The sequence below is a fragment of the Pantoea sp. MBLJ3 genome (assembly GCF_000816655.1).
GTDB lineage: Bacteria > Pseudomonadota > Gammaproteobacteria > Enterobacterales > Enterobacteriaceae > Pantoea > Pantoea eucalypti.
On sequence record NZ_JSUT01000012.1, the window covers coordinates 288358 to 344594 of the forward strand.

Consider the following 56237-nt stretch of genomic DNA (forward strand, 5'->3'; position numbering starts at 1 on the left):
TTGGCCGATTTTTTTACTTAAATAAAAATGCAATTTAATTATTTGTGATCAAATTGAAATTTTCTGGGAAGTTTTATTAATGAATTAGGCAGGTTTTAATTTCAGACAGGACTACTAGCAGATTAATTATTAGCGAAGATATTTTATGTGACTGAGGAATAATACAACGCCATGAATGAACCCCGGCATAGGTGCCGGGGCTGGGAATTATGACTGAGGCTGCCCCACGGGTCCGGCGCCCAGCGTACCGCCCGGTGAAGACTGACCGCTTGGCGCATGAGGACGGCCATCCGCTTTAATCGCGTCGCTCCTCTGTGAGCAGCCTGCCAGAGAGGTAAACGTCGCTGCAACCAGCAGCAGAGCAGAAAGTGTTTTCATAAGGTCACCTTGATGTTGTCAGAAAGAGAACATAACTCAACGCTGAGTCTCCCGGCACGCTGACCTGAAAAGGCTTATCTTTCAGATATATCTCAGCTGGCGAGACGCGTCGGAGCAAAAAAAACGGAAGCGCGCGGCTTCCGTTCTGTTGGCGTTCAGCGGGTTTACTTGCGGCCCAGCAGGAAGCCGATAAATACGCCAACGCCTGCAGCAACGGCCAGACCGGCGACAGGATTAGACTGAACCTGATCGCGGATAGTTTCAGCAGCGTCGCGGGCAGCATAGGTTGCCTGGTTGGTGTAACGGCGTGCTGCGCCTTTAGCCTGATGCTCAGATGAACCGGTTGCTGCACCCCATTGTTCCTGAACTGCGCCAGCGGCTTCTTTTACTTTATCTTCGATTTTTCCTGACATTTATTGCTCCTTGGTTATGAGTGAGACCCTCAAAGCGTAGCAAAGATAGTGAATTCTGCTCTTCCGGCGGGAGATTTAGGGCTAAGAAATCATTTCTGGCTGTTAATGGCGTGGTGTTTGCGGGCCAGCCATTTCCGTCTGGCCTTTGAAAAGGCGGCACAGGAAGCCACAGTCGGAGGAGAAGCGATGAAACGTGATACACTGAATGATGATGACTATGAAGAAGTCTGCCGGGTGATTGGTGATGCGGTGATTGTGCTGATGGAGCGCGGTCATGACACCCGCCGTGGCGAAATCTATGACCTGCTAAAACGTACGCGCCAGCAGCGCGCCCATAGTGAACGGGATGAACAGCGGAGGCTGGATCATGCCATCCGGCTGGTCAAACCCGACGTATAGCGGGGGAGCGCCGCGCTACTGCAGCAGCACGCCCTGAATCAGGCTGGCCTCAACAAGGGTGACCTGATCTATTTTCAGCGCCTGCATAAACCCTTCCACCAGTAACAGATTGCTGACGTCGGTGGCGCGGTAGTCACCCGACAGTTCACTGTCGCCTTTCCAGACCTGTTGCTGCGAAAGCTGCTGTAATTCCGTCAGCGTATAGCGATGGGGTTTTCCCGGTAACTGATTGCGGATCGAAAAACCGTGTACGCCTCCAATGCCAATGACCCGACGACCCGTCACATCCTGTTTAATCTGCGGGCTGACCTCATTCGTCGCGTAAAACTGCACAAAGCGCAGCACCGACGGCCGCCAGGAGCCAATCGGGTTAGGGGAGCTGACCTGCGGGCTATTCTTCAGCACCGTCAGAATAAAGTTCTTTAACGTTACCGAGGCCAGCTTACCCTGATAGATATCGGCTACCAGCTTGCCGGACTGCTGTCGCCAGGCGGTCATCTGCATCGACCCGCCGCCAATATCCCAGACCAGTAACTGCTCATCACGGATTGCCGGATCGTTAAGCGCGGCTTTAGCGGAAAGGAAACCGAGTTTCGCTTCCTGCTCTTGCGAGATGATGTTGATTTCCGCACCGGTCTGACGCTGCAACTGTTCAATGACTGCCTGACCGTTACTGGCGTTGCGGAACACCGCCGTGGCGACGCCGCTGATTCGCTGTGGATGAAAGCGCTTTGCGTGCGCAACAAGCTGCTGCAGTGCGGCTACGCCTTCCTGTGTTATCGCCGGATTGAGCTGGTTATCTGCTGAATGCGCTAATGCATCGTTCCAGGCCACGGCGCGCTGATCCTGATACAGCACTTTTTCAATGCGTAGCTGGCAGACGTTGACGCGTGCAACCGCAACTTTCGTGGTGCCAGAACCGATATCCAGGCCGGCGCGAATTTGCTGGCAACGATCGGCCTGGGCAGCGGCGGCAAAAAACAGCGAGCAGACGAGTGTAAAAGCAGACAGCGCAGCAGAACGCATAGCGACTCCGGAAGCAAAGGGGATCAGCGTGAACGAGCGGCAACGCAGGCCGGATAGACGCTCACCAGAAAATGACGAAGATGATCAAAACACCATTCGGCGTCATCCGCCTGAGGACAATAGAACTGAATAGTGATTTTTTCGTAATCGCGCTGACGCTGGCGCAGCGGTGACCAGCTCCAGTCGAGTACAGAACGGGCATAATTGACCAGGCTCTCTGCGGGCATCTGATGCTGCTTCTCCTGCCCGGCCAGATAACGGTAGAAGCTCGCCTCCAGCTGCAATGCCTCCTCGTGCCCGTGTTGCGGAAGATCGGGTCGAAAGGCCACATCGATAAAACCGCAGATAGCATCAGCCTGCTGCTGCCAGTCACAAGCCAGCGTCATAAACAGCCCTTCCTGCAGATTGATCTCTTCGACCAGCCGCCGAAGATTTACTGAGCGGTTCAGCACCGCGATCTCCTCAAGCCGACCGGTTTCCAGCGTCAGATCAAAACCACACGGATTCACTGAGCCATCTGCATTGCGGGTGGCGGGGAAGGGGAAGTCAATATAACCGTTGTTATCCAGACGCTTTTCCATCAGAGGGACCTGCTGCTTGACGTTTCCTGACAATAAACGATCTGGCAGCAGGATTCATCCCCTATGGACAGGTCCAGGTGATTTGGGTGTCCTGATAAGGATTAATCAGGCGGAACTGCTTATCTGACAAGCGTTGCGCATAGTAGCCTTCAGGCGTAATGGCGGAGGGAACATATTTAAATCGATCCAGCGACTGCAGCGGACCACTCTTCACGCTGACATTCTCACGGGTCACCGTGAAGCTGTTAACCAGGTCAAAAATCACGCCCTGAGTTTCCCCCATCGACTGACCATAAATTGTCGAGACCTCACCTGGGCACTCCACCCCTTTCGGGCCAGATGAACATCCAGTCATCATCGTGATGAGGATAAACATGCTTAGTCGCATCATGATTTTCTACCTGCTTCAATCCCTGGGCGTTTTATGACACCGCGTCTTTCCTGCGGCGCCACTAATGACTTAATCATAGCAGTTTCCACTACGCTTTCTGTTTGAGATTTGTTTAATCGTTAAGCAACAGGAATGTAAAGGGGTGACTTTGCTTATCAATAAACGTTATTCTTGGCTCCTTTGCGCACCACTTAGGCAAATCCAGGGATAAATGATGAAAGAAGAAGAAGCAAGTCTAATGATTATTCGCCATGCAGTTGACCAGCTTGAAGCCGATAAGAAGCAACAAGTGATCGCCTGCTCAGCGGATATTCGTGCAGCAATGCAGGCTTACGATAGCGAGAATGCGGGGCTGGCGCTGATGTTAGTGGCGGCCGAGGTGGCAGCTGAATAATCCTTATCCGGCCAGTATGGCTGCCTGTCTGACTGGCCGGATTACTTTATCTTTTCTCAACTTTCAGCTTTTTTCGCACACCGATTCCATTTTTTAATGGTCTTAGTGTCAATGCCTCACTACCCACCTGCGATCGTTAATATGTTAAGCTAAAAATTCTTAGTAAAATCAGCGGAGACACAGCATGAAGGCAGCGTTAATTGCCCTGGGCCTGCTGGCCTGTCACATTGCACCCGCCTGGAGCGAAACCGAATTTCAGCTTAACTGCCCTGGCAGGGCGACCATGACCGTTTCACGTGCTGAATATGGTTTAACCACCCTGATGTGGCCAGAAAATCATTTCCAGATTGCGGCCGGTCAGCAGCGTACCCGTCTGGAAGCGGGCGATAAGGTGGCGATTACCCGATTTCGCAACGGCGATCAGCTGATTGTAAACCAGCGCACTCAAGCCAGTTTCTTTGTCTATCACGACAGCGATAAACTGCTGCCCTGCAGCCGCACCGAAAAACGCGATGTGGATGCGCTGAGCCTGGAGCGCTATGACGATCGTCAGCGTTCCGACAGTTAACCGCCCTGGAGCCACTATGCAACCTGAGATTACCGATAACGTCACCGCGCAGGACCTGGATGAAGTCAGACTGGGTCTGACTGCGTTCAACAGCAAATATATTAATACTGATGAGATCAGGTCGATCGGCGTGTTTATTCGTGATGACCAGGGCAGAAAGCTGGCCGGGCTGACCGGATCAACCGCCGGAAACTGGCTGCGGATTGATATGCTGTGGGTGAGTGAGGCGCTACGCGGGCAGGGGGCGGGCAGCAAGCTGATGCAGGCGGCAGAGCAGGAGGCGCGGGATCGCGGCTGTCGTTTTGCGCAGGTGGATACCGCCAGTTTTCAGGCGCGACCGTTTTATGAAAAGCTCGGCTATACGCTGCGCTTCAGTCTGGATAACTATCCACGGCATCACCAGCGCCACTATCTGACGAAAGCCCTGTAATCAAAACAAGGGTTGCTGACGCAAATCCAGCGGATTCTGTTCAGCCTCATCAATCGCCGCCAGCCAGCTCTGCAGCGTGACCTTTTTCCAGGAGAGATGTCCACGCGTAGTGCTCATCAGCACCACGTCAGGACGCAGCGATCGATAAAACTCCAGCGTTTGACTCAGCTCAGCCAGATTACTGTCCGGCACCAGCACCGTGACCCACTGATCATGAGAACGTGTCACGGTGTCGCCGACAAACAGATAGGTCAGCCCCAGCGGCGAGGTATAGAGATAACTGCAACTGCCTGGTGTGTGTCCTGGCGTTGACAGTAATTGAACATCCCCGAAGTGCGTCTCGTGCTGTGAAAAGGTGTCGTCAGGTTCAGCAAAACGGCTTATCGCTCCCAGCGAACGGCTATGGCAGTAAAGCGCGCTACTAAAGCGTTGCTGAATCACCGCCGCGCCGGGCGCAGATTCGTGCCAGTGGGTCAGATAGTGGCGGATGACGCCGCCGCTATCGGCGATGACTTCATGATCTAGCGGGTTTTCTACACGGCCAATCAGCAGATTGCCGCGCGGGTGACGCAGCATAAAGCCATGCATCATCAGGTCGTTAACGGCATCTTCCACCGGAAATTCCGGGGTCGAGATCCACAAATCGTCATACAACGGCTTCAATGTCGATCTCCTGAAACGTACTTTATTCCCGCAGGACGGGGTGGCCGGTTGCCTGTAAATGGGCGTGGCCCTGACTGACCGCTAATCGTGCGCGGGTACCCAGCGGCAGTGTGACGGTGTCAGCAGCATGACCAAAATCTAATCCACTGATCACTGGCAAACCACTGATGTCACGCACGTGTTGCCAGACGGTCTCGAAATTAAACCCATTGTCATACTCTGACAGAGCCGTGCTGGTGAAGCTGCCTGTGACGATCGCCCGCTGGCGCGCCAGAATGCCGCTTTGCTGCAACTGAATGAGCATGCGCTCAATGCGGAACGGATGTTCATTCACATCTTCGATCACCAGAATGCCGTTCTCAATCTGTGGCATCCACGGCGTGCCAATCAGTGAGCAGATCATCGCCAGATTTCCGCCCCACAGCGTACCCTGCCATTCGCCCTGATCTGGCGTTTCACTCTGCCATTTCACCTCTACTGTAGGCGATGTTAGTGCCTGCCAGAAGTGGTGGAGGGTAAATTCAGATAAGGTCGCGGCGCCGAAATTACCCGCCAGCATGGGGGCGCTGAAGGTAATCAGGCCGACCTGCGCCAGTAACGCCAGCTGAATCACGGTGAAGTCGCTGTGGCCACACAGCGCTACTGGCTGATTCATCAGACGGCGCTGCAGGCCGATGTAGTCGATGGATTCCAGTAACCGGCTGGCCCCATAACCGCCTCGCACTGCCAGCACGATATCGGGCAGGGTGCTCAGGCTGGCAAGCTGATTGATATCCGCCAGGCGTTCTGCATCTGTTCCCGCAAAGCGCTGAAAACGGCGGGTGATCACCTGTTCGTTCTCTATCTGATGGCCCGCCGCACGCAGGCGCGCAATAGCCTGCTGCGCCGCAGGTTGGTTGTGACAGTAACCGGAGGGGGAGATAAGACGAACTGAACGTGAAATCATCATACTTTCCTGCTGTTGGCGGCTGACTAACGGCGATGATGGCGAAAAGCCTCGCTGAAGTCACGGTACGCGCCGCATTTTAGTGCATTTAGGATAAACGGTAATTTTGCTCTCAGGCTGCCTGGGTATGATAGCATTCGCTATAACAGCTAAGAGACGAAAAATTGCTGAAAATCCGACACCTTATACTCCCGGCGTTACTCCTGACCGGCTGTGCCAGCGAGCCACCGCATCAGGTCGTTAAGCAACGCAACACGCCATTAACTCAGGCACCCCCGTCCAGCGTCAATGGGACCTGGGCAATGTTTACCGAAGATGCCGCCAGTCATTATGGCGTTGATGAGAAGTTGATCAGCGCCATTATCAGTGTCGAGTCGGGAGGAAATCCGGGCGTGGTGAGCCGTTCTAATGCGGTGGGTCTCATGCAGATTAAAGCGTCAACTGCCGGGCGCGAGGTCTATCGCACACTGGGCCGTCGTGGTCAGCCATCGAATGCTGAGTTGCGCGATCCGGCCAAAAATATTGATATCGGCACCGCCTACATCCGTATTCTGCAGAATTCAGCACTGTCGGGCATTCGTGATCCGCTGACACTGCGTTATGCCACCATCGTCTCTTATGCCAACGGTGCAGGGGCGTTGCTGAGGACGTTTTCCAGCGATCGCGATCGGGCCATTGCGATGATTAATTCCATGTCCCCGGATGAGTTTTATCAGCACGTACAGAAAAAGCATCCGGCGGCGCAGGCACCGCGCTATCTCTGGAAAGTGACCACAGCCTACCGCACAATCTGATGGCGTGTGATTACTCCTGCGGCGTGAGCAGTAGTCGCGCCGTGGGATAATCGATAATCAGCACCTTAATGTAACCTCCCAGCAACGCTCCCCGAATCGCCTGCGCTTTTTCCCGTCCGCCTGCCAGCCCCACGACCTGCGGGCACTGTTTAACCTGCGCCAGTTCCATCCCAATCACCGGATCTTCCTCGGCTTTCAGCACCGGCTGACCACAGGCATCAAAGTAGTGCAGGCAGATATCGCCTACTGCGCCGCGCGCTGCCAGCGTCTGCAGCATGTTGCCATCGTAGTAGTTGCCGGAGTTGCGCAGCAGTGCTGACGGCTCCAGGTCGCCAATACCGACAATCGCCAGGTCTACCTGATCAAATTTACTCAGGACTTCGGCGACCTCTGCGTTGGCTGATAGTCGCTGACGATCGGTGACCGAATGCTCAATTGACTGCGACGGCAACAGCCAGGCGGGACAGTTCAGCAGCGCCGCCAGATTCTGCGTCAAAATAGTGGCCTGCACGTTGCCGTTAGCCCCAACGCCGCCCAGCAGCTGAATCACCCCTTTACAGGCGCTGTTAAGCGGATGCAGCGCATCTACCATCGCCCGGATAGTGCCGCTCCATGACGAAATGCCAATCAGTTCATCATTACGCAGCCGGGTCTCCAGATAGTGAGCAGCCGCCGATCCAATCGCCTGTTTAATCTGTAGCGACGACGCCTGCTCGGGCACATCCACCACAATCGCCTGCGGCAGGTTATAGGTCTGTTCAATGGCCTTTTCCAGCTCCGGATAGACGTTGGCCGGTGGCACCACACTGATCTTGACCACACCTTCTTTCACGCTGCGATTAAGTATGCGTGAGACAAACGACTGCGATAAGGTCAGTGACTGCGCAATGTCGGACTGCTTCATCCCTTCGACATAGTAAAGCGTGGCAATCTTCACCATCAGTCGTTGTTCATCCTGTTTTGCCATCGGTTTTCCCTCTCTGAATCTGCCCGGTATTGTTAACCAGGATGATCAAAATCACAACGCAGGCTAATTTGTGATCGTTTTCGCTTTTTAAAGATCGCGCATTGGACGGCGTGTCCGCGCAGGCGCATAGTCATTATGCATATAAAATCGCATGTGAATATATATTCAAGCGGAGAATAATAATGACTCGTCCTCTGATTAAACTGACCCTGCTGGCTTCAATGATCGCTTTTTCTGCAACGGCGCTGGCGGCGGAGCAAGGCCTGCTGGCGATTATCACCCCATCCCATGACAACCCTTTCTTTAAAGCCGAGGCGGAAGGCGCTCTGGCCAAAGCTAAAGAGCTGGGTTACGCCACGCTGGTGGCGTCCCATGACGATGATGTTAATAAGCAAAACCAGCTGATTGAGACCGCAATTGCACGAAAAGCCAAAGCGATCATTCTGGACAACGCCGGTGCGGACGCCACCGTCGGGCCGGTGCAGAAAGCCAAAGATGCCGGCATCCCGGTTTTCCTGATTGACCGTGAAATTAATAAAACCGGCATCGCCGTGGCGCAGATCGTCTCCAATAACTATCAGGGCGCGCAGCTGGGTGCAGAGAAATTTGCCAAATTGCTGGGCGGCAAAGGGGACTACATTGAACTGCTCGGCAAGGAGTCGGATACCAATGCGGGCGTGCGGTCGCAGGGTTATCACGATGTACTGGATGATTATACCGACATGAAAATGGTGGCGCAGCAGAGCGCCAACTGGAGTCAGACCGAAGCCTTCAGCCGCATGGAAACCCTGCTGCAAAAACACCCCAACATCGTGGGTGTGATCTCTGGCAACGACACCATGGCACTGGGCGCAGAAGCGGCGCTGAAAGCCGCGGGAAAAACATCGGTGATCGTGGTGGGCTTCGACGGCAGTGACTACACCCGCGATTCCATCCTCAACAAAGGCAATATCAAAGCGACGGTGCTGCAGCCGGGCTGGGATCAGGCGCAGATGGCGGTCTCGCAGGCGGATTACTACCTGAAGAACGGCAAAGCACAGAAGCAGGAGAAGCAGCTGATGGACTGCGTGCTGATTGACGAAAGCAACGCCGCGAAGCTGAAAAACTTCAACCTGGCGAAATAATCATGAAACGGATACTGGCGGTATTGATCGGGATGGCGCTGCTCAGCGCCTGTACCGTGGTGGATCTGGATGCGGACGGTAACCCGATCATGCCGAAAGATCCGCACGCGAAGCCCAGCTATACCACCCAGACGCCGCAGCAGATTGCGGAGGAAACCTGGCAGCCGCGTGTTATGGCCACTGCGAACAGCCACGCGCTGAGCTGGGCCGACATGGAAGCGAAAAGTCAGACGGTGAAATCTGGCGGCCGCGAAAGTGTCTTTGTGCGGGCCAGCGGGACGGCCAGCGCTTTTGATGAGAGTAACCCGCGTGAACGCACGCTGACGCTGATGATTAATGGTAAGCCGGTGGCGATCAGCGTTGGCCCGGTATTGCGCAGCAACGCTATCCGGGATGCCGCCGGTTTCCGTTTCGAAGAATTTACTAATCAGGTGCAGTACGCCCAGCTCACCCGGGCACTCAATCGTCATGCAGTGAAGCAGTTGCCGCCACTGGATGCCAGTTGGGTCAACCAGCCAGTGCAGGCGCTGCTGGCTGTAAGCATCGGGCAGAACAGCGTTGAAGAGGTGGTGGCGATTGAGCTGAAGCGGGGGACGCCCTGATGGAAGATGAAATTATTCTGCGGGCCGAACAGATCTCTATGCTGTTTCCCGGCACGCTGGCGCTGGATCGCGTCGATTACCGGGTCTGGCGCGGCAAAGTGAATGTGATTATCGGTGAAAACGGCGCGGGCAAATCGACGCTGATGAAGATTCTGGCGGGCGTGCAGCAGCCTACCGCCGGGTCGCTGTTTCTGAATGGTGAGCCGCTGACGCTGAGCAGCACCCGCGATGCCGCCCGGCACGGCATCGGCATGGTGCATCAGGAGCTGAATCTGTTTGAAAACCTTACCGTGGCGGAGAACCTGTTTCTGGGCCGGGAGATCCAGCGTGGCCTGGCGCCGATCAATGAGGCGGAGCAGGCACGACGCACCGCCGCACTGATGGCGCGTCTTGACCAGCCTATCCCGCCCGGTGAGCGGGTCGGCAATCTCAAAGTGGGTCAGCAGCAACTGGTGGAGATCGCTAAAGCGCTGGCGGAAGACGCGGACATTCTGATTCTTGACGAGCCCACCTCGGCACTGAGTAAAACCGAAGTTGAGATCCTCTTCCGGGTCATCCGCGACCTGACGCAGCAGGGCGTTACCCTCATTTATATTTCTCATCGGCTGGAAGAGCTGATGGCAATTGGCGACGTGATTACGATTCTGCGCGACGGACGCTTTCAGGCAGAAGCGCCGGTCAGCACCATCGATGTGCCGTGGATCGTTCGCGAGATGCTCGGCAGTGAGCCGGTGACCACCTTCCTGCCGGACGAGCGTGAGTTTGGCGCGCCGGTTCTTGAGGCGCAGCACATCACCTGCGTCAGCCCCAACGGCAATACCCTGGTTGATGACGTCAGTTTTCAGGTGCGGGCCGGGGAGATTGTCGGGATCTACGGCCTGATGGGGGCGGGTCGCACGGAGCTGTTTGAGTGTCTGCTCGGCAGCCAGCGTCACTATCTGGGCAAGCTGTGGCTCGACAGTAAACCGCTGCCTACGCGCCTGCCCACTGCCGATCGCATCCGCATGGGGATGAGTCTGGTGCCGGAGGATCGCAAACGCGCCGGGATTTTCCCGGTCTCGTCAGTTGCCAGTAATCTCACCATCGCCAGCCTGTGGCGGCGATTGTCGCACCGCTTTGCCATTGCGCACCGGGCGGAGCAGCAGGCAGTGACTCAGACGGTCGGTAATCTGGCGATCAAAATCTCCTCGCCGGACGTCGCTATCAGCGCACTGAGTGGTGGCAACCAGCAGAAAGTGGTGATTGGCCGCGCGCTGCTGACGAATCCGCGTCTGCTGCTGCTGGATGAGCCGAGTCGCGGCATTGACGTCGGGGCTAAAGCGGAGGTGTTTCGCATGATGGTGGCGCTGTCGCAGCAGGGTATTGCGGTGTTGTTCTCCACCTCAGACCTGAAAGAGATTATGGCGGTAGCCGATCGCATCCTGGTGATGTCGGGCGGCAAACTTACGGCTGACCTTCCGCGAGACCAGGCGGAAGAGGCAGCGCTGGTGAAAGCAAGTGCGCAGGGGTTCTGAGCATGAAAAGCAATAACAGCGTCGCGCTGAACACACTTCCGGCGAAAGCGTTTAGTTCACGCGAAAGCATTCTGCTGCTGCTTCTGAAGCTGCGTACTTTTATTGCGCTGATTCTGATTGTCGGCTTCTTCGCCATCACCGTGCCGGACTTTCTCGCCACCGGCAGTCTGGTGATCATGGTGAAACACATCGCCATCAACGCCTTTCTGGCGCTGGGTATCACCTTTGTCATTATCACCGCCGGCATTGACCTGTCGATTGGGGCGACGCTGGGGCTGTGCGGCATGATCGCGGGCTGGCTGATCACCAAAGGGATTGTGCTGCCGATGTTTGGCATCGCCATCTTCCCCAGCGTCTGGGTAATCGTGCCGGTCGTGCTGTTGATCGGTGCGCTTATTGGCGCCGGCAACGGCTGGATCATTACCCGCTACAATGTCGCACCTTTTATCTGCACCCTTGGCACCATGTACATCCTGCGCGGTGCGGCGATGCTGACCTCCGGTGGCGAAACCTTTCCCGGTTTGCAGGGTAATCCGCTATTGGGTAATACCGGCTTCGATCGAATCGGGGCCGGCACCTTTCTCGGACTGCCTTATGCCATCTGGATGATGGTGGTGCTGGCGCTGGTGATCGCCTATATCGCTCGTCGCCTGCCGTTTGGCCGTCAGGTTTATGCCATCGGCGACAACGAGCGCGCCGCTGAACTCTCAGGCGTGAAAACCCGTCAGGTGAAGATTCTGGTTTATACCCTGTCGGGATTCTGCGCAGCGATTGCCGGCATTTTGGTCTCATCACAACTGGTCGCCAGCCATCCGGCAAACGGCACAGCGTTTGAGATGAACGCCATTGCGGCTGTGGTACTGGGCGGCACCTCACTGGCGGGCGGACGTGGCACGATTGTCGGGACGCTGATCGGTGCGTTCGTCATCGGCTTTCTGGCGGATGGTCTGATCATGATGGGCGTCAGCGAATTCTGGCAGATGGTGATCAAAGGCATCGTCATCATCATCGCGGTCATCATCGACCAGACTCAGAGCCGGATGCAGCAGAAGGCGGCGGTCGTGGCGCAGAAAGCATTAATTGAGGAGGGGGCACCGGCTAAATCCTGACTGGTTTATCGCCGTCCGGGCAGGGTGCACCGCTAAGCGATTCTGCATAAGCGGCAGCAGTCAGCCCGGAGTGACGGGCAGTGTGGTGAACAGAGGACAAGACCTTTATCAGCCACACACTTTTTTAGGCACAAAATTTTTTAACTGGCGTGAATATATATTCATAACCGATTTAAAATTCAGAGGTAGTGTATGAATCCTTTCAATCTTCCGGTCGAAGACCTTGAGCGCCGGGCGCGGGCTATCCGTCGGCGCATCATCCAGCTTAACGCAGGCAGCCCGGCAGGCGGTCATACCGGCGCTGACCTGTCGCAGGTGGAGATCCTCACTGCGCTCTACTTTCGCATTCTGAACTGCGCACCGGATCGCACGGATGATAATCAGCGTGACATCTACATCCAGTCGAAAGGGCACGCGGTAGGCGGCTACTACTGCGTGCTGGCGGAAGCGGGCTACTTCCCGACCGACTGGCTGGCGACCTATCAGCACGCGGACTCGCATCTGCCCGGCCATCCGGTCCGGCAGAAAACGCCGGGCGTCGAGCTCAATACTGGCGCGCTGGGCCATGGCCTGCCTGTGGCGGTCGGCATCGCTATCGCAGCGAAAAAAGATAACAGTTCGCGCCGCATCTTTGTGGTCACCGGCGATGGTGAGCTGGCGGAAGGCAGTAACTGGGAAGCGGCACTGGTCGCGGCGCATTACGGCCTCGATAATCTGATCATCATCAATGACAAGAACAAGCTGCAACTGGCGGGTGCGACCCGCGACATCATGAACACCGATCCGCTGCCGGAAAAATGGCGCGCCTTTGGGCTGGAGGTCACCGAATGCAACGGCAATGCGATGGCATCCGTGGTCGACACCATTGAAAACCTGCCGAAGAACGGCAAACCGCAGGTGATTGTGGCGCATACCGAAAAAGGCTTTGGCGTCTCCTTTATCCAGAGCAAGGCGGAATGGCATCACCGGGTGCCGAAAGGCGAAGAGATCGCACTGGCACTGGAGGAGCTGAAAGATGAGTAATGCACAACATTTAGCAAGCGTCATGGTGACGGCCTTTATCGACGCGGTGAATCGTGGCGTGGATCTGGTTCCTGTGGTGGCCGACTCAACCTCAACCGCCAAAATTGCCCCCTTTATTAAGGCATTTCCCGACCGGCTGATTAATGTCGGTATCGCCGAGCAGACGCTGGTGGGAACAGCGGCAGGTCTGGCGCTGGGCGGCAAAGTCGCGGTGACCTGTAACGCCGCGCCGTTTCTGGTGTCACGTGCCAATGAGCAGGTGAAAGTCGACGTCTGCTACAACAACACCAACGTCAAACTGTTCGGGCTGAATGCCGGGGCCAGTTATGGCCCGTTAGCCAGCACCCATCACAGCATTGATGACATCGCGGTGATGCGCGGATTCGGCAATATTGAGATCTATGCGCCTTCCTGCCCGCTGGAGTGCCGCCAGATCATCGACTACGCCCTTGAGCATGTCGGGCCGGTCTATATCCGTCTGGATGGCAAAGATCTGCCGCAGCTGCACGATGAAAATTATCAGTTCAGACCAGGCGCGATCGATGTGCTGCGGGAAGGCAGTGACATCGCGCTGGTGGCGATGGGCTCAACGGTTCACGAGGTGGTTCACGCCGCCGAGCAACTGACTGAACAGGGCATTTCAGCCGGTGTGATCGCGGTTCCATCGATTCGACCCTGTGATTCCCAACAGCTGCGCAACCTGCTAAATCACTATCCAGCGGTGATTACCGTGGAAGAGCACAACGTCAATGGCGGCGTCGGCAGCCTTGTGGCTGAGGTGCTGGCGGAAGGCGGTTGTGGCATCCCGCTGTTGCGGCTTGGCATTGCGGATGGGGAATATGCGATTGCAGGCGATCGCGCCTCCACCCGCGCCCATCACGGCATTGATGCCCGCAGCGTGGTCAACAGTGCAGCGCGCATCTGCGCAGGAGCATAAACATGGTGGGACCTCTGATTCTGGCGATTGACGAAGGCACCACCAATGCCAAGGCGATTGCGGTGGATCGCGACGGCCGTGTGGTGGCACGCGGTAGCCAGAGTTTAACCCTGCAACACCCGCAGCCCGGTCTGGCTGAGCAGGATCCTGTGGCAATCTGGCAGGCGGTAAAACAAGCCATCGCCCATTGTCTGGCGTCGTGTGCAGGTGCGCCTGTCGCGGCGGTGGCGATCAGTAATCAGCGTGAGTCGGTGATGATCTGGCAGCGGCGTGATGGTCAGCCGCTGACACCGCTGGTGAGCTGGCAGGATCGACGCTCCGAGTCATTCTGTCGCGACCTTCGGCAGGCGGGTAAAGCGCCTCGCATCACCGGCCTGACCGGGCTGGCTGTTGATCCGATGTTTCCGGCCGCCAAGCTGACCGGGATGCTGGCCACCATTCCCGAGGGCGCGGCGCGGGCGGCTGCCGGCGAGCTTTGCATCGGCACGGTCGACAGCTGGCTCACCTGGCAGCTCAGCGCGGGCGAAGTCTTTATCACCGATCACGCCAACGCCTCCCGCACGCAGCTCTACAGTCTGCACCTCAACGACTGGGATGACGAGCTGCTGACGCTGTTTCAGTTGCCGCGCGCCGCACTGCCGCGCATCACCTCTTCAGCCAGTGAACAGGGCGTGGTGGCGGTAAATGACATTCCCGGTCTGGCGGCAGGCACGCCGATTCTGGCGCGTATTGGTGATTCCCATGCCGCGCTGCAGGCGCAACGCCGCGGCGAGTCTGAAGTGGTGAAAGCCACATACGGCACCGGCTCTTCATTGATGATGTCCATGGCAACGCCGCTGCTGACGGAAAATGGCCTCAGCACCACGGTGGCCTGGCATGACGGCACGCTGCGTTATGCGTTTGAAGGCAACATCACGCACACCGGTTCCGGTGCCGCCTGGCTGGGTAAACTGCTCGGCGTACAGGATCCACGTGAGCTGACCGCGATGGCGCAACGCTGCGACGACAATCAGGGCATCTATTTTGTCCCTGCGCTCTCGGGTCTGGGCGCGCCCTGGTGGGATCTTCAGGCACGCGGCATGGTGTGCGGACTGACGGATGCCGCGACACCTGACGTGCTGGCGCGGGTGGCACTCGAGTCGATCGTCTGGCAAATCGCCGATGTCTTTTTCGCGATGGAGCAGGCCAGCGGACAGCAGCTTCCGGCGCTCTGTGTCGATGGCAGCGCCACTGAAAATAGCTGGCTGATGCAGTTACAGGCCGATGTGTTGCAGCGGCCGCTGCAGCGGGTCCCGACTGCTGAGGTCTCCGCGCTGGGCGCGGCACTGCTGGCAGGCAAAGTGCTGGGGTGGTGGCAGCAGGGCAGTGATATGCAGGCTTTACAGGGCGGCAGCGTCATCCTGCCGCGTGAAGAGAACGCGCAGCGTATGCAGGAAAATTATAAAGGCTGGATCGATGCCGTTGCACGCTGTCGTTATCAGCCACATTAATCCTTATCCGGAGCAGAGCCATGTCAACACTTCCTCAGCAGTTAACCTTCGGTGTCATTATTGGCAACCGGGGTTTTTTTCCCAGCTATCTGGTGGGCGAGGCGCGCCAGCAGGCGGTCGCGCTGTTTGAAAAAATGAACATCAATACGGTCATGCTGGATGAAACCCAGACCAACCTGGGCGGCGTAGAGACGCGGCAGGAGGCAAAAATCTGCGCTGCACTGTTTCGCGAGCACCGCGAAAAAATTCACGGCATTGTGGTGCTGCTGCCTAACTTTGGTGATGAAAAAGCGATTGCAGAAGCGCTGCGTCTGGCTGGCCTGAATGTGCCAGTGCTGGTGCAGGCGGAAGAGGATAATCTCGATAAAATGGGGCTGGCGACCCGTCGCGACAGCTTCTGCGGCAAAATTTCGCTCTGCAATAACCTGCGGCAATATGGTATTCCGTTTACCCTGACCCGCCAGCACGTCTGCGCCCTGAGCGGTGAGGTCTTCAGGCAGGATCTGCAGCGGTTTAGCCAGCTCTGTCGTGTCGTGAATGCCATGCGTCGGGTGCGCGTCGGGGCGATTGGTGCGCGGCCCGCCGGATTTAACACCGTGCGTTATAGCGAAAAGCTGCTGGAGAAGATGGGCATCGCGGTGGAAACCCTGGATTTATCGGAGATTTTTACGCGTACCAACCGGCTGCGCGATCATGATATCCGCGTAGCAGAGAAGCGTGAAATCCTGGAGGCTAACGCTGATGCGCGCGGCATTCCGGGTGACAAACTGGTGACCATGGCCAAACTGTTTGTGGTGATCAGCGAATGGATCAGTGACAACGATATTGATACCACCGCTATTCAGTGCTGGACCTCACTGCAGGAGAATCTGGGGATTAACGTCTGCTCAATCATGAGCGTGATGTCGGGCCAGCTGATGCCCAGCGCCTGCGAAGTAGACGTGATGGGCGCGCTGTCGATGTACGCGCTCGCCAGCTGTTCGCTGAGTCCTGCCTCACTGGCGGACTGGAACAACAACTTTGGCGATGAACGGGACAAATGCGTGCTGTTTCACTGTGGTAACTTCGCCAGTGCCAGCCTGGAGTCACCGACGATGGGCACGGCGGATATTATCGGCACCACGGTGGGCAAAGAGAACACCTGCGGTGCAGTGCATGGCCGGATGAAGCAGGGTGAACTGACCTACTTCCGTCTCTCAACCGACGACTTCAGCGGCGAAATCAAAGCCTATGTGGGCGAGGGGATGTCGGTCACCGATCCGCTGGACACGGTGGGCTGTCGTGCGGTGATTCAGGTGCCGCAACTGGAAACATTGCTGGCGTGGATCTGCCGTAATGGCTTTGAGCATCACGTGGCGATGAATCACTCAGCGACGGCAGATGTGCTGCAGGAAGCGTTTAGTGAGTATCTCGGTGTAAGTTGTTACCGGCATGAGTAAACGGTGAGACTGAATTGCAGAACGCCATAGGGGAAGGTGGGACAGCCGATGCGCTTACGGTTCTGGCCGCACCGGTATCCCTGCCCGCCATCCCAATACAGGAGGGCGGGCCTGGGTTTAGCGCGCCATCCTGCGCACCTCGCCATCTTCATTTTCCACCGCAACCAGATCCACCGGAGGCAGATTGCCGCCGCTGAACTCCACCTGACGAATCGGGAAGGCGAAGCGGATGTTACGCTCTTCAAGAGCCGCCATCAGCTGCAGGTTAATTTCCTGCTGAATATCCATGTATTTGTTGTAATCCGCATCGAGCACAAAATAGACCACTTCAAAGGTCAGCTTTGAGTCTTCAAAGGCCAGGAAGTGGGCGCGGTCAAAACGGGTCGTATCAATGTCCTGGATAATCTCTTTAACCAGCGGGCTGATCGCCCGAACCTGATCAGAGGGCGTGGCATAGCTGATACCAAACTTAAAGACGATGCGGCGCTGCTGCATGCGTTTGTAGTTATGGATGGTCTGCTGCAACAGAATAGTGTTTGAGCAAACAATCTGCTCACCGCTCAGGCTGCGCAGACGCGTGGTTTTCAGGCCAATATGTTCAATAGTGCCCGCAATATCACCAAACACAATAAAGTCGCCGTGCTCAAACGGCTTGTCAAAGCCTATCGCCAGCGACGCAAACACATCACTCAGCACGGTCTGAATTGCCAGCGCAATCGCGATACCGCCAACGCCAAGGCTGGCAACCAGTGCTGTAATGTTGATGCCGATGTTCGACAGAATGGCCAGGAACATCATGATCCAGACCACCACCCGCAGCAGAATGCCCAGGATCACCGTCGTCACCGGATTACGCACATGAATCGGATCGCGCAGCAGGCTTTTCAGCCATAGCCGGATGCCGCAGTCTATCCATAGCGCGAGCTGCACAATCAGCGCCAGGAACCAGCCGTGCGCAATAGTCACGCTCCATGAAGCAGGCAGGTCGACAAACTTCAGGGCAATCAGCAGCGAAAAGATCAGCAGCAGTGTCTGGCTGGTGCTGCGCAATATCTCCACCAGAATCGCAGTGGCGCGGACGTGACGATGTTCGCTATAGAGGGCAATCCGGTTGGAGATAAAGCGAATCAGGGTACGTAATACCCAGTAAATCACCAGGGTGGAGACGATAACGATAGCGCTGTTGATCCAGAGTTCCTGATTAAAAAAGAGGGCGTGAAAACGACGTGAAGAGAGCCAGTTTTCCATTGGGGAGGGTCTCCTTGCTGGGTTCCGGTTTAAAAGAAAACAAGCAGGAAGCATAGCCTGGATGCGGCCCACCTGCGTGGCGCATCCATAAAGCAGTTACTGGAATCGGGTCGATTTATCGCGCGCCAGGCGCTCAAGGGCAAAGATAATCTGCTGAAGCTGTCGCTCCTGTGCCGGATTCAGCGTGGCAAAACGAAAGCTCAGGCGGGGTGTAATCAGGGTTTCATTTTTGCGGTTCACGACACAGCGTTCGCCAATACTCAACAGCTTCACCGGCACTTCAAAAATGCCATATTCGCCCAGCTCAACCCGGAACTGATTGAAGCTGTCGCCATTCTGCAAGCCTTCCGGCAGCGGTTCATCCACCAGCACACCGATACCGCCCAGAGAGAGATCCTGTAATCGCAGACGCGTTTTACTGCCATCCGGCCACAGGGTGTGGCACCAGAACTGCGGCTCCATCGGTGCGCAGACCCGAAAAAATTCCCGTCGCTGAATCTGCCACAGCAGGTCCGGCAGCGGTGAGCTGAAAGCGGGTAAGCCTTCAAACTCAATTTTTTCCAGTGAGGTGAGGCTGAACTCCACTTTTGCACCAAAGGTTTCAGCGGTGATACTGAGATCGTCGCTGGTTAGTGCGTACTCGTTATCCAGGTTATTACTGCCGAGGTCAAACACCACGCGATCTTTATCGGCAGTCAGCATCCGGCTGATAAACTGCCCGCGCGGGAAGCGCACCAGTAAGGGCGTCTGCAATCGCAGCAAATCTTTCATAACGCCCAGAACCGCCAGCGTGCCACGTTTTAAATATTGTTCCTGGTCGGCTTCTTTCACGTCCTGCTCCACAAGGGGTTACTGTATTTACACTCTTTTTTTGCCTCGTCACGGTTATCGGCGCGGCTGGAAAAAGCTTTAATTTGCTCGTCATCAATAATAACTGTGAGCGGACGAGCAATTTTCAAAATGCTGGCTATACTTATCGCGGTAAACCGCTTGATAAATCAGGCGTTCACGATTTAATCATAAAAAGGAAGGAGCAACAGATGGGTATTATTTCCTGGATCGTCTTTGGCTTGATCGCGGGTATTCTGGCGAAGTGGATTATGCCAGGTAAAGACGGTGGCGGTTTCATTCTGACTGTTGTACTGGGTATTATCGGTGCAGTAGTGGGTGGCTGGATCAGTACGCTGTTTGGCTTCGGCCGCGTCGATGGGTTTAACTTCGGCAGTTTTGTGGTCGCAGTGATCGGTGCCATCGTGGTGCTGTTCGTGTACCGCAAAGTACGCAGTTAACCGTAACAGTTTTAACAGAAAAGGGGACGAAGCGATTCGTCCCCTTTTTTTATCTTTTACTCTGCTATCAGAAGTCGTAACCGACAGTCGCCATCACGCTGCGCTCCGCGCCCCAGTAGCAATAGCCGGTGCCGTAACAGCCCGCTACATAGGTGCGGTCGGTCAGGTTATTGGCATTGACCTGAACCCATGCGCCTTTCAGGCTGCTGTTCCAGACACCCAGATCGGCCCGCACTGATGCATCAAACAGCGTCACCGACGGCACGCGCGTGGTATTTTCATTGTCCGCCCACTGTTTGCCGATGTAACGCACGCCCGCGCCCGCACTCAGACCGTAATCAAACTGATAGTGACCCCAGAGTGCAGCCATGCTGTTAGGGGTGACATACGGCGTATGGCCGCTGTTGCCATCCACCGAATCTTTGAAGCGCAGATGGTTCAGCGTATAGCTCGCCACGGTGCTCAGACGCGGGGTTAACTGATTACGTGCTTCCAGCTCAATACCCTGTGAATGGACTTTGCCCGATGGCGTAAAGGTGCCGTCTTTAACATTACGGTTTGCCACATCCTTCTGCGTCAGGTCATAAACCGCCATGCTGTAAAGATCGCGGGTGCCCACCGGCTGATATTTCACCCCGGCTTCATACTGCTCTGAGGTGGTCGGCTTCAGCAGGTTATTGTTGGGATCGGTAAGCGCAGTCGGGGTAATCGCCTGGCTCCAGCTGACATAAGGCGAAATGCCGTTGTCGAAGGCATAGAGCAGCGCGGCGCGTCCGCTAATGTGATCATCCTGACGACGATCGCTGCCGCTGTTTTGTGCGACGATGCGATCGTAACGGCCGGAGAGATCGAGATGCCAGCGATCCAGCTTCATCTCATCCTGCAGATAGAGGCCGGTCTGGTAATAACGGCGGGTGCTATCTGCCCAGGTCTGCTCAGGCATATCGCCCACCTGATCGCCGGTCACGGCATTCAGCTGGTTAGCCGGACCGCCAGCCTCACTGATCTCATTTTTGTAACGATGATACTCGGCACCCAGCGTCACGCGGTGCTCCAGTTCGCCGGTGTTGAACTCCGCCTGTAAGCGGTTATCCGTGGACCAGGCGGAGAGTGACGAGCGCTCGCCAGAGTAGTAGCGATTCAGCAGATCGGGATTATTTTCATCCCAGCCAATCTGATAAACCTGATCGAGATCGACATTCGAGTGGCTGTAACTGCCGGTTGATGAGAACGACCAGACGTCGTTAAAGCGATGGGCGAAATCGAAGCTGTAGATCTGCTCGTGGCGTTTGAACTGATCAAGATCGCTGTTGCCCTCATAGAAGCCGTTGCTCAACTTATAGCCGTTGTGTTCGGTAAGGCTGCCGTCACCCGGCACGGAACCGTGATAACCGCCTGACGGATCTTTTTGCAGGTAGGCTTTCAGAATCAGATGGGTATCTTCATCAGGTTGCCACATCAGCTGCGGCATCAGCGCATATTTCTCTTCACGGGTATGATCGTACTGGGTATCGCTGTTGCGGGTTACGCCGGTCAGGCGAAACGCCCACTGGTCATTAATGGCATTGGTGTAGTCAAACATCGTGCCAGTGGTCGCGTTGCTGCCCGCCTGCACTTGAATGTGACCCTCTTCCGCGAACTGAGGACGTTTAGTCACCATGTTCACCAGTCCGCCCGGCACTGTCTGGCCATAGAGCGCGGAAGAGGGGCCTTTGATCACGTCGATGCGTTCCAGGAAAGCATTATCCACCTGCAATATGTTGAAACTGCCGCCGTCACTCATCAGCCGCATCCCGTCGAGGAAGGTGTTATCGACATCGCCACCGTGGAAGCCGCGCAGGGCAATGGTGTCGTAACGGGTAGCGGCCCCGCCGAAGTTAGTAAAGACGCCTGAGCTGTAACCCAGCGCCTGATTCAGGGTCAGTGCGCCCTGATCCTGCATCTGCTGACGGGTGACTACGGATATTGATTGCGGCGTGGTGATCAATGGACGATCGCTCTTGGTTGCGCCCTGGCTGGTGGTCGCCAGATAGCCCTGGGTGGGCGTGGTCGAATCCTCCAGCGGTTGGGCAGTCACAACCATATCAGCAGCAAAACTCAGAGCAGGCGCAGTCAGCGCCAGGGTGCAGAGGTGAACATAACCTTTCAGCGACAATGACAGTTTCATCAAAATTCCTTTCTTGGCAAAGGGTCAGGCGGGTGAATAAAATTATTGATAGGCAATCTCATTATCATAATGAGAACTATTAACTTTTGTAAATTTGCTGCAATTTTGCCTGTAGATGAAAGAAGGTCAAGTAAAATTCGCTGAAAGGGAGTGCGGATACCTCCGGCGGGGCCAGAGGTATCCAGAGTGACTTAGTTTTGTGAGGCAGACGCCTGAGGAATATCGTGGGCGCTGTTACAGGTTTTATCTTTCGGGCAATACTTATCGAGCAGTTTCAGCGTGACGCCGTTTGTCCAGCCGAAGCCGTCCTGCAGCGGATATTCACCGCCACCGCCGCCGCCAAGATTTTTGCCGTCAACGACATATTTCTCTACCAGTTTATGCTCACGGTCATAGGTGTTCTGGACGTTTTGCAGGAAGCGTAAGCCGACCTCTTTTGCGAGTTTCGGCTGGTTATAGTGCTCAAGACCTTCCACGGCAACCCACTGCAGCGGAGCCCAGCCATTCGGTGCGTCCCACTGCTGACCGTTGTTTACGGTGGTTGTTACCAGACCACCCGGCTTCAGCAGCTGTTTTTCTACCGCGCTGGCGGTGCTTTCAGCCTGCCTGTCACTGGCTACCTGAAGATAGAGCGGGAACAGGGCAGCAGCCGTTAACTGCGGATGGACCTGTTTTTTCTGCCAGTCATAGTCGGCGTACCAGTTCTGTTTGCTGTCCCACAGATAGCGGTTGATTGCCGCCTGACGCTTCTCTGCGCGATCGGCAAACTGCTTTGCCAGATCGCTCTGCTTATTCATCTGGTAGCCTTTTGACAGCGTCTGCTCCAGGTGGAACATCAGGCTGTTAAGGTCAACGGGCGCCAGCTGTGTGGTGCGGATTGTCGACAGATTATGCGCATCGGTGAACCAGCGGGAACTGAAATCCCAGCCCGACGCGGCACCGGAACGCAGCTCGCGGTAGAGCTCGGCTTTATTGCGCTGCGGCGCTTTCTGCGCGGTGGCAATATCATCCATCCAGGATTCAGTACGTGGCACGTCGCGCGCATCCCAGTAGCGATTGAGCAACGTACCATCCGCCAGTTTAATCACCCGCTTGCTGGCGGCACCGGCCGCGACTTTATCGCTGTCGGCCATCCAGTAGTCATACTCTTTCTGCAATTGCGGCAGGTAGCGGGTATAGGCTTTGCCGTCATCATGCGTGGCCAGCAACTCGACCATCATGCTGAAGAACGGTGGCTGTGAACGGCTCAGGTAGTAGCTGCGGTTGCCGTTGGGAATGTGGCCATAGCGGTCAAGCAGCGAGGCGAAGTTATCCGTCATATCCTGGACTTTATCCCAGTGTCCGCTCTCGGCCAGCCCCAGCATGGTGAAGTAGCTGTCCCAGTAATAAACTTCGCGGAAACGCCCGCCAGGCACCACGTAGGGTTTTGGCAATGGCAGTAGCGAGTCGTATTGACCCACGCTGCTGGTGGTGCGGGTCAGTACTGGCCACAGGCCATCAATGTGCTCACGCAGGTTTTGTCCCGCAGGCGGGACATATTTGTCGCCCGCAGCGGGCAACGTAAAGTTGGTATCCACAAAACGTTTCAGATCGAAATTGCGCTGTTTCTTCTGCATCTGCCAGTCGGCAAGAATCGAGGCGGGATCGAATTTCGGCACGGCATCAGCAAAGGTCTTTTGATCGGGATAGAACTTCGCCTGTTGCACGGCGTTAAACAGCGGCCCTAAACGAACGTCCGGCGGCTGCGGCTGATTGTTCAGCATGCGGCTGTTATCGTCGGCATGGGTGGTGAAAGCGGGAACGCTCAGCAGCAACGTGAGCAGAAAGGGCGCATAACGCTGACGCCGTGGGTTGGCGTTTACCTCAATTTTTGTCATCGGTTTTTCTCCTTGTCCGAAATGCGGCCGCGCGTAACGCATTGACCACAGGACCAACTTTAGACCTTATCTGTCTATTTAACCCTGACGCGAGCCGGAAATGTGAAGCCACGGGAATTATTTTTATGGAAAAAACCGCTTTTTCACGCCGGTTTTTTCTTGCTCTCACCCCACTTTTCCCCGACGCTGAAAGAAAAAAGGAGAGCAGGATGGAGATCATCTGGTATCACCCGTCGCAGTCTGCAGCGGCCTGGATTAACGGTTTACAACAACGCCTGCCTCAGGCGCGGGTTCGCGCCTGGCAGCCAGGCGACAACGGTCCGGCTGATTATGCGCTGGTCCGCTCCCCGCCCGCAGAGATGCTGCAGGGACGCGCCACACTGCGCGGCGTTTTTGCACTGGGCGCAGGTGTTGACGAAATTCTTAAGCAGCTGCAGCAGCATCCTGAGATGCTGCCCGACAGCGTGCCGCTGTACCGGCTGGAAGATACCGGGATGGCGCGTCAGATGCAGGAGTACGCGGTGCATAGCGTGCTGAGCTGGTTCCGTCGTTTTGACGACTACCGTCTTCAGCAGCAGCAACAGTGCTGGCAGCCGCTGCCCGCTTACACGCGTGAAGCGTTTACCATCGGCATCCTGGGCGCCGGCGTACTGGGACAAAGCGTGGCGGAGAGCCTGAAACCCTGGGGATTTCCGCTGCGTGTCTGGAGCCGCTCACCGAAAAAAATTGATGGCGTAACCAGCTTTGCCGGACGCGATGCGTTGCCTGCGTTTCTGCAGGAGACGCGGGTGATCATCAACCTGCTGCCGAGCACACACGAGACAATCAATCTCATCGATCAGCACTTTTTACAGCAGCTGCCGCACGGCGCGTTCTTCCTTAACATCGCACGCGGCGCGCAGGTGGTGGAAGAGGATCTGCTGGCTGCGCTTAACAGCGGTCAGCTGAAAGCGGCAGCACTGGATGTCTTTCAGGTGGAACCGCTGCCCGAAGCACATCCGCTATGGTCCCATCCGCGTGTCATGATCACACCCCATAATGCGGCGGTAACCTTAATCGACGAAGCTATCGACTACATCGCCCGTGCCATCAATCAGGATCAGGCAGGCGAGCCGCCGCAGGGCAGGGTGGATCGTCAGCGCGGCTATTAATGAAACGGCCCCGTCAGGGGCATTCAGCAGGAGAAGAGGATGTATCCGGTAGATCTGCATATGCACACCATCGCCAGCACGCATGCTTACAGCACGCTGCATGACTACGTGACTCAGGCGAAGCAAACCGGCCTGAAACTGTTTGCCATCACCGATCACGGCCCTGACATGGCCGACGCGCCGCACTACTGGCACTTTATTAATATGCGCGTCTGGCCGCGCGTGATCGATGGCGTAGGGATTCTTCGCGGTATCGAAGCCAATATTAAAAATCAGCAGGGCGAGATCGACTGTTCTGGCCCGATGCTTGATGCGCTGGATTTAATCGTCGCCGGTTTTCACGAGCCGGTTTATGCGCCGCGGGACAGAAAGCATCACACTGACGCGATGATTGCCGCCATGGCAGGTGGTCTGGTCCATATCATCAGCCATCCGGGCAACCCGAAATTCCCTGTCGATATCCCGGCGATTGCCGAGGCCGCAGCGCATTACAATGTGGCGCTGGAGCTGAATAACTCCTCCTTTACCCACTCGCGTCCGGGCAGTGAACCCAACTGCCGGGCTATCGCCGCCGCCGTGCGCGATGCAGGTGGACGACTGGCATTTGGCTCCGACTCCCATACGGCTTTCACGCTCGGCCATTTCGAGCACTGCCTGCGCATTGCCCGCGAGGTGGATTTTCCCGAGGATCGGGTGTTAAATGTCACGCCGCGTCGCCTGCTCGACTTTCTGGAAATGCGTAGCGGCAAATCTATTGCTGAACTGGCTGACTTTTAATTTATTTTGCCTCAAGGAAATCTGACTCATGAATGAGTTTTCCATTCTGTGCCGTGTGATTGGCTCACTGTTTAATCGTCAGCCGCAGGACCCGCTGCTGGTGCCGCTGTTCACACTGCTGCGTGAAGGCAAACTGCAGTCGCAGTGGCCGCTGGAGCAGGATGAGCTGCTGACGCGTCTGCAACAGAACAGCGATCCGCAGGCGCTGGCTGCTGATTACAACGCGCTGTTCGTTGGCAGCGACTGTAATGTCCCGCCTTACGCGTCACAGTGGCCGGAAGGCAAAGCTGAAGCGGACGTGCGTGCATTTCTGACCTCACGTGGAATGCCGCTGAGCGATGCGCCTGCTGACCATTTTGGTGTGCTGCTGCTGGCCGCATCATGGCTGGAAGATCAGTCCGCGGAAGATGAGAGCGCAGCGCAACTGGCGCTGTTTGAAGAGTATCTGCTGCCGTGGTGCGGTACGTTCCTGGGTAAAGTGGAAGCGCACGCTACCACTGCGTTCTACCGCACCCTCGCGATGCTGAGCCGCGAAGCGATTCAGGCGATGTACAACGAATTGCTGGATAGCAGCGAAGAAACGCCCGACGCCTGATTCACCAGGTCGCCGGGTGCGTACCCGGCGCGGAGCCAGATGTCGCGAACATCTGCGGGGTGCCGGGGAGCCAGGCTGCTGCCCGCAGCCTTACCCCCAATCCCCACGGCGTTAATTCGTAACAGGGCAGGTTATCTTTAACCTGTGGCTCAATGCCAGCGCCTGCGCACTGCCCGAGTGGGTGCTGCTGCAATAGCCATGCGGTGCGCGCCAGTGACAGCCGAACCAGGCTGCCGTGACCATCTGTAACGCGTCGCCTCAATCCCTCCAGTACCGCCGCCGCCAGCAGATAGCCAGTGGCATGATCCAGTGCCTGAACTGGCAGCGGAACCGGTTTATCGCTCTGCTGCCACTGCATACCCCGTTCAGCAATGCCACATCCCATCTGCACCAGACTGTCAAACCCCCGGCGGTTGCGCCACGGTCCCTGCCAGCCCCACGCATTAAGCCCGGCAAGGACAAGGCCAGGTGAGAGCGCCTGAAGGGTCTCTGCGTCAAACCCAAGCCGTTCCAGCGCATCCGCCCGATAGCCATGCACCAGCACGTCTGCCTCGCGCAGCAGGCGGATAAACTGCTCGCGATCGGCAGTCTGAGTCAGGTCGAGCACCGCACGGCGCTTGCCACAGCTCAGCTCCTCATCCAGTGTCGGCTCCTGCCAGCCCGGCGGATCGATGCGCAGCACGCTGGCCCCCAGGCTGGCAAGAAATCGGGTAGCGACCGGCCCGGCAATAATCCGCGTCAGATCCAGAACTTTTATACCCATTAACGGACGCGCCTCGGCCAGCGGCCAGTCGGGCAGAGGAGCTGGCTGGGTGATCTGCCAGCTAAACAGCGGTTCGCGCTGCACTGCCTGACCCTGCGGATGCTGCTGCCAGGCAGCGGCGCTTCGCATCTCTGCGGCACAGCCACCGGCATCAATAATCGCCTGCTCCAGTTCGCTGGCCTGCCACCGCTGGACCTGCATCGCCAGCGCCGCGCGATCGGCGTGCGCGCCCAGCACCTGCTCCATCGCCAGCCGGTGATGTGCGGCATTGGTATGCAGGCGGATCCAGCCATCGCGGCTGCGATAGTCACCGGCAAACGCATCCCACATCGCGGGTGCAGCACGGTTCAGCGGATAAAAACTCTGCTGAAACCAGCGCGATGCCAGGCGCACATTAACGGCGACGGGCGGAGAGCAATAGTCAGGGCGGGAGGCGGCGATGAGCGCGGCGGTGGCCTGAGTTGCCAGACCAATGCTGGTGGCCGCCAGTTCACTGACGGCAAAAGCAGAAGAGAAGGTGGCGCGATCAACGAAAGCGGGAAGAGGCAAGGCGTCGGCGTCGCCCCGCAATCCCTGCTGCATCTGCTGCCACAAAGAAGCGGCAAGCTTTAAGTCCATGTTGTGCTCCCTGAGAAAGGTCATTTCTCAAGCATAGCACGCCGGATTAACGCCGCCGCAGGCGCGGGAAGCGGGCATGCATCCGCAGGTTACGCAGGTTAATCACCGCGATGGCCGTGCCGAGGATCACCAGTGAAGCACCGATAATCTTAAAGCTGTTCAGGCTGTCACCCAGTACCACAATCCCCATCAGCACGGATAAAACCGGCGTCAGCAGCGAGTAGGGCATGATCAGATTGACGTTATATTTCTTCAGCAGCACATACCACAGCGTATACGCCACAATTGATGAGGCGATGGCGCTGTAGAGAATCGCGAACCAGCCGTGCCAGCCTGCATGCTGCAGGGCATAGAGCTGGTTCGACTCCATCACAAAGCTGGACGCGCCTGTGATTGGAATCGCCAGGAACGCAATCCATCCGGTCATGGTTAAGGGCTTTATCGGCGGTGACTTCTTCACAATCAGATTACTGACGGCCCAGCCGGTGGCGCTGCACAGCAGCAGACAAAGCACCCACCAGGACGGAATCGTCGGGCTGCCGGAGAGCACCACCACGCCGCTCAGCGAGATCATAATGCCCAGCAACTGCACCAGCTTCAGTTTCTCTTTCAGCACCACCATCGCCAGCAGCATCGCAATCGGCGTTCCCAGCTGCACCACAATGGCGCCAGTGCCGGCATCGGTGTAGCGCAGGCCGACAAACAGTAGCGAGAAGTGCATAAAACCGAACGTAAACGCCAGCAGCAGCAGCCAGCGTAACTGTTGACGATTAATCCGGCAAAACGGCACCAGCACGATGGCCACGACCACAAATCTCATAAACGTCAGAAACAGAGGCGGCAGCTCCAGCAGGCCCCATTTCACTGCAACGTTGTTGAAGGCCCAGATTGAAACCACCATCAGAATCAGAAAAAAATGCCGCACAGCCACGATAATATCCTTTTGATGATTTTTGCTTAGCCCGCTAATGATGGCACGAACTGCGGCATTCCAGCCAATCGCAGCAACAAATTTTCTGCAATTGCCGCGCAGCCGCTGAGACTTTTGCGTGCGATGCTGGCAGACTGATTTGAAACGACTTCTTAAGGAACCGATTCGGTATGATACCTGTGTCCGCGTTACCCCTTGCGTTAATTCAGCTTGAAGTCCCACCCGCAAACGTCGTCTCAGAGATTGGTGAACAGCCACGCTGGTTTATTGATGCGCTGGATTTGCAACCTGATGCGTACCTGATTGTCCGGCCCCATCTGGGCGAGGCATTACCCGATTTCGATCAGATATCCGGGGCGATCCTCAGCGGTTCCTGGGCGATGGTCACCGATCACGCTGAGTGGAGCGAACGCAGTGCCGCATGGATTCGGGCAGCGATTGATCATGATCTGCCGCTGCTGGGCGTCTGCTATGGTCATCAGCTGATGGCCTATGCGCTGGGCGGCGAAGTGGCAGATAACCCCAATGGATGGGAGCGTGGTCTGTTACCGATTCGCTGCTCAGCTCAGGCGCAGCGCGATCCGCTGCTGCAAAACCTGCCACAGGATTTCAGCGTCTGGCTATCGCATCGTCAGTCGGTTATCAGCGCGCCGCCTCAGGCGCAGGTGCTGGCCGCGTCTGCACGCGATGGCTGTCAGATTGTGCGCTATACGCCGCAGGCGATCTCGGTGCAGTTTCATCCCGAATTTACACGGCACATCATGAACGCATGCCTGCCTGAGGGCTGTAAAGAGGATGGGGCAAACGACATTGAAGGAAAAGACTGGGCGCGTGCGTTGCTGGTGGCATTCTGGCAACAGACGCGCCCGGCAATGGGGCGTGCTCAGGGCGCGTAGTGACGCGTGCAGCGATAAACCCAGGCGGGTGGCACATTTTTCAGCACCCGCTGGCGCTCCCAGGTGAAGTAGCGCGACAAGTCAGGCTGGGTCAGCGAGGTGTACTGGAACTGCACAAACACGCCCTTCGGGCCGAGGGCGTTATAAACCGCGCGCAGAATGGCTTCACGCAGCTCAGGCGGAAGTGACAGCAGCGGCAGGCCAGAGAAAATCACGTCATATTCCCCGCTCAGGTACTCCGCAGAACAGGTCCGTACTGTCATGCGTGGATCATCCATCGCAACAAGTTTGTCTGCCAGCGTGTTACTGATCTCAAAAGCATCCAGCGTGGCATCAGGTGACATCTGATCCAGTATCCAGCGCGTCAGCACCCCATCACCCGCGCCGAGTTCGGCAACACGTAATGTTTCAGGCCATTCGACTGATGCGATCATGGCGCGGCACAACGCCTCAGATGAGGGCGTAATGCTGCCCATCTTGCGTGGGTTGCGGATAAACTGATGCACGAAATTGGCTTTAGCGCGCATCAGGGTAATAGCTGAAGCCAGCATGTTCATCTCCAGAATGAATTTATCCTCAGGTTGACCCTCTTTGTGCCGCAGAAGTTTCTCTTTGAACAGCCGTTTGGGTAAAAGTCGGAATTATCTAAAGACGAAGCGGAAACGCCTATTCCTTCGGGGCGGTCACAGTTTCCGGATAACAGACCTGACAGGCTCTCAATGATGCTTCATGTTAATAATAAGTTTCATCATTGTTACATCAGTCACCTGTCAGGAGAATGACCATGCGTTACGCCGCCCCCGGAGAACAGGGTTCTCTGATCACATTACAAAAGAATTATGGCAACTTCATTAATGGTGAATTCGTCGCGCCGGTGAACGGCAACTACTTCACCAATACTTCGCCAGTGAACGGCTCTGCGGCCGGTGAGTTTCCCCGCTCAGATGCCGCCGATGTTGATAACGCCGTCGCCGCTGCGGCTGCGGCGGCTGACGCCTGGGGAAAGACATCGCCACAACAACGTTCTCTGCTGTTACTGAAGATCGCCGATCGGCTGGAACAGCATCTGGAGACCATGGCGGTCTATGAAACCTGGGACAACGGGAAACCGGTACGCGAAACGCTGGCGGCGGATATGCCGCTGGCGGTCGATCACTTCCGCTACTTTGCCGGTTGTGTGCGGGCGCAGGAAGGCAGTGCGGCAGAGATTGATGAGTTCACCGCTGCCTACCATTTCCACGAGCCGCTGGGCGTGGTGGCGCAAATTATCCCCTGGAACTTCCCGTTGTTAATGGCGGCCTGGAAACTGGCGCCGGCGCTGGGCGCAGGTAACTGCGTTGTACTTAAACCGGCAGAACAGACGCCGCTGTCGATCACCGTTTTTGTCGATCTGATTAAAGACCTGCTGCCGCCAGGCGTGCTGAACGTGGTGCACGGCTTTGGTAAAGAGGCAGGCGAAGCGCTGGCTTCTCACTCCGGCATTGCTAAGGTGGCCTTTACCGGCTCTACCGCCACCGGGGGTCACATTCTGGAACTGGCAGCGAAAAGCCTGATTCCCTCAACGGTCGAACTGGGGGGCAAATCACCCAACATCTTCTTTGAAGACATCATGCAGGCGGAAGAGAGCTTTATTGAGAAAGCCGCTGAAGGCGTGGTGCTGGGCTTCCTGAATCAGGGCGAAATCTGTACCTGTCCGTCACGTGCACTGGTGCAGGAGTCCATCTACGAACCGTTTATGGCCGCCGTAATGAAGCGGGTAAAAACCATTAAACGGGGCGATCCGCTGGACACCGAGACCATGGTGGGCGCGCAGGCGTCACAGCAGCAGTTTGATAAAATTCTCTCTTACCTTGAGGTTGCCCGTCAGGAGGGTGCCGAAGTACTGGTGGGTGGCGGTGTTGAGAAGCTGGATGATGAACTTAACAGCGGTTACTACATTCAGCCCACCCTGCTGAAAGGCAACAACAGCATGCGGGTTTTCCAGGAGGAGATCTTTGGACCGGTGATCGGCATCACCACTTTTAAGGATGAGGCGGAAGCGGTCAGCATTGCTAACGACTCTATTTATGGGCTGGGTGCGGGCGTCTGGACGCGAGATATCAACCGTGCTTATCGGGTGGGCAGGGCGATTAAAGCCGGTCGCGTCTGGACTAACTGCTACCACCTCTATCCGGCACACGCCGCGTTTGGTGGGTATAAAAAATCGGGTATTGGTCGCGAGACGCACAAAATGATGCTGGACCACTATCAGCAGACCAAAAACCTGCTGGTCAGTTACAGCATCGAGCCGCTGGGCTTCTTCTGATCGACCTGACCAAATAATTTTTCCGTTTGTTACCGTTAAACCACGCTGAGGCGTGGTTTTTTTATGTCCCGACTTTGTAACCTGCTGACACACTTAAACTTATCAGCGGTCAGATTTTTGTAAAGAACGCTTAATCAGTCCTGGCTGCGCACAGAGTGTGGCCGTGTAGCGTTTCGCTTATCTGCCTTAATTCCTTTCCCTTCTTCACTCACGGCAACGCTGTCATTCAATCAATTAACTCATTGATAAATTGTCTCTTTACAGATAAATCCTGCCGCTTTAACGGCACTTCAGTGAAGGATGCCGTTTCTCACCACGCTTCCGTCACCCGCAATCAGCACCACTTTTTACATGAGTTACTTTAATGATGCTTCAGGGGTGAAAACACTAATTTGTAAAAATACTTTATATTTTTGCATGTTGTTAAGATTTGTCCTAAGTGGGTGCTTAAAAGCTCGACATATTTGGCTTAACTTATTTAGTTAATTATTTCTTAAGTAAATTCTAATGAAATAGGCCCGTTGAAATTTTGTCAATCTTCTGTAAACTCGCAGCTTATATTTACACATGGATCGTAATTTCAGACCCACGGGCAGGGACTACCTGGCTCGTGCGGTAGCTATGAAATTTTATAATGATAATAAATACATGAAAGTTAAGCATTTAATTCATGTGTTAACAGGTGTGTTAAGTCATTTTATTTCGTAAGCGAATAGCGTTGTGTATGTAAATCGTATTCAGTTTGTCGGTTTTACGACCAGGGATGGCATTAGTAAAACTTGGGTTTTGCCTGCCTGCTTAAATTTGCCGGGAAAAAATTGATCATGTTTCTGATCGTTTATTGCCAGGTCAGATTCTTCTTCATTCCCGCTCATACCTTCGCTGATGGTTTTTCATACTTAACTTTAACTGATCGTTTTTTGTAAGGTTACGCAACAGTTTTGCGCCGTTCGTTTAAGAATGATCATTCTCAATGGCCCTGATTGCGCTTCTTTCAAGCCCTGTTTCTAAATTTTCAACACTCACAACCGGCCTTTGGCCTCTCTCCAGGATATGAATGGAACACAACATGAAAAAAATGGCGAAGCTCCACATTGCACTAGGCCTGATGTTTGTTTTCTCTCTCGCGGGTTGTAAAACACCGCCAAAAATGACCGATGACACACTGGTCACCAGCACGGTGGACGGCGTAGCGCTCAGCCACCGTTATGCCGTAAAACCCCCCGCGCAGTTCAGCCCGATTAACGAGACTTACCGCGCGCTCTATCCTGGCTCGGTGATGAGCCAGCCAGGCTACGGTGGCAAGGTGGTGGAGACGCTGAAAACCGGTGAAAGCTATACCGTGATTGGTCAGGTGGAGAACAACTGGCTGGCGCTGGGTGAACCGGCCCAGGCTGCAGAAGCGAAACCGGATAGCGGCACGGCTACCGTGAAAGATGCACCGCAATCTGCCACGCCGCAGGCGACAGTTACGTTGACGGGCTATGTGCCGTTTCGCGCCGTGGTGAAAAGCGATCTCTACGATCAGACAGTTAAAGCCGATCAGCCTAAACGTCGTGCGCGCAGTAGCAGCAAGAAGAAAACCTGTGTCGCGGTGAATGGTGACAGCACTGCCTGTCAGAACAGCACCAACGGAACCTGGATCATTAACTAATCGCAAAAAGCAGGGAGGGCTTGATGATGAGAACAACTCAACTGCGTGGTGGGCTGATAGTGCTGCTGGCGTTGCTGCTGGCGGCCTGTAGCAGCAGTAAGCAGCCTGTGGCTTATTACAACCTGGACGTGCAAGGACAGAATCAGCTCAATGGCGGTGCGCCGCTGAAAGTCCGGGTGTTGTTACTGAGCTCCGATGCGGAGTTCATGTCAGCAGACTTCTTCTCCCTGCAAAACCAGTCCGCCACCGTACTGGGCAGCGCACAACTCAATACCCAGCAGTTCTTCCTGACACCCGAGCAGCGCAGTAAAACGCTGCGCATCAAGAGCCTGCCGGAGACACGCTTCATCGGCATCATGGCGGAATATCAGGCGCTGGACGGCAAAGTCTGGCGCCTGTCGCTGCCGGTGCCTGAAGATGCGTCGCCCTCATTCTGGGCGTTCTGGAAACGTAACGATGGCGAGCTGAATGCGCGCATTGTGGCGGGGATTAATGGCCTTCGCGTGGAAAAACAGTGATGCCTATGAACAGAGCCGAAAAAGTGGTCTGGACCGAGGGGATGTTCCTGCGTCCCCATCATTTCCAGCAGTCAGAAAATTATCTTCTCAGCACCCTGCGTGAGTGGGGCCAGTCACAGCGCGCTTATACCTGGGGCTTTTACGATCTGGAGTTTGATGAAGCGTTGCTGCGTCAGGGAAAACTTGCGCTGAGCGCCGCCAGCGGCTGCCTGCCGGATGGCACATTTTTCTCCTTCAGCCAGCCACAGCATGGCCCGGCACCGCTGGACCTTCCGGCCTCTGTTGACCGCAGCAAGGTCGTGCTGGCGATACCGGCCCGACGCAATGGCCGCGAAGCCGTCGCTTTCCAGGAGTCGCAGGACTCTCTGGCGCGCTACCTTGCCTGGGAAGCGGACGTGGAAGATGACAACGCACAGGCCGTGGGCAGCGCCACAGTGCAATTCGGCAAGCTGCGCCTGCGTCTGATGCTGGAGCAGGATCTTACCGCCGAGTGGACTGCGATGGGCGTGGCGCAGGTGATTGAAAAACGCAGCGACAATCACATCCGGCTCGACAGCGACTACATCCCGCCGATGCTGGGCCTGAACAGCAGTCGTCCACTGCAAAACATGTTTAACGACCTGTACGGGCTGATCCAGCAGCGCAGTCAGCAACTGAGTCAGCGAGCGCCGGGCACCGGCCGCTTCAACAGCGCTGATATGGTCGATTTTATGCTGCTGGCGCTGCTCAATCGTCAGCTTGGCCTGCACAGCCATCTGCAACATCTGCCGTTACTGCATCCTGAAACGCTCTATAGCCACTGGCTGCAACTGGCGGCGGAACTCAGCACCTGGACGCCCGCCCGCGCACCTGATGCGCTGCCGCTTTATGACCATGACGATCTTCACAGCTGCTTTAGCCGTCTGTCGCTGCTGTTGCGGCAGGGACTGTCGCAGGTCATGGAAGAGAGCGCGATTCAGCTGCCGCTGACCCAGCGCTCGCACGGCCTGAACGTCGCCACTGTACCGGAAAGCAGCATGGTGCATGAGTTTGGCTTTGTGCTGGCAGTAAAAGCCAGCGTGCCGGCTGATACCCTAAAAACCCATTTCCCGGCGCAGATGAAAGTCGCTCCGGTCAGTAAAATCCGCGATCTGGTGCAGCTGCAACTACCGGGCCTGGCACTTCGGGCGATGCCTGGCGCGCCGCCGCAGATCCCGTGGCATGCCGGATACAGCTATTTCGAACTGGATAAGAACAGCGAGCTATGGAAAGAGATGGAGCGCTCGGGCGCTTTTGCGCTGCATCTTGCCGGTGAGTTTCCGGGCCTGAACATGGAGTTCTGGGCCATCCGCAGTCAGTCAGAATAATAAACTGAGCACGCAGCATGATGCAGGAACAACAAAAATCACACAGCGATCTTGCGCCCGATGCCAGCCACCAGAATGTGCTGGTCGCGGCGGCTAACCCCCTGATTAACGCGATTCCACAGATCCGCCATTCGGTGTCGCATGACGATCCGGCGCAACTGCGCCAGCAACTGATTGACCAGATTCGCCGCTTCGAGCTGAGCTGCCAGCAGTCCGGTCTCGGCTACGAAGTGATCATCGGCGCGCGTTACTGCCTTTGTACCGCGCTGGATGAGGCGGCGGCGCTGACCCCGTGGGGCAGCCGCGGCGTCTGGACCAGCAACGGTTTACTGGTGACGTTTCACAACGAAACCTGGGGTGGCGAGAAGTTTTTCCAGCTACTGGCCAAGCTGTCGCAGAACCCAAGACGCCACATTCTGATGCTGGAGCTGATCTACTTCTGCCTGCTGCTGGGGTTCGAAGGCCGCTACCGGGTGCTGGACAATGGCCGTTCGCAGCTGGAGACCATCAAACAGCGTCTGCTGCAGATGATCAGAAGCGTGCGCGGCAATTACGCGACGGCGCTGTCACCGCATCCCACCGATCAACCGGTGCTGCGCAAGCTGTGGCGACCGATGATCCCGCTCTGGGCCTGCGCCGCAGTCGCCGGACTGGCGGCTTGCCTGTTCTATATCGTGCTCAACTGGCGTCTGGGCGATTACACCTCGCCGGTGCTGGCCCGCATCTATCAGACGGCGCTACCGGAAGTGAAGATCGGCAACCCTGCGCCGCCACCGCCCGCCACGCTCGACCTGCGCGGTTTCCTGAAACCGGAAATTGATGCCGGGCTGGTGGCGGTTCGTGATGAAGCGGATCGCAGCGTAGTGACTCTGAAAGGGGATGGGTTGTTTGCTTCGGCGGCCACCGACGTGCGCGGACGCTATGTCGACGTGATCCAGCGCATTGCCGCCGCCATGAACAACGTCAGTGGCCAGATTCAGGTGATTGGTTACAGCGATAACGTACCGATCCGCAGTGCGCGCTTCGGCTCCAACTTTGAGCTTTCGCTGGCACGCGCGCGGTCGGTGCAGTCCCTGCTGCAACAGCAACTGGCAGATCCATCACGGGTGAAAGCGGAAGGGCGCGGCGAAAGCAATCCGCTGGTGCCAAACAACAGCGCAGAAAATCGCGCACGTAACCGTCGCGTTGAAATCACACTGCTGGTGGCGCCGGATGCGACGCATGCCGAACTCAACGGCCTGGCGAGAGGGAACTGATCCATGCTGAATATTCTGTTTGCGGTGCTGACCAGCCGCCTCGCGTGGGGCTTCGTCGGCATCACCGCGCTCTCATTCATTATCTGGGTCATTGGCCCGGTCTTCTCTATCGTTGATTCGCGGCCGCTTGAACCAGAGCAGAACCGGATGATCAGTATCGCACTGCTCTATCTGGTCTGGGGTCTGGGGCAGGCGATCCCACGGCTTTACAATTACTGGCTCAACCGCAAGCTGATGTCGAGTCTGGAAACCGGCAAAAGCGATGCGCCGGAAGCAGATCGTCAGCGTCTGACCAGTGAAGAGCAGGTGCTGGCAGGGCGCTTCTCTGAAGCCACAGAGATGCTGAGAAAGGCGCATTTTCAGCGCCACAGCAGCAAGGGTACGCCGTTCTGGGCGCAGCGCTTTGGCCGCCAGTATCTCTATCAGCTGCCGTGGTACATGATCATCGGCGCACCCGGTGCCGGTAAAACCACCGCGCTGGTCAACTCCGGCCTGCAGTTTCCGCTGGCGGACAAGTTCGGCAAGTCGGCGCTGCGCGGCATCGGCGGCACCCGCAACTGCGACTGGTGGTTCACCAATGATGCAGTCCTTCTCGATACCGCCGGGCGCTACAGCACCCAGGAGAGTCAGCAGGATAGCGATGCCAGCGAATGGCATCATTTCCTCGACCTGCTGCGTAAATATCGCGGACGTCAGCCAATTAACGGTGTCATCGTCACCCTGAGCGTCTCCGATCTGCTGAGCCAGTCGCCCGAGGCACTGCGCAACCAGGCGCTGGCGCTGCGTCAGCGTCTGATGGAGCTGCACGATCGTCTCGGCATCCGTTTCCCGGTCTATGTGCTGGTCACCAAAGCTGACCTGCTTAAAGGCTTCCGCAGCTACTTCGGCTCACTGGACAAAGCCCAGCGCGAACAAATCTGGGGGTTCACTTTTCCGTGGGCGAAGGCATCTGCCGCCGATTTTGAGCTGAACAGCCAGTTCCAGCAGGAGTATTCACTGCTGCAACAGCGACTGGATGCCGGACTGGCCGACCGTCTGCTGATGGAGAGTGACGCCCGGGCGCGGGCGGAAAGTTATCTCTTCCCACAGGAGTTTGCGGCGTTACGTCCATTGCTGGCAGACGCACTTGATACGCTGTTTGCCCGCTCCGATTTTGAAACCCAGTTCGCGCCACGCGGCATCTATTTTGCCAGCGGCACCCAGGAAGGACTGCCGTTTGACCGGGTGATGGGCGAGCTGAACCGCGCGCTGAATCTGCCAGGCCAGCAGGCGGGCGAATCAGGCAGATGGGATCAGGTTGATAAAGACGCGCCAATTCCGCAGAACAAAGGCCAGAGCTTCTTCCTGAAAGGAGTGCTGGAAAATGTGATTTTCCAGGAGTCGGGCCTGGCGGGCAGTAATCGCTGGTGGGAACTGCGCAACCGCGCCGGATTGTGGTCGGGGTATCTGGCGCTGCTGGTGCTGCTACTGGTGGCGGGCGGACTGTGGCTTACCAGTTACAGCAAGAACAAAACTTACCTGCAGGAGATGGCTGCTAAAGGGCCACAGGTTGAGCAACTGGGCAATCAGCTTCAGCAGCAGGTCAACGGCGATCTCTTTGCGCTGGTGCCCTATCTCAACACCCTGTTGCACCTGCCAGAAAGCGCCGACTTCTCGCTGGAGTCTCCACCGCTGACGCGCCGCATGGGGCTTTATCGCGGCACCGAGGTCAGCGATGCAACCCGCGCGCTTTACGACAAAGCACTGAAACAGCTGCTGTTGCCGCAGGTGGCACAGAACATCACCCGCTGGCTGCGTAATGACACTGGCAGCGATGCGGACTACAGCTATGAAGCGCTGAAGGCGTATCAGATGCTCTATCAGCCGAAGCACTACGATGGCAAATTCCTGCAGGCCTGGCTGATGCTGAATCTCTCACGTGAGCTGCCGCAGAACGTCACGCAGCAGCAGGTAAAACAGCTGGCGTGGCATCTGCAACAGCTGCTGGAAACGCAGATCCACTCGTCGCCCTACGCGAAGGATGACGCACTGGTAAAGCGCGAGCAGGAAATGATTAATCAGATGCCGCTGTCACAGCGGGTTTATGGACGACTGAAGCGCCTGCTGCAACGGGATGACAGCCTGCAACCGGTCACGCTGGCGTCGCTGGGCGGGCCTCAGAGCGAGCTGGTGTTTTCCCGCAAAAGCGGTAAATCGGTGAATGACGGGGTGTCCGGTCTCTATACACCGGACGGTTACTGGCAGCATGTCGATAAGCAGATTGCCCCGGTAACGCAGGCACTTTATCAGGACGATCTCTGGGTACTGGGCGGTGCTGCGCCGCAACAGAAAAGTGAGCAGACCGATCTCGCGGTGCGTCAGCTCTATGTGCAGGACTATATCCGCCAGTGGGAGCAGTTTCTGAGTGATATCCAGCTCAACAGCAGCGCCGACCTTTCGCAACGTATCAACACCGCGCGTCTGCTGTCAGGCAATCACTCGCCGCTGCGCCAGCTGGTCATCAATCTCAGCAATCTGCTGACGCTGAACCGGGCGCAACCCGATGAGAAAACCGCGCAGGCAGCAAAACCGTCGGATAACAGCGCCACCCGTACTCTGGAAGCGCTGTTTACGTCACCTGAAGCGAGCGCTGCGCGTGGACAGGCGGCAACGCAGGTCTCTCCGGAACAGGCCGTTGCTGTGCACTTTGCGCCGATCCTTGAGCTGGCACAGCCGCTGCAGCAGGGCAGCAAGGTGCTGGCGGTGGATGACTTCCTGCACCAGATTGACGACCTTTATCGCTACCTCACGGCGGTGCAGGATGCCGCCAACAGCGGAATGCCGCCACCGGCCAGCGATGCGATCAGTCGTCTTCAGGCCAGTGCCGGAAGACTTCCCGGTTCGCTACAGAATATGGTCTCCAGCATGGCGGTCGGCGCCAGCAGTGATGCACAGCGCCGCGACATGGATAACGTCCGTAAACGTATCACGATGGAGGTGGGCAGTTTCTGTCGTCAGGCGATCGCCGGTCGTTATCCGCTGGTGCGCTCCGCGCGCAGTGAAGTGACACCTGACGACCTGGCCCGGATGTTTGCGCCTGGCAGCGGCATGATGGACAGCTTCTTCCGCGACAACCTGGCCAGCAAAGTCGACACCACCAACGCATCGTGGCGCTTTACGCCAGGTATTGACGGCAAAACGCTGCCGGGTGGCGAAGCGCTGCTTCGTCCTTTCCAGCAGGCGCAGTCAATTCGTGATGCGTTCTTTGCCAACGGCGCAACCACGCCAGGCTTCCGCGTCACGCTACGCACCGTAAAAATGGACAATGACATCCTCAACCTGACGCTGGATGTGGATGGTCAGCAATTGCGTTACAGCCACGGGCCGCAGGCCGTGCAGATGGTCAGCTGGCCCGGCCCTGGCGGCACCAGCCAGGTGCGGATGCAACTGGGCCTGACCAACGGCACCACGTCGACGCTGGTCACCAGCGGCCCCTGGGCGCTCAATCGTTTCTTTGACCGCGCCCGGGTTACTGCTGCAGGCGGCCTGACCCGTGAAGCCACGTTCAGCGTGGAGGGCCATCAGGTCACGCTGTCGTTCACCCCTGGCAGCATTCGTAACCCGTTCCAGCTTCCCGGCTTTAGCTGCCCCTGAAACAGGACCCGACAATGACTCATTACGCTGCACCCTGCTGGTACGGCAAATTGCCCAGCGCAGGTGACTTTGTGAAGCGCCGCTTTCCTGACGTGCTCTATCGCCAATGGTCCAGCTGGTTTCAGGTGGGCCTGCATCACTGGCAGAGCAGCCAGGAGAGTGAAAACGCCCCGTCGCGCCCGTTCCTTAACGCGCCGGTCTGGAATTTTGTGGTGCCGCCGATGCTGGGCAGTCAGCTGATCCAGATGGGCTGCCTGATCGCCGCACGGGACAGCGTAGGGCGTAACTATCCGCTCTGCGCGCTGCGCCACTTCACCCCCGCCGAGTGGTCTCCCGCGCTGCTGGCCCGCTCCGGCGAGTGGTATCAGCAGGTGGGCAATACGCTGCTGCGGGTGGTGCAGGGTGGCGGATCGCCGGAACAACTGGATCAGGCGCTGATCAGCATTCCGCAGCCGCAACCGCCGCAGGAAGCGGGCGAGTCATCAGATATTCTCAACGTCATCGGGCATGGCGACACGCCCTCGACGCTGAACTGGGCGCTGCCGGGCGAGAACTTCGACCCGCAGTTTTACACCAGTTTCTGGTGGACCAATCAAAGCGACGGCTTCCCGCTTTATACCCAGGTCCACAGCGGTAACTTCACCGCTCAGCTCTTTTCATTGCTGTTTGATCCGGCCGGTGGGGCAAAGCCGGGACGAAACGGACTTTATCCCCCGATGTTTGAATCCTGAGGCGACACGCATGACGATGAATACAGAGGCCTTGCTGGCTCCGGTCAGTGAAGAGAATCCCGGCGGCGATAACCTGGAGTACGACGCCGATTTTCAGGCGATGGAGCAGGCCAGTGCCGGCAAAGCGGAACAGCAGTTCGGCGATACCATCATTCCCGCGGAACCCGCCGACTGGAACAAAGTTGAGAAGCTGGCAATAGCCTTACTGGGCCGCAGCAAAGATTTGCGGGTGATGCTGGCGCTGACGCATGCCTGGACGGAGCTGAAAGGGTTGCCGGGCTATGCGCAGGGTCTGAAGCTGATTGAACAGGCGCTGCTGCTTTACTGGGAGCCGCTGTGGCCTCGTCTGGAAGAGTACGGCGAACAGGATCCCTTCTACCGTATCAATGCTCTGGCGTTGCTGGGTGACAAGACCTCCCTGAGCGGCGCGGTGCGTCAGTGCTGGCTGCTGCGCTATCCGTCCGACGGCATCTCGCTGCGCGATGCTGCCGCCCTGTGTGATGGCAGCAAAACCGAAGTGGCGGATTATCCCGGCGGCCTGCCGCGTCTGATCGACGAACTGGCACGCGGCGACCAGCCCGGCATTGAGGCGGTGCTGCAGATTCATGAGCGGCTGCAGACCATCTGCGAAACCATCGCCGAACGGCTGGGCGAGGCGGCAGTGCCTGAACTGATACAGATGCGCCGACAGATTGCACTGATCGCCGAACGCTGCCAGGCCACGGACCTCAGCCGGCTGATTCCCACCGCAGCGGCGGAACAGACCGCAGAAGCCGCTGCACCGGCGGCTGTCGCAGCGGCCCCGCGCGCTGCAGCGGACTGGCGCACGGTACAGATCAGTTCCCGCGCCGACGCGCAGCTGATGCTGGAGAAAGTGAAACTGTACTTCACCCAGCATGAGCCGAGTCATCCGGCCCCGCTGATGATTGATCGGGTACAGCGCTTAATCGAGCGCGACTTTCTGGAGATCATCCGCGAACTGGCACCCGATGGCGTTCATCAGCTGGAAACCATTTTCGGACGTCGCGACTAAGCAGGCGTGACCCACTCACACAGCGGGACCTGCGCGCCTGCTGTGACACATTATCCGCGCATCATTGATGGAGAAAACCATGGCAACAAGCAAATCCAGTGGGCAGAAGTTCATTGCCCGCAATCGCGCGCCTCGCGTCCAGATTGAATATGACGTGGAAATTTATGGCGCGGAACGCAAAATCCAGCTGCCGTTTGTGATGGGCGTGCTGGCGGATCTGGTGGGTAAACCGCTGGAGCCGCAGCCGGGCATCGACGAACGGAAATTCCTGGAGATCGACATCGACAACTTCGATGAGCGCATGAAAGCGCTGAAGCCGCGCGCCGCGTTCCAGGTGGACAACACCCTGAATGGCGAAGGCAAGCTGAACATCGATCTCACCTTTGACAGCATGGATGACTTTTCGCCGGATGCGGTGGCCCGTAACGTCGAGCCACTGAGCAAGCTGCTGGAAGCGCGTACCCAGCTGGCGAACCTGCTGACCTATATGGACGGCAAAAACGGTGCGGAAGAGCTGATTGGTAAGGTGCTGCAGGATCCTACGCTGTTGCAGGCCCTGACCCATCTGCCAAAGCAGGATGAGGCCACTGAAGGTAAGGAGCCGCAGGCATGACGCAGACTTCACAACAACCGCAGTCGCAGGGCGCAGCCAGTTTCAGTCAGGATGAGTTCAGTGCGCTGCTGAATAAAGAGTTCCGGCCAAAAAGCGATCAGGCGCGCGCGGCGGTCGAAAGCGCGGTGAAAACTCTGGCGCAGCAGGCGCTGGAAAACACCGTCACCGTCTCCAGCGATGCGTATCGGACCATTCAGGCGCTGATTGCGGAGATCGACGAAAAGCTGTCGCAGCAGGTAAACCAGATTATTCACCACCCGGAGTTTCAGTCGCTGGAAAGCGCCTGGCGCGGCCTGAGCTATCTGGTGAACAACACTGAAACTGACGAGATGCTGAAAATCCGCTTTATGAGCATCTCCAAGCAGGAGCTGGGTCGTACTCTGAAGCGTTATAAGGGTGCTGGCTGGGATCAAAGCCCGCTGTTCAAGAAGATTTATGAGCAGGAGTATGGTCAGTTCGGCGGCGAACCGTTTGGCTGCCTGGTGGGTGACTACTACTTCGATCACAGTCCGCAGGACGTTGAGCTGCTGGGTGAGATGGCACGTATCGGTTCGGCCGCGCACTGTCCGTTCATTACCGGTACCGCGCCGGAAGTGATGCAGATGGAGTCCTGGCAGGAGCTGGCGAACCCACGCGATCTGACCAAGATCTTCCAGAACACTGAATATGCTGCCTGGCGCAGCCTGCGTGAATCGGAAGATGCACGCTATCTGGGCCTGGTGATGCCGCGTTTCCTGGCGCGTCTGCCTTATGGCATTCGTACCAACCCGGTCGACAGCTTCGATTTCGAAGAGCAGACCGACGGTTCCGATCACGGCAACTACACCTGGAGCAATGCCGCCTACGCCATGGCCGCCAACATCAACCGCTCATTTAAAGAGTATGGCTGGTGTACGGCGATCCGCGGCGTGGAGTCGGGCGGTGCAGTGGAAAACCTGCCGTGCCACACCTTCCCGAGCGATGACGGCGGCGTGGACATGAAGTGCCCGACCGAAATCGCTATCAGCGATCGTCGCGAAGCCGAACTGGCGAAAAACGGCTTTATGCCGCTTGTGCATCGCAAAAACTCTGACTTCGCCGCCTTTATCGGTGCCCAGTCACTGCAGAAGCCGATGGAGTATCACGACGCCGATGCCACCGCCAATGCCCGTCTGGCGGCGCGTCTGCCTTACCTGTTCGCCTGCTGTCGCTTCGCGCATTACCTGAAGTGCATTGTGCGTGACAAGATCGGCTCTTTCCGCGAGCGCGACGAGATGGAACGCTGGCTGAACGACTGGGTGATGAACTACGTCGATGGCGATCCGGCTAACTCCTCGCAGGAGACCAAATCCCGCAAGCCGCTGGCCGCTGCCGAGGTGAATGTGGAAGAGCAGGAGGATAATCCAGGCTATTACGCCGCGAAATTCTTCCTGCGTCCGCACTATCAGCTGGAAGGCCTGACCGTTTCGCTGCGTCTGGTTTCTAAGCTGCCGTCACTGAAAAATGATAATGCTTAAACGTTGAGTCGCAAGGTTTTCAGGCGCGAAAGGGGTTTGCGCCTGATGCCTGACAGAAAGTTTGCTGAAATGAGTGTCAGGGAGGATGACAGCATGGTTAAAAAGCTAGTCCTGTATTTATTACATCTCCTGCTGAAATTTATTTCTGGCCTGATTTTATTCAGCTGTACAGGTTATTTCATTTTCTTCTGTGACTGGAATGTCACGATAATGATGAAAATAATTAACGGTATTCTGATTGCTCTTTCAGTCACTATTTCGTTAGGTTTTTACTGGGCAGGAGATAAGCTAAGAAGAATTTATTAAGTGCTTCTCTGCTTTCTGAATACAAGGTGAAAACCTCGATTCCGCATTATGAAAAGATGAATATATATTGCCCGGCTTAATGTCTGGTAATTCGGTATCTGAAATATCGTTTATGACGATATTTCAGAAGCAAGGCAAAGGTAAAATATGGACTGTTTTATTCAGCCCCATGCTTTTCTTTTTGCCATATCCTTGCTTTTTTGAAAGCAATAATCTCAACCAATAAAGAGTGAAAGATAATGGCTATTGATATGTTTATGAAGGTTGACGGTGTTACTGGCGAGTCGAAAGACTCAAACCACACTGGCTGGACCGATATTACCTCTTTCTCATGGGGTGCCTCTCAGCCAGGCAACATGTCTGTTGGCGGCGGCGGCGGTGCCGGTAAGGTTAACTTTAACGACCTACACGTGAATGCATTAATCGACAAGTCAACTACGGCGCTGTTGAAGAACTGCGCAAGCGGTAAGCATCTCGCTAAAGTTGAACTCTCTATCTGTAAAGCGGGCGGCTCTCAGGTTGAGTATGCACGCATCACCCTGGAAGACGTTCTGGTGACCGCTGTGAATTACAATGGCTCCGACAACGGCGATACCCTCGGAATGACTTACTCCTTCCAGGCATCCAAAGTGAAGCAGCAGTACTGGGAGCAGAGCGCTTCCGGCGGCAAAGGCGCAGAGAGCAGCGCAGGCTGGGACATCAAAGGCAACAAAGAAGCGTAATTTTGCTTAGCCTCCCTTTACGGGGAGGCTACAAAGGAGTTTTGCGATGGCACATTTAAAACCTCAGTTTTCGGCCGCATGGAACCGTTTCTCAGAAGTTAACGTTTCGGTAGAAAAGGTAGGTGAAATATTGGGTGGGAAAGTAGAAGCAAATATTGCCTCTGGCATTTTCGAAAATGCTTGCCCAATCAGAATGAGCTATGTCCTTAATTACACTGGCGTTCCTGTTCCCGCCAACAGCCGTTATGCGACCGTAACGGGAAAAGATAAAAAACGTTATATGTTTCGCGTCAACGATATGATGGACTTTTTAGTCGGCGCGTTTGGTCAGCCAGACCTGACCGTAACCTCACCAAAACCTGGTTCATTTAACGGTAAGCAGGGGATTATTGTTTTTCAGGGCAGTGGCTGGAGTAACGCCCGTGGACACGTAACACTCTGGAACGGCAATATCTGCTCTGATACCTGTCACTTCCTGGGTGGTGCAGAAAATGGTAGTTTTGTTCCTGATGTTGCCTCCCTGTGGATACTGAAATGAAAAAGTTACTGATTTTACTGGCTCTGACGTCATCTCCTGCGGCGCTGGCGATAACGCCTCCTGCTCCTGACTCTTTTAAACAACCGCAGATTTTCAGCAACTGGCTTCTCAACCGTTGCGCAGGTAAAGCTACCACTGACAAGGCTTTTACTGATGATGCCTTTAAAAGCGCGTCAGCCTGGTTAGAGATAAGCCATCTTCCCGTTGAAGCATTCAGCGAGGGCGATAAGTTAATCAATGACTATCTGAAGATGAACCTTACAGGCTCGGTTTCAGGAAATTTCAATATGATGAAATGCACGCTACTTGCGCAAAGCCAGGATGCTGAATCTCTCTATAATAAATATAAAAATTAATTTCTTTTTTGTGGAAAGCTCCAGGGATACAGTAACGCTAAATATCATAAATGAATTTTCATAGAAGATGTTTTTAGTTAAATGTAATCACGTATTACAGCTGAAGTTGAGCATGATAGTGACTCGTAAATGGAATCAACATATGATAAAGAAAATAATCCATATTATTATTATTATGGTGCTTATTGGTTTGCCTTCATTGTCTTTAGCAAAATCAGTTTCACACTTTGAAGGAAAAATATTCAAGGCGGATATCATCTATAGTTGTGAGGAAGGTAATCTCACCTGTGATAACGTTTCGCTCAAGTCAACAAAAGTAAAAGATAATTCTTCAATTGTCCTTAAAGGTGAGACCATCAATTCAAATTGCCCTGATGTCTGCGACTTCAGGGGATATCGCTTTACGAATGGAAAGTACGACTATTCTTTTTATCCCAGTCAGAAGGGCGATAACCTCTGGGATTATATCGTGACATTCAAGGGGAATGTTATTGCTCAGGATGTTGGCGTGATGAAATAAACCGCTTATAAAGTGCTGCATAATGAGCCTGCCCATTTGCTCAGGCATGGGTAAGTTATTACAGGTAAAGATTTTAATGAGAACATGTTTTTCTATATTGCTGTCTATCACGGTTATGTATGTTTCGCCCGTCCACGCAATGAGTGATTGTTCAAAAGGGAATAACGACCAGGAAGTTTACAATTGCGCCCGGAAAAACAGAAGCCAGACTGAGATTGATTTAAATAAAGAATATAAACTGGCTAAAGCCAGAGTTGAAACTCTTTTTGAAGGTGATAATAAAGCGCTTAGTCAATATATGAGTACATTAACTGACGCTCAACGAGCGTGGCTACAGTACCGGGATAATGACTGTAAACTGGCTTCTTATGTTGCAGATAAAGGAAGTGATTTAAGTAACGCTAATTTTAATATGTGCACTTCTGAGCTTAACGAGCAAAGAGTCATAAAGCTTAAGTTGATTCCCTATCATTGATCGTTAAGAGTGCTGAGATAATTATGAAAAGAATAAGTAAACTGATTTTGATCGGTGTGTCCCTTTCCGTAAGTGCTTCAGCGATCGCTGATGAGACCTGTGCAAAACAGCCTTCAGACGGCACGCTGTTTCAGTGTACTGTTCAGCAGAAGACGCTGGCGGAAGATGACCTGAACAAAGCGTACCAGACGGCTAAAAAGCGGATTGTACAGATGTACGGCACACAGAAAAAACTGGCTGATGACTATGTCGCAACGCTGGTAGATACCCAGCGCAACTGGCTGAAGTATCGTGATGGACAGTGCAGGCTGGAGGCCTTTGCGGCTGAAGAAGGCAGCAATGCGAGTGCGGTGGCGACTAATCTCTGTGTTATCCGCATCGATAAAGAGCGTTTTGCTCTTCTGAAACAACTGCCTTACTGATGATTTTCCTTGCTCAGGCTTTACAAGTCGGGCACGACATTCTCTTTAACTATCGCGCATGGCGTTACGCTTTAATCCCGTTTTTTTCAATGCCTGTAAATGATTCTGAATAAATGCTATTTAAGCAAGAGAGTCTCTGGTGCTCATAATAAGATTATCTTTGAATTTATTTTAATTATCACCCTGTTCGTTAGTTAAAAATAAACCTTTAACGCAATGTTATCGGCTTAACTAAATATGATGGCTTTTCTGTTTATAAGTCTTAATTAACCGCCAGCTATTTAAGAAAACCAATTCTAAAATCTCCCGCTCCCTATACCCCGCGCCTTTCCCTGAGAGGTGCGCGGTATAGATGCCGAACCGCTAACCGCAGGAATCCGTTATGCGCTTTACGATAATAACGACTAAACCGGGCCAACAGCCGCCTCAGACTCATTGTGATTTCTTCCCGCCCGGCGGCACCATTGGTCGCGGCGTGGATAACAATCTGGTGCTGCCAGATGATGACCGGACGCTCTCCCGCCTGCAGGCGATTGTGCACATCACCGCGAACGGCGAATGTCGCCTGACCAACCGTGGCAATGTGACACGTGTGCTGCTCAACGATATTCCGCTGGAGCGCGGTCGGCAGGTTGAACTGCAGGATGGAGACATTCTCGGCATTGATGATTATCAGCTGCTGGTCAGCGACCTCAACAGTGATCATCAGCCGCAGATGGAAAGGGCCGTTCCTCGTCCTGAACCCGTGCAGCCCGCTGCACCTGTTCGCGAACCGGCAGCTGAAAAAGCCAGCACCACCGCTGCCATTCCCAGCGAAATCTGGGACAGCCTGGCGAAAGAGTTTTCGATTTCAGACGATCTCTCTAAACGCAAAGCGGTGCCCGAGATACCGGATGCCCATCCGCTGACCACGCCTGCTGCGGCTGACCGGAATCCGGAAGATCCGCTGGCGCAACTGATCAATGATGCGCCGCTGGATTATGGTCAGCAGCCTAAAAGCAGCAGCCTGTTTGATGACGGCGATGCGCTCTTCGCACAGCAGAGCATTTTTGACGATCGGACGCCGAGCACGCTGTCGGCTCAGCAGCATAACGCGCCAAAGCAGGCTGAAGCGCCCGCCGCTGAACTGGATCCGCTTAGTCTGTTTGACGGCGAGAGCCAGACTGATGTGCGCAACCATGACGATCCATTAGGACTGATGATGGGCAATGCGGTGCCGCTGGCACAGCCTGAGCTGCCGACAGCGAAACCGTCCACGTCGCCGGTATCGCCTCAGCAAGAGGCAAAACCTGAGCCGGTTACTGCACGCGCACCTGAGCAGGTCTCCGTCAGCCTGAACGAAATGGAAAACTCACCGCTTTTCAGCGGTATCGACTTACCGGTTGATGACCAGCCTCAGAGCCAGGTGCACAGCGAAGCCCCACGCCAGGCGGATGACGCGGAGTCCAGCCAGCCAGACGCGGTGAATCCGCAGAACGACTACGGCGGGATCACGCTGCCCACGCCGCAGGCAGTACAGCGCACGCCATCGCCAACGCCAAAAGGGCGACTGCGCATCGATCCGGTTGCTTCCGGTCATCATCATGCCGCTGCAGTTCCTCCCTCAACACCGAGCCAGAGCAGCGGCGACGCCCTCAAGGGCGAACTGCTGGATGCGCTGCTGGAAGGCATGGGCCTGCGTGACCTGCAGCCGACGCCACAGTTTGATCGCGAACAGATGCTGCAGTTTGGTCAGATGCTCAGCATGTTCTCACAGGGCACGGTGGCACTGCTGTCGTCGCGTTCGATCCTCAAGCGCGGCGTCAAAGCCGACATGACGGTGATCCTTGATGATGCCAACAACCCCTTCAAGCTGCTGCCGTCGGGTAAAACCGTATTAATGCAGATGTTCGGCAGCCGGATGCCGGGCTTTATGCCGCCGCGTCAGGCGGTGCGTGATGCGCTGATCGATCTGCAGGCGCACCAGCTGGGCATGATCGCCGGTATCCGCGCCATCATCGCCTCAATGCTGCAATCTTTTAACCCGGAGCAGCTGGAGGAAGAGGCGCGTCAGGCAGGTTCGGTGTCGCGTATCGGTCTGCCTGGCAGCCGCAAAGCAGCACTGTGGGAGCATTTTGTTGAGCGCTACGGCGAGACAGCGGGCGAGATCGAAGACGACTTTCATACCCTGTTTGGCGAAGCGTTTCTGCACGCCTATGACCTGGAAGTCAATCAGTACAAAGACTCACAAACCCACACGGATGACGCATGAATATCACTATTGCCTCGACGTCCAATCAGGGCGATCGCGCCAGTAATCAGGATCAGATCGGTGATGTCATCGGTACGCGTTCAGCCTGCTTTGTCGTCTGCGACGGTGTGGCCGGGTTTCCCGGCGGTGACAGGGCGGCCGCCATCGCTCGCAGCAGCCTGCTGCAGGCCTTTGATGGCGATGCGCACCTCAATGCGCAGTCGATTCGCAACTACGTTAATCACGCGAACCACGCCATCCGGCAGCAGCAGAAAGCCAGCAGCGAACACAGCCGGATGGGGACCACGCTGGTCAGCCTGTTCATTGACCGCGACTACCATCTTGCCTGCTGGGCCCATGCAGGCGATAGCCGCCTCTATCTGTTTCGTCGCGGCTATCTCTATCTTGTCACCACCGACCACAGCCTGGTGCAGCAGATGAAAGATGCCGGACATCGCACCGAAGGCATCAACAGCAACCTGCTCTATTTTGCGCTGGGGATGGGTGATGAGCAGCGTGACGCCAGCTACAGCGACGTGGTCGAAATCGAAGATGGCGATGCCTTTTTACTCTGCACCGATGGTTTCTGGCATGGCGTTTCGCTGGAGCAGATGCAGCAGTCACTGCACATGGTGAACACACCGGAAGAGTGGCTGACGCTGATGCAGCAAATCATCAAAAACGATCAGTCGGATCAGGGGCAGCAGGATAATTTCAGCGCGCTGGCCGTCTGGATTGGATCGCCCCAGGACACCACCTTGCTGCACTCGCTCTCTGAAGCGGCGCAGTTCTTCCCTCTGCGAGATTGAGAACGCCAACATGAAATATGGATTACTGGGTCTGGCTGCGCTGGTGCTCAGCACGCAGGCTTATGCTGAAAACTATCGCATCGTACAGTCCCCGGCACAGAAACTGGATGTCTGGATTGATGACGTCAAAAACAATCAGCTGTCGAGTTGGTGTAACAGCACCATTAACCTGCGCATCGTGACGATGGGTGAGAAAAACCCGACTGTTTTAAAAGAGTTCTTGCCACGGGTAGCCGGATTGATGGCCACGCAGTGTAAACCGCTGCAGCAACTGCACTGGCAGCTGACCGATCCAGAGGGCAGTGAAATCGCCACCGGCAGTGCCGCTCGTGCGCAGCAGTGGAAAACCGTGGTGACGCCAGCGGCACCGCAGCAGCAACAGCAACAGCAACAGCCAACCACGGCGGCCGTGCCTGTTGACGCTCTGCGCAATGCCGCCCAGGCGGATACCTCGCCGTGGCTGCAATTCAGTCTGCTGGATGGCTGCCATTTCCGCACCTGGTGGCAGCATCCGGCGCAGGGTAGCGCGCTGTTTGTTCCCGCAAAACAGGGGCTGGTCTGCGGTTCTGACGGCTGGCTCAGCGGGCAAAGCCGCCTGACTCAGCAGGGTAACGGTGCATCTGCGGCAATCGGCGTGACCTTCCTGCAGGGTTTCCCGGTGACGGGCCTGAGCAATCAGTCATCCACGGCCGAACTCCACATCACCACGGTCAATAGCGAGCGTATGGTGCTGAGCAACGAAAAATCCCCTGACAGCTGGCTGGTTCTGCCGTTCAGCAACCGCTTTAACGGCTGGCAGGCGGTGCGTCAGGTGGTGGTGCAGATGCCCGCCAGCGAAGCGGCTGATGAGAGTGCGGTTCAGGCGCGTCTGCAGGAAGTTCGCAAAGTCTGGTCACCGTGGGTCAGTGGGGATGGCACGCTCAGCGTGCAGCTGGTGGAAAAACTCCATCCTGAACTGAAAGATCCCGCCGCTGCGGTCTATCGCACCCTTAACTGACGCAAAAGGAGTTTGCATGGAATCCTTACAACACCTTCTGGCTAACGCCACGCTCGGCGAAACACTGGCCGACGTCACCCGCCAGATTCAGGCGAATCCGGCAAATGCCGATCTGCGGGCTGCCTTTGTGCAATTGCTTTGCCTGTCAGGTAACTGGTCGCGCGCGCAGACGCAGCTGCAATCCTGGCTGGCATTAAGTCCGCAGGCGCAACCAACCGTCAATCTGTTGCAGCAGGCAATCGCCGGTGAACTGCAGCGTGACGCGGTACTGCTCGGTGAGGCCGATCCGGTACTGCCGGGCAGCGCCTGGCACTGGTGCGACACACTGCTGGCCGCCTTACAGGCCGACACCGCGGGTGATGTCGCGCGCGGCACTGCACTGCGGGCTGAGGCACTCGACCTCGCCGACGCCAATCCCGGCACCGCCACCCAACAGGATCAGCCAACCGCATTCAGCTGGCTGATGGATGGCGATAGCCGTTTCGGGCCAGTGTGTGAAGTGATCAATCAGGGGCGTTACTACTGGATCCCGTTTGCCGCCATTCGTGAGATGCAGTTCCAGGCGCCTGCCAGCGTCACCGATCTGGTGTGGCGTCACACACGCGTGCAGCTGGTGGATGGCAGCGAGCAGGTGTGTCAGATTCCGGCGCGCTATCCGCTGCTGGCGGGTGCAGACGAGCGTTTTCTGCGTGCCAGCGTCACCGAATGGCAGACACTTGGCGATGACACGGATCAGTTCATTGGCCAGGGACAAAAAATGTGGCTCAGCGACAGCGCGGAATTCTCGCTGCTGAGCCTGCAGCAGGTCACGTTCGACAATACAGAGTCTGCCGATGAGTCATGATTCAGGCGCGCACAATGATGGCTATGCCCAGCTGCACGGCGGCTTTCGCGCGCGCAAAAAGCGCGATGCGTTGACCGCCCGCGACAAGCTGCAATCCTCATTGCTGGATCGCCTGACCGACAACGCGCCGGACAAGCAGCAGGAGGCGGAGAACAGCATGCTGATCAGCCACAGCACGCTGCGTCGCCACGTCCTGCGCGATCTGCAGTGGCTGTTCAACACTATTAATAACGAAGCGCAGCAGGATCTCAGTGGTTTCGATCAGGTGCAGCGCTCGGTCTGGAATTTCGGCGTTGCGCCGCTGGCCGGGCAGAACGTCTCCGATATTGAATGGCAGGATATGCAGCGCAAAATGACCAACGCCATTCTGCACTTCGAGCCGCGTATTCTGCCGCAGGGGCTGCAGGTGCGCTGCGTCAGCGATCTCGGCTCGCTCAGCCTGCACAACGTGCTGTCGATTGAGATCAAAGGGCGGCTCTGGTGTGTGCCTTATCCACTGGCGTTTCTGTTCCGCACTCAGGTTGATCTGGAGAGCGGCCATTTCGAACTTCAGGATGCAGGATAACCATGGACAGCAATCTGCTCGACTACTACAACCGTGAACTGGCCTACCTGCGCGAGATGGGGGCAGAGTTTGCGACGCGCTACCCGAAAGTGGCGGGACGTCTTGGCATGCATGGCATTGACGTGGCGGATCCCTATGTGGAACGGCTTATGGAGGGGTTTGCCTTCCTGACGTCGCGCGTGCAGCTGAAGATGGATGCGGAGTTTCCGCGCTTCTCACAGCGTCTGCTGGAGATGATTGCGCCATCTTACCTCTCGCCAACGCCCTCCATGGCGATTGCGCAGCTGACGCCGGACAGCCGCAAAGGTGATATCACTCAGGGTTTCCGGGTGCCGCGCGGCACCATGATGGAGAGCCAGAACCTCAAAAAAACCGGGGTGACCTGCAGCTACTCCACCGCACACGATGTGGTGCTGCATCCGCTGCGCATCACTGAAGCCAGCCTCGGCGGCGTGCCAGGCGATCTGCCTTCTGGCGAGCTGAAACTCACGGGCCTGGGCGCGGCAAGTGCGCTGCGCATCCGTATCACCTGTGAAGGGATCTCCTCGCTGAGTCAGCTCAATGTCGAGGACCTGATGCTGTTCCTCAGCGGCCCGGATATTCAGGCGCTGAAGCTGCTTGAGCTGCTGATGCAGCATCGGGTAGGTATCGTGCTGCAGTCGGTAGAGAAACGGCCACAGCGTCAGGTGCTGACAGATGACGCCCTGCAGCAGGAGGGTTTTGCGCCAGAGCAGGCGCTGCTGCCCGACGACCTGCGCAACTTCGACGGCTATCGTCTGTTGCAGGAATATTTCGCTTTTCCGGCACGCTTTCAGTTTATCAGCCTGAGTCAGCTCGGCCCGTTTTTGCGCCGCTGCGACAACGCCACGGCGTTCGACATCATCATCCTGCTCGACAAAGCGGACAGCGCGCTGGAAAGCGTGGTCGATCACAGCCATCTGGCGCTGCACTGCACGCCGGTCATTAACCTCTTCCCGAAAACCGCCGAGCGTCTGAAGGTCAGCGACAGTCAGCATGAATATCATCTGGTAGTGGATAACATCCGGCCGCTGGATTATGAGGTGCATTCGGTGCAGCGGCTGTTTGCCACCGTAGAGGGCAAGCGGGAAGAGCAGGTCTTCCGCCCGTTCTGGAGCACCTTCAGCGGCGATCAGGGTGACTATGGCGCCTACTTCTCGCTGCGCCGCGAACAGCGCACCCTGTCAGAGCAGGCACAACGTTATGGCACGCGCACCGGCTACATCGGTTCAGAAGTGTTTCTGTCGCTGGTGGATGAGCATCATGCGCCGTGGCGCGACGACGTGCGCTATCTCTCTGCCGAGGTGATGTGTACCAGCCGCGATCTGCCGCTGATGCTGCAGCAGGATCAGGGCAATTTCGTGATGCCGGATTCCATTCCGGTGTCGGAGCTGAAGCTGTGCAAAGGACCGACGCCACCACGTCCGGCGCTGGCAGAAGGCCTTTCGGCCTGGCGGTTGATCAGCCATCTGCAGATGAACTACCTCAGCCTGATGGACAGCAGCGACGGGGAAGGTGCGGCGGCGCTGCGCCAGTTGCTGAGTCTCTACGCTAATCTCGCCGAAGCGCCGGTTGCCCGCCAGATTGACGGCATTCGTCACTGTACGCTCAGCGCGGTAAACCGCCGTGTGCCTGAGCCAGGGCCGGTGGTGTTTGCGCGCGGTGTCAGCATCACGCTGGAAGTGGATGAGCAGGCGTTTTCGGGTGCCAGCCCATGGCTGTTTGGCAGCGTACTTGAGCGGGTTTGTGGCCGGCTGGTGGCACTTAACAGCTTCACAGAATTTACCCTGAACAGCCAGCAGCGCGGGGAAGTGGGCTACTGGCCACCGCGCATGGGCAGGAAAGCGCTGATATGAGTGGCGAAAAAGTCATTACGCTGCCGCGTCTGACCCGACTGCCGGATGATTTCTGGCAGAAAGTCATGGCCGCGCCGTGGCGCTACGATCTGTTTCAGCTGCTGCGACGGCTGGACGCGCAGGGCGGTCAGCGCTATCCGCTGGGCCGTGCGCCGCTGCCGAAGTTCGAATCGGTACGCATCGGTCAGACGCCGTCACTGGCGTTTGCACCGGCCACCGTCGCCAGTGCCACCCCGCGTGAGGGTTCGGAGCGTCATGAGCTGTCGATCTACAGCTTTGGCCTGTTTGGCCCCAACGGCCCGCTGCCAACCCATCTGACCGAATATGTGCATGAACGCATCGTGCATCATCAGGATCACAGCCTGTCGGCGTTTGCTGACCTGTTTCACCACCGCGCCACGCTGCTGTTCTATCGTGCCTGGGCGGATGCGCAGCCGACCGTGTCGCTGGATCGTCCCGACGACAGTCGCTTTTTGAACTATCTCGCCTGTCTGGCGGGCATCGGCTTGCCGGCCCAGCAGCAGGCCAGCTCGCTGAGTCTCCATGCCCGACTGATGCTGGTGGGCCATCTCAGCCGTCACGGTCATGATGCGGAAGGGCTGGTGCGCATTCTGCGCCACTACTTTGGCGTACCGGTCCGGCTCACGCAGAACCTGCCGCACTGGCTGACGCTGGACAGCCGCGATCAGGCCCGACTGGGCGCGGGACGTCACATGCCCCGGCTGGGCGCCTCCGCGTTTCTCGGTGTGGCGGTACGTGATGTGCAGCACCGTTTTCGCCTGCACCTGGGCCCGCTCAACGCCGCGCAGTATGCCCATTTTCTGCCGGATGCGCCCGGCGCGCAGGAAGTGCGCGACTGGGTGCGTCACTACCTTGGCATCGAAATGCAATGGGATCTCAGTCTGATCCTGGCCGCTGACGAGGTGCAGGGTGTGGCGCTGGGCGGCACTGCCCGACTCGGCTACACCAGCTGGCTGGGGCAGATGCCGCAGCCGCACGATCGTGAAGATTTCATGTTTGAGGTTGAGGCTGCTTCACGCTAGCCCAGCCGCTTTCCCTGTTACACAGCCTGCGTCTTTCATTGAAGAGAGCCCCCTATGTCAGAAATCAGCCGTGCCGTGCTATTCGGCAAACTGGATACGCTGTTATTTACCTCGCTGGAAAGCGCCACCGCCTTTTGCAAACTGCGCGGCAATCCCTATGTCGAACTGGTGCACTGGCTGCATCAACTGATGCAGCAGCAGGATGGCGACTTACAGCAGGTCATCACACATTTTTCACTGGATGAAAAGGCCCTGACTCAGGACATCGTTGCCGCGCTGGATCGCCTGCCTCGCGGTGCCAGTGCGGTCTCCGACCTCTCTGAGCATATCGACAGCGCCGTTGAGCGGGCGTGGGTTTATGCCTCGCTGAAATATGGCGCGACCCGCATTCGCGGCGGTCATCTGCTGATTGGTATGCTGAAAACCTTCAACCTGGCCAGCGTACTGAAAG

58 protein-coding genes (1 of these 58 running past the window's edge) are annotated in these 56237 nt (G+C 56.4%); 43 read left to right on the plus strand and 15 right to left on the minus strand.

The genetic code is table 11. The features are described 5' to 3' along the window. Positions 1 to 207: 207 nt before the first annotated feature. Both NP77_RS23730 and NP77_RS17800 read right to left on the minus strand, forming a co-directional pair. Positions 208 to 378 (minus strand): hypothetical protein, encoded by a 171-nt coding sequence (locus tag NP77_RS23730; protein ID WP_003851420.1) that lies wholly within the window; start codon positions 376 to 378, stop codon positions 208 to 210. A 164-nt stretch (positions 379 to 542) separates the two neighbouring features. Beyond that, complete coding sequence (locus NP77_RS17800; RefSeq protein ID WP_003851418.1) at positions 543 to 791, minus strand: YqjD family protein; 249 nt, start codon at positions 789 to 791, stop codon at positions 543 to 545. 186 nt (positions 792 to 977) lie between these two features. Between NP77_RS17800 and NP77_RS17805 the strand changes: the two genes are divergently transcribed. Further along, positions 978 to 1190 carry a DUF2767 family protein gene (locus NP77_RS17805; RefSeq protein ID WP_008925950.1) on the plus strand — a complete coding sequence of 71 codons (213 nt, stop codon included), beginning with the start codon at positions 978 to 980 and terminating at the stop codon, positions 1188 to 1190. A 15-nt stretch (positions 1191 to 1205) separates the two neighbouring features. Here the strand turns inward: NP77_RS17805 and NP77_RS17810 are convergent, their stop codons facing one another. The 3 genes from NP77_RS17810 to NP77_RS17820 form a co-directional block, all read right to left on the minus strand. Next, entirely contained in the window at positions 1206 to 2216 is a 1011-nt protein-coding gene (locus NP77_RS17810) for a Ppx/GppA phosphatase family protein (protein ID WP_003851414.1), read from the minus strand. Between the two features lie 23 nt (positions 2217 to 2239). Then, entirely contained in the window at positions 2240 to 2797 is a 558-nt protein-coding gene (locus tag NP77_RS17815; protein ID WP_003851412.1) for a hypothetical protein, read from the minus strand. Between the two features lie 61 nt (positions 2798 to 2858). Next, complete coding sequence (locus NP77_RS17820; protein ID WP_033762441.1) at positions 2859 to 3188, minus strand: hypothetical protein; 330 nt, start codon at positions 3186 to 3188, stop codon at positions 2859 to 2861. A 214-nt stretch (positions 3189 to 3402) separates the two neighbouring features. Between NP77_RS17820 and NP77_RS17825 the strand changes: the two genes are divergently transcribed. The 3 genes from NP77_RS17825 (at position 3403) to NP77_RS17835 (ending at position 4580) form a co-directional block, all read left to right on the plus strand. Further along, a complete protein-coding gene (locus NP77_RS17825) occupies positions 3403 to 3582 on the plus strand; it encodes a hypothetical protein (protein ID WP_003851407.1) in 180 nt (59 codons plus the stop codon). Between the two features lie 184 nt (positions 3583 to 3766). After that, positions 3767 to 4150: a hypothetical protein gene (locus NP77_RS17830; RefSeq protein WP_003851405.1), complete on the plus strand. Its 384-nt coding sequence runs from the start codon at positions 3767 to 3769 to the stop codon at positions 4148 to 4150. A 16-nt stretch (positions 4151 to 4166) separates the two neighbouring features. Next, positions 4167 to 4580, plus strand: a complete 414-nt coding sequence (locus tag NP77_RS17835; protein WP_003851403.1) for an N-acetyltransferase — start codon at positions 4167 to 4169, stop codon at positions 4578 to 4580. Here the strand turns inward: NP77_RS17835 and NP77_RS17840 are convergent, their stop codons facing one another. Together NP77_RS17840 and ldcA are read right to left on the minus strand one after the other, a co-directional pair. Further along, positions 4581 to 5243 carry an MBL fold metallo-hydrolase gene (locus NP77_RS17840; RefSeq protein WP_003851401.1) on the minus strand — a complete coding sequence of 221 codons (663 nt, stop codon included), beginning with the start codon at positions 5241 to 5243 and terminating at the stop codon, positions 4581 to 4583. A gap of 22 nt (positions 5244 to 5265) precedes the next feature. Next, positions 5266 to 6189 carry a muramoyltetrapeptide carboxypeptidase gene (ldcA, locus tag NP77_RS17845; protein ID WP_082040853.1) on the minus strand — a complete coding sequence of 308 codons (924 nt, stop codon included), beginning with the start codon at positions 6187 to 6189 and terminating at the stop codon, positions 5266 to 5268. A gap of 164 nt (positions 6190 to 6353) precedes the next feature. Between ldcA and emtA the strand changes: the two genes are divergently transcribed. Further along, on the plus strand, positions 6354 to 6983 hold the full coding sequence (gene emtA, locus NP77_RS17850; protein ID WP_003851398.1) for a membrane-bound lytic murein transglycosylase EmtA: 630 nt from the start codon (positions 6354 to 6356) through the stop codon (positions 6981 to 6983). Between the two features lie 10 nt (positions 6984 to 6993). Here the strand turns inward: emtA and NP77_RS17855 are convergent, their stop codons facing one another. Next, complete coding sequence (locus NP77_RS17855) at positions 6994 to 7950, minus strand: sugar-binding transcriptional regulator (RefSeq protein WP_003851396.1); 957 nt, start codon at positions 7948 to 7950, stop codon at positions 6994 to 6996. Between the two features lie 182 nt (positions 7951 to 8132). Here NP77_RS17855 and NP77_RS17860 point away from each other — a divergent pair, with 182 nt between their 5' ends. From NP77_RS17860 to NP77_RS17895, 8 genes are all read left to right on the plus strand, one after another. Continuing rightward, on the plus strand, positions 8133 to 9074 hold the full coding sequence (locus NP77_RS17860) for a D-ribose ABC transporter substrate-binding protein (RefSeq protein WP_003851394.1): 942 nt from the start codon (positions 8133 to 8135) through the stop codon (positions 9072 to 9074). 2 nt (positions 9075 to 9076) lie between these two features. Further along, complete coding sequence (locus NP77_RS17865) at positions 9077 to 9676, plus strand: DUF2291 family protein (protein WP_003851391.1); 600 nt, start codon at positions 9077 to 9079, stop codon at positions 9674 to 9676. Then, on the plus strand, positions 9676 to 11190 hold the full coding sequence (locus NP77_RS17870; protein WP_039661043.1) for a sugar ABC transporter ATP-binding protein: 1515 nt from the start codon (positions 9676 to 9678) through the stop codon (positions 11188 to 11190). The genes NP77_RS17865 and NP77_RS17870 overlap by 1 nt, the downstream gene beginning before the upstream one ends. 2 nt (positions 11191 to 11192) lie before the next feature. Then, entirely contained in the window at positions 11193 to 12299 is a 1107-nt protein-coding gene (locus NP77_RS17875) for an ABC transporter permease (RefSeq protein WP_039661045.1), read from the plus strand. Between the two features lie 192 nt (positions 12300 to 12491). After that, on the plus strand, positions 12492 to 13322 hold the full coding sequence (locus NP77_RS17880; RefSeq protein WP_033762432.1) for a transketolase: 831 nt from the start codon (positions 12492 to 12494) through the stop codon (positions 13320 to 13322). Next, positions 13315 to 14259 (plus strand): transketolase family protein, encoded by a 945-nt coding sequence (locus NP77_RS17885; RefSeq protein ID WP_039661047.1) that lies wholly within the window; start codon positions 13315 to 13317, stop codon positions 14257 to 14259. Before NP77_RS17880 ends, NP77_RS17885 begins: the two co-directional genes overlap by 8 nt. Before the next feature lie 2 nt (positions 14260 to 14261). Then, positions 14262 to 15749, plus strand: a complete 1488-nt coding sequence (locus NP77_RS17890) for an FGGY family carbohydrate kinase (protein ID WP_039661048.1) — start codon at positions 14262 to 14264, stop codon at positions 15747 to 15749. Between the two features lie 20 nt (positions 15750 to 15769). Continuing rightward, a complete protein-coding gene (locus tag NP77_RS17895) occupies positions 15770 to 17188 on the plus strand; it encodes an L-fucose/L-arabinose isomerase family protein (protein ID WP_039661050.1) in 1419 nt (472 codons plus the stop codon). A gap of 117 nt (positions 17189 to 17305) precedes the next feature. On the opposite strand, the gene NP77_RS17900 is transcribed toward NP77_RS17895, so the two are convergent. Then, entirely contained in the window at positions 17306 to 18436 is a 1131-nt protein-coding gene (locus NP77_RS17900) for a mechanosensitive ion channel family protein (protein ID WP_039661052.1), read from the minus strand. A gap of 96 nt (positions 18437 to 18532) precedes the next feature. Beyond that, a complete protein-coding gene (locus tag NP77_RS17905) occupies positions 18533 to 19267 on the minus strand; it encodes a flagellar brake protein (RefSeq protein WP_008925965.1) in 735 nt (244 codons plus the stop codon). Between the two features lie 209 nt (positions 19268 to 19476). Between NP77_RS17905 and NP77_RS17910 the strand changes: the two genes are divergently transcribed. Then, the gene (locus NP77_RS17910; RefSeq protein ID WP_003851381.1) at positions 19477 to 19725 is read left to right on the plus strand and encodes a GlsB/YeaQ/YmgE family stress response membrane protein; all 249 of its coding nucleotides are present in this window, start codon (positions 19477 to 19479) and stop codon (positions 19723 to 19725) included. A gap of 67 nt (positions 19726 to 19792) precedes the next feature. Here NP77_RS17910 and NP77_RS17915 read toward each other — a convergent pair whose 3' ends face one another. After that, positions 19793 to 21892, minus strand: coding sequence for a TonB-dependent siderophore receptor (locus NP77_RS17915; RefSeq protein WP_039661054.1), 2100 nt, complete (start codon positions 21890 to 21892; stop codon positions 19793 to 19795). A 191-nt stretch (positions 21893 to 22083) separates the two neighbouring features. Next, on the minus strand, positions 22084 to 23769 hold the full coding sequence (gene treA, locus NP77_RS17920) for an alpha,alpha-trehalase TreA (RefSeq protein WP_039661055.1): 1686 nt from the start codon (positions 23767 to 23769) through the stop codon (positions 22084 to 22086). A 209-nt stretch (positions 23770 to 23978) separates the two neighbouring features. Between treA and ghrA the strand changes: the two genes are divergently transcribed. The 3 genes from ghrA to NP77_RS17935 are packed head-to-tail and all read left to right on the plus strand — an operon-like array spanning position 23979 to position 26292. After that, on the plus strand, positions 23979 to 24920 hold the full coding sequence (gene ghrA, locus NP77_RS17925) for a glyoxylate/hydroxypyruvate reductase GhrA (RefSeq protein WP_039661056.1): 942 nt from the start codon (positions 23979 to 23981) through the stop codon (positions 24918 to 24920). Between the two features lie 39 nt (positions 24921 to 24959). Next, positions 24960 to 25697 (plus strand): phosphatase, encoded by a 738-nt coding sequence (locus NP77_RS17930; protein ID WP_008925969.1) that lies wholly within the window; start codon positions 24960 to 24962, stop codon positions 25695 to 25697. 28 nt (positions 25698 to 25725) lie between these two features. After that, on the plus strand, positions 25726 to 26292 hold the full coding sequence (locus NP77_RS17935) for a molecular chaperone (protein WP_003853337.1): 567 nt from the start codon (positions 25726 to 25728) through the stop codon (positions 26290 to 26292). A 1-nt stretch (position 26293) separates the two neighbouring features. Here the strand turns inward: NP77_RS17935 and NP77_RS17940 are convergent, their stop codons facing one another. Further along, positions 26294 to 27673, minus strand: coding sequence for a CoA transferase (locus tag NP77_RS17940; protein WP_039661059.1), 1380 nt, complete (start codon positions 27671 to 27673; stop codon positions 26294 to 26296). Positions 27674 to 27719: 46 nt separating this feature from the next. Beyond that, positions 27720 to 28604 (minus strand): DMT family transporter, encoded by an 885-nt coding sequence (locus NP77_RS17945; RefSeq protein WP_039661060.1) that lies wholly within the window; start codon positions 28602 to 28604, stop codon positions 27720 to 27722. 170 nt (positions 28605 to 28774) lie between these two features. Between NP77_RS17945 and NP77_RS17950 the strand changes: the two genes are divergently transcribed. Then, complete coding sequence (locus NP77_RS17950) at positions 28775 to 29500, plus strand: glutamine amidotransferase (RefSeq protein ID WP_039661061.1); 726 nt, start codon at positions 28775 to 28777, stop codon at positions 29498 to 29500. On the opposite strand, the gene NP77_RS17955 is transcribed toward NP77_RS17950, so the two are convergent. Further along, the gene (locus tag NP77_RS17955) at positions 29488 to 30051 is read right to left on the minus strand and encodes a class I SAM-dependent methyltransferase (RefSeq protein ID WP_003853330.1); all 564 of its coding nucleotides are present in this window, start codon (positions 30049 to 30051) and stop codon (positions 29488 to 29490) included. The genes NP77_RS17950 and NP77_RS17955 overlap by 13 nt on opposite strands. A 233-nt stretch (positions 30052 to 30284) precedes the next feature. Here NP77_RS17955 and NP77_RS17960 point away from each other — a divergent pair, with 233 nt between their 5' ends. The 25 genes from NP77_RS17960 to tssH form a co-directional block, all read left to right on the plus strand. After that, entirely contained in the window at positions 30285 to 31805 is a 1521-nt protein-coding gene (locus NP77_RS17960) for an aldehyde dehydrogenase family protein (RefSeq protein ID WP_003853329.1), read from the plus strand. A 1057-nt stretch (positions 31806 to 32862) separates the two neighbouring features. Then, positions 32863 to 33459, plus strand: a complete 597-nt coding sequence (locus NP77_RS17965) for a hypothetical protein (protein WP_003853326.1) — start codon at positions 32863 to 32865, stop codon at positions 33457 to 33459. Between the two features lie 23 nt (positions 33460 to 33482). Then, positions 33483 to 33977, plus strand: a complete 495-nt coding sequence (gene tssJ / locus NP77_RS17970; RefSeq protein ID WP_003853323.1) for a type VI secretion system lipoprotein TssJ — start codon at positions 33483 to 33485, stop codon at positions 33975 to 33977. A gap of 5 nt (positions 33978 to 33982) precedes the next feature. Beyond that, positions 33983 to 35323 (plus strand): type VI secretion system baseplate subunit TssK, encoded by a 1341-nt coding sequence (tssK, locus tag NP77_RS17975; RefSeq protein WP_039661097.1) that lies wholly within the window; start codon positions 33983 to 33985, stop codon positions 35321 to 35323. Between the two features lie 17 nt (positions 35324 to 35340). After that, positions 35341 to 36579 (plus strand): DotU family type VI secretion system protein, encoded by a 1239-nt coding sequence (locus NP77_RS17980; protein WP_003853319.1) that lies wholly within the window; start codon positions 35341 to 35343, stop codon positions 36577 to 36579. A gap of 3 nt (positions 36580 to 36582) precedes the next feature. Next, the gene (gene tssM / locus NP77_RS17985; protein WP_039661063.1) at positions 36583 to 40212 is read left to right on the plus strand and encodes a type VI secretion system membrane subunit TssM; all 3630 of its coding nucleotides are present in this window, start codon (positions 36583 to 36585) and stop codon (positions 40210 to 40212) included. A 14-nt stretch (positions 40213 to 40226) separates the two neighbouring features. Further along, complete coding sequence (tagF, locus tag NP77_RS17990; RefSeq protein ID WP_003853313.1) at positions 40227 to 40943, plus strand: type VI secretion system-associated protein TagF; 717 nt, start codon at positions 40227 to 40229, stop codon at positions 40941 to 40943. Between the two features lie 16 nt (positions 40944 to 40959). Continuing rightward, the gene (gene tssA / locus NP77_RS17995) at positions 40960 to 41976 is read left to right on the plus strand and encodes a type VI secretion system protein TssA (protein ID WP_039661098.1); all 1017 of its coding nucleotides are present in this window, start codon (positions 40960 to 40962) and stop codon (positions 41974 to 41976) included. Positions 41977 to 42055: 79 nt separating this feature from the next. Continuing rightward, a complete protein-coding gene (gene tssB, locus NP77_RS18000; protein WP_008925979.1) occupies positions 42056 to 42589 on the plus strand; it encodes a type VI secretion system contractile sheath small subunit in 534 nt (177 codons plus the stop codon). After that, positions 42586 to 44085, plus strand: coding sequence for a type VI secretion system contractile sheath large subunit (gene tssC, locus NP77_RS18005; protein ID WP_003853307.1), 1500 nt, complete (start codon positions 42586 to 42588; stop codon positions 44083 to 44085). The genes tssB and tssC overlap by 4 nt, the downstream gene beginning before the upstream one ends. 45 nt (positions 44086 to 44130) lie before the next feature. Beyond that, positions 44131 to 44391, plus strand: coding sequence for a hypothetical protein (locus NP77_RS18010; RefSeq protein WP_231572341.1), 261 nt, complete (start codon positions 44131 to 44133; stop codon positions 44389 to 44391). Positions 44392 to 44630: 239 nt separating this feature from the next. Further along, the gene (locus tag NP77_RS18015; protein ID WP_003853303.1) at positions 44631 to 45113 is read left to right on the plus strand and encodes a type VI secretion system tube protein Hcp; all 483 of its coding nucleotides are present in this window, start codon (positions 44631 to 44633) and stop codon (positions 45111 to 45113) included. Between the two features lie 46 nt (positions 45114 to 45159). Further along, positions 45160 to 45651, plus strand: a complete 492-nt coding sequence (locus NP77_RS18020; protein WP_039661064.1) for a type VI secretion system amidase effector protein Tae4 — start codon at positions 45160 to 45162, stop codon at positions 45649 to 45651. Further along, entirely contained in the window at positions 45648 to 46007 is a 360-nt protein-coding gene (locus NP77_RS18025; RefSeq protein WP_039661066.1) for a T6SS amidase immunity protein Tai4 family protein, read from the plus strand. The genes NP77_RS18020 and NP77_RS18025 overlap by 4 nt, the downstream gene beginning before the upstream one ends. Before the next feature lie 142 nt (positions 46008 to 46149). Further along, positions 46150 to 46527 carry a hypothetical protein gene (locus tag NP77_RS18030; RefSeq protein WP_039661067.1) on the plus strand — a complete coding sequence of 126 codons (378 nt, stop codon included), beginning with the start codon at positions 46150 to 46152 and terminating at the stop codon, positions 46525 to 46527. Positions 46528 to 46549: 22 nt separating this feature from the next. Next, positions 46550 to 47002 (plus strand): lysozyme inhibitor LprI family protein, encoded by a 453-nt coding sequence (locus tag NP77_RS18035; protein ID WP_225613734.1) that lies wholly within the window; start codon positions 46550 to 46552, stop codon positions 47000 to 47002. Positions 47003 to 47025: 23 nt separating this feature from the next. Continuing rightward, complete coding sequence (locus NP77_RS18040; protein ID WP_039661069.1) at positions 47026 to 47424, plus strand: lysozyme inhibitor LprI family protein; 399 nt, start codon at positions 47026 to 47028, stop codon at positions 47422 to 47424. Positions 47425 to 47806: 382 nt separating this feature from the next. Further along, complete coding sequence (gene tagH / locus NP77_RS18045) at positions 47807 to 49675, plus strand: type VI secretion system-associated FHA domain protein TagH (protein WP_039661070.1); 1869 nt, start codon at positions 47807 to 47809, stop codon at positions 49673 to 49675. After that, positions 49672 to 50463, plus strand: coding sequence for a PP2C family serine/threonine-protein phosphatase (locus tag NP77_RS18050; protein ID WP_003853291.1), 792 nt, complete (start codon positions 49672 to 49674; stop codon positions 50461 to 50463). Before tagH ends, NP77_RS18050 begins: the two co-directional genes overlap by 4 nt. A 10-nt stretch (positions 50464 to 50473) precedes the next feature. Then, a complete protein-coding gene (locus NP77_RS18055) occupies positions 50474 to 51460 on the plus strand; it encodes a hypothetical protein (RefSeq protein ID WP_039661072.1) in 987 nt (328 codons plus the stop codon). 16 nt (positions 51461 to 51476) lie between these two features. Next, the gene (locus NP77_RS18060) at positions 51477 to 52304 is read left to right on the plus strand and encodes a type VI secretion system accessory protein TagJ (RefSeq protein ID WP_039661073.1); all 828 of its coding nucleotides are present in this window, start codon (positions 51477 to 51479) and stop codon (positions 52302 to 52304) included. After that, a complete protein-coding gene (gene tssE, locus NP77_RS18065) occupies positions 52294 to 52869 on the plus strand; it encodes a type VI secretion system baseplate subunit TssE (protein ID WP_003853285.1) in 576 nt (191 codons plus the stop codon). The genes NP77_RS18060 and tssE overlap by 11 nt, the downstream gene beginning before the upstream one ends. A gap of 2 nt (positions 52870 to 52871) precedes the next feature. Further along, positions 52872 to 54743 (plus strand): type VI secretion system baseplate subunit TssF, encoded by a 1872-nt coding sequence (gene tssF, locus NP77_RS18070; RefSeq protein ID WP_003853283.1) that lies wholly within the window; start codon positions 52872 to 52874, stop codon positions 54741 to 54743. Further along, entirely contained in the window at positions 54740 to 55786 is a 1047-nt protein-coding gene (gene tssG / locus NP77_RS18075; RefSeq protein WP_003853282.1) for a type VI secretion system baseplate subunit TssG, read from the plus strand. Before tssF ends, tssG begins: the two co-directional genes overlap by 4 nt. Positions 55787 to 55840: 54 nt before the next feature. Continuing rightward, positions 55841 to 56237, plus strand: the 5' end (the start) of a protein-coding gene (gene tssH / locus NP77_RS18080) for a type VI secretion system ATPase TssH (RefSeq protein WP_039661075.1). Its footprint extends 2213 nt past the window's final position; only the first 397 of its 2610 coding nucleotides appear in the window; it begins with the start codon at positions 55841 to 55843; the stop codon falls past the right edge of the window.

Excerpts from the sequence above, each read along its gene's own strand:
- NP77_RS23730 (WP_003851420.1), bottom strand. The coding sequence starts at position 378 with ATGAAAACACTTTCTGCTCTGCTGCTGGTTGCAGCGACGTTTACCTCT.
- NP77_RS17800 (WP_003851418.1), bottom strand. The coding sequence starts at position 791 with ATGTCAGGAAAAATCGAAGATAAAGTAAAAGAAGCCGCTGGCGCAGTT.
- NP77_RS17805 (WP_008925950.1), top strand. The coding sequence starts at position 978 with ATGAAACGTGATACACTGAATGATGATGACTATGAAGAAGTCTGCCGG.
- NP77_RS17810 (WP_003851414.1), bottom strand. The coding sequence starts at position 2,216 with ATGCGTTCTGCTGCGCTGTCTGCTTTTACACTCGTCTGCTCGCTGTTT.
- NP77_RS17815 (WP_003851412.1), bottom strand. The coding sequence starts at position 2,797 with ATGGAAAAGCGTCTGGATAACAACGGTTATATTGACTTCCCCTTCCCC.
- NP77_RS17820 (WP_033762441.1), bottom strand. The coding sequence starts at position 3,188 with ATGATGCGACTAAGCATGTTTATCCTCATCACGATGATGACTGGATGT.
- NP77_RS17825 (WP_003851407.1), top strand. The coding sequence starts at position 3,403 with ATGAAAGAAGAAGAAGCAAGTCTAATGATTATTCGCCATGCAGTTGAC.
- NP77_RS17830 (WP_003851405.1), top strand. The coding sequence starts at position 3,767 with ATGAAGGCAGCGTTAATTGCCCTGGGCCTGCTGGCCTGTCACATTGCA.
- NP77_RS17835 (WP_003851403.1), top strand. The coding sequence starts at position 4,167 with ATGCAACCTGAGATTACCGATAACGTCACCGCGCAGGACCTGGATGAA.
- ldcA (WP_082040853.1), bottom strand. The coding sequence starts at position 6,189 with ATGATTTCACGTTCAGTTCGTCTTATCTCCCCCTCCGGTTACTGTCAC.
- NP77_RS17855 (WP_003851396.1), bottom strand. The coding sequence starts at position 7,950 with ATGGCAAAACAGGATGAACAACGACTGATGGTGAAGATTGCCACGCTT.
- NP77_RS17860 (WP_003851394.1), top strand. The coding sequence starts at position 8,133 with ATGACTCGTCCTCTGATTAAACTGACCCTGCTGGCTTCAATGATCGCT.
- NP77_RS17865 (WP_003851391.1), top strand. The coding sequence starts at position 9,077 with ATGAAACGGATACTGGCGGTATTGATCGGGATGGCGCTGCTCAGCGCC.
- NP77_RS17870 (WP_039661043.1), top strand. The coding sequence starts at position 9,676 with ATGGAAGATGAAATTATTCTGCGGGCCGAACAGATCTCTATGCTGTTT.
- NP77_RS17875 (WP_039661045.1), top strand. The coding sequence starts at position 11,193 with ATGAAAAGCAATAACAGCGTCGCGCTGAACACACTTCCGGCGAAAGCG.
- NP77_RS17880 (WP_033762432.1), top strand. The coding sequence starts at position 12,492 with ATGAATCCTTTCAATCTTCCGGTCGAAGACCTTGAGCGCCGGGCGCGG.
- NP77_RS17885 (WP_039661047.1), top strand. The coding sequence starts at position 13,315 with ATGAGTAATGCACAACATTTAGCAAGCGTCATGGTGACGGCCTTTATC.
- NP77_RS17890 (WP_039661048.1), top strand. The coding sequence starts at position 14,262 with ATGGTGGGACCTCTGATTCTGGCGATTGACGAAGGCACCACCAATGCC.
- NP77_RS17895 (WP_039661050.1), top strand. The coding sequence starts at position 15,770 with ATGTCAACACTTCCTCAGCAGTTAACCTTCGGTGTCATTATTGGCAAC.
- NP77_RS17900 (WP_039661052.1), bottom strand. The coding sequence starts at position 18,436 with ATGGAAAACTGGCTCTCTTCACGTCGTTTTCACGCCCTCTTTTTTAAT.
- NP77_RS17910 (WP_003851381.1), top strand. The coding sequence starts at position 19,477 with ATGGGTATTATTTCCTGGATCGTCTTTGGCTTGATCGCGGGTATTCTG.
- NP77_RS17915 (WP_039661054.1), bottom strand. The coding sequence starts at position 21,892 with ATGAAACTGTCATTGTCGCTGAAAGGTTATGTTCACCTCTGCACCCTG.
- treA (WP_039661055.1), bottom strand. The coding sequence starts at position 23,769 with ATGACAAAAATTGAGGTAAACGCCAACCCACGGCGTCAGCGTTATGCG.
- ghrA (WP_039661056.1), top strand. The coding sequence starts at position 23,979 with ATGGAGATCATCTGGTATCACCCGTCGCAGTCTGCAGCGGCCTGGATT.
- NP77_RS17930 (WP_008925969.1), top strand. The coding sequence starts at position 24,960 with ATGTATCCGGTAGATCTGCATATGCACACCATCGCCAGCACGCATGCT.
- NP77_RS17935 (WP_003853337.1), top strand. The coding sequence starts at position 25,726 with ATGAATGAGTTTTCCATTCTGTGCCGTGTGATTGGCTCACTGTTTAAT.
- NP77_RS17940 (WP_039661059.1), bottom strand. The coding sequence starts at position 27,673 with ATGGACTTAAAGCTTGCCGCTTCTTTGTGGCAGCAGATGCAGCAGGGA.
- NP77_RS17950 (WP_039661061.1), top strand. The coding sequence starts at position 28,775 with ATGATACCTGTGTCCGCGTTACCCCTTGCGTTAATTCAGCTTGAAGTC.
- NP77_RS17955 (WP_003853330.1), bottom strand. The coding sequence starts at position 30,051 with ATGCTGGCTTCAGCTATTACCCTGATGCGCGCTAAAGCCAATTTCGTG.
- NP77_RS17960 (WP_003853329.1), top strand. The coding sequence starts at position 30,285 with ATGCGTTACGCCGCCCCCGGAGAACAGGGTTCTCTGATCACATTACAA.
- NP77_RS17965 (WP_003853326.1), top strand. The coding sequence starts at position 32,863 with ATGGAACACAACATGAAAAAAATGGCGAAGCTCCACATTGCACTAGGC.
- tssJ (WP_003853323.1), top strand. The coding sequence starts at position 33,483 with ATGATGAGAACAACTCAACTGCGTGGTGGGCTGATAGTGCTGCTGGCG.
- tssK (WP_039661097.1), top strand. The coding sequence starts at position 33,983 with ATGAACAGAGCCGAAAAAGTGGTCTGGACCGAGGGGATGTTCCTGCGT.
- NP77_RS17980 (WP_003853319.1), top strand. The coding sequence starts at position 35,341 with ATGATGCAGGAACAACAAAAATCACACAGCGATCTTGCGCCCGATGCC.
- tssM (WP_039661063.1), top strand. The coding sequence starts at position 36,583 with ATGCTGAATATTCTGTTTGCGGTGCTGACCAGCCGCCTCGCGTGGGGC.
- tagF (WP_003853313.1), top strand. The coding sequence starts at position 40,227 with ATGACTCATTACGCTGCACCCTGCTGGTACGGCAAATTGCCCAGCGCA.
- tssA (WP_039661098.1), top strand. The coding sequence starts at position 40,960 with ATGAATACAGAGGCCTTGCTGGCTCCGGTCAGTGAAGAGAATCCCGGC.
- tssB (WP_008925979.1), top strand. The coding sequence starts at position 42,056 with ATGGCAACAAGCAAATCCAGTGGGCAGAAGTTCATTGCCCGCAATCGC.
- tssC (WP_003853307.1), top strand. The coding sequence starts at position 42,586 with ATGACGCAGACTTCACAACAACCGCAGTCGCAGGGCGCAGCCAGTTTC.
- NP77_RS18010 (WP_231572341.1), top strand. The coding sequence starts at position 44,131 with ATGCCTGACAGAAAGTTTGCTGAAATGAGTGTCAGGGAGGATGACAGC.
- NP77_RS18015 (WP_003853303.1), top strand. The coding sequence starts at position 44,631 with ATGGCTATTGATATGTTTATGAAGGTTGACGGTGTTACTGGCGAGTCG.
- NP77_RS18020 (WP_039661064.1), top strand. The coding sequence starts at position 45,160 with ATGGCACATTTAAAACCTCAGTTTTCGGCCGCATGGAACCGTTTCTCA.
- NP77_RS18025 (WP_039661066.1), top strand. The coding sequence starts at position 45,648 with ATGAAAAAGTTACTGATTTTACTGGCTCTGACGTCATCTCCTGCGGCG.
- NP77_RS18030 (WP_039661067.1), top strand. The coding sequence starts at position 46,150 with ATGATAAAGAAAATAATCCATATTATTATTATTATGGTGCTTATTGGT.
- NP77_RS18035 (WP_225613734.1), top strand. The coding sequence starts at position 46,550 with ATGAGCCTGCCCATTTGCTCAGGCATGGGTAAGTTATTACAGGTAAAG.
- NP77_RS18040 (WP_039661069.1), top strand. The coding sequence starts at position 47,026 with ATGAAAAGAATAAGTAAACTGATTTTGATCGGTGTGTCCCTTTCCGTA.
- tagH (WP_039661070.1), top strand. The coding sequence starts at position 47,807 with ATGCGCTTTACGATAATAACGACTAAACCGGGCCAACAGCCGCCTCAG.
- NP77_RS18050 (WP_003853291.1), top strand. The coding sequence starts at position 49,672 with ATGAATATCACTATTGCCTCGACGTCCAATCAGGGCGATCGCGCCAGT.
- NP77_RS18055 (WP_039661072.1), top strand. The coding sequence starts at position 50,474 with ATGAAATATGGATTACTGGGTCTGGCTGCGCTGGTGCTCAGCACGCAG.
- NP77_RS18060 (WP_039661073.1), top strand. The coding sequence starts at position 51,477 with ATGGAATCCTTACAACACCTTCTGGCTAACGCCACGCTCGGCGAAACA.
- tssE (WP_003853285.1), top strand. The coding sequence starts at position 52,294 with ATGAGTCATGATTCAGGCGCGCACAATGATGGCTATGCCCAGCTGCAC.
- tssF (WP_003853283.1), top strand. The coding sequence starts at position 52,872 with ATGGACAGCAATCTGCTCGACTACTACAACCGTGAACTGGCCTACCTG.
- tssG (WP_003853282.1), top strand. The coding sequence starts at position 54,740 with ATGAGTGGCGAAAAAGTCATTACGCTGCCGCGTCTGACCCGACTGCCG.